Annotated in this window: 46 protein-coding genes; 22 read left to right on the top strand and 24 right to left on the bottom strand. The window is 69.4% G+C overall.

Annotated features, from left to right (window positions below; genetic code table 11):
- The 4 genes from AC07XP_RS23080 to AC07XP_RS23065 form a co-directional block, all read right to left on the bottom strand.
- Positions 1-805 (bottom strand): DMT family transporter (locus tag AC07XP_RS23080; RefSeq protein WP_495265972.1); only part of this gene is annotated, 805 nt, incomplete at its 3' end.
- Positions 806-888: 83 nt separating this feature from the next.
- Positions 889-1,689: a helix-turn-helix transcriptional regulator gene (locus tag AC07XP_RS23075; protein ID WP_495265971.1), complete on the bottom strand. Its 801-nt coding sequence runs from the start codon at positions 1,687-1,689 to the stop codon at positions 889-891.
- 11 nt (positions 1,690-1,700) lie between these two features.
- A complete protein-coding gene (locus AC07XP_RS23070; protein ID WP_495265970.1) occupies positions 1,701-2,894 on the bottom strand; it encodes a pyridoxal phosphate-dependent aminotransferase in 1,194 nt (397 codons plus the stop codon).
- Between the two features lie 5 nt (positions 2,895-2,899).
- Complete coding sequence (locus AC07XP_RS23065) at positions 2,900-4,183, bottom strand: branched-chain amino acid ABC transporter substrate-binding protein (RefSeq protein WP_062475434.1); 1,284 nt, start codon at positions 4,181-4,183, stop codon at positions 2,900-2,902.
- A gap of 127 nt (positions 4,184-4,310) precedes the next feature.
- Here AC07XP_RS23065 and AC07XP_RS23060 point away from each other — a divergent pair, with 127 nt between their 5' ends.
- Positions 4,311-4,679, top strand: a complete 369-nt coding sequence (locus tag AC07XP_RS23060; protein WP_159276089.1) for an Hsp20/alpha crystallin family protein — start codon at positions 4,311-4,313, stop codon at positions 4,677-4,679.
- A gap of 190 nt (positions 4,680-4,869) precedes the next feature.
- Complete coding sequence (locus tag AC07XP_RS23055; RefSeq protein WP_307588906.1) at positions 4,870-5,628, top strand: alpha/beta hydrolase; 759 nt, start codon at positions 4,870-4,872, stop codon at positions 5,626-5,628.
- On the opposite strand, the gene tsaD is transcribed toward AC07XP_RS23055, so the two are convergent.
- A complete protein-coding gene (tsaD, locus tag AC07XP_RS23050; protein ID WP_159271055.1) occupies positions 5,564-6,625 on the bottom strand; it encodes a tRNA (adenosine(37)-N6)-threonylcarbamoyltransferase complex transferase subunit TsaD in 1,062 nt (353 codons plus the stop codon). The genes AC07XP_RS23055 and tsaD overlap by 65 nt on opposite strands.
- Positions 6,626-6,725: 100 nt before the next feature.
- On the opposite strand from tsaD, the gene AC07XP_RS23045 reads away from it, so the two are divergent.
- The 4 genes from AC07XP_RS23045 to AC07XP_RS23030 all read left to right on the top strand — a co-directional run bounded on the left by AC07XP_RS23045 (position 6,726) and on the right by AC07XP_RS23030 (position 11,302).
- Entirely contained in the window at positions 6,726-7,991 is a 1,266-nt protein-coding gene (locus tag AC07XP_RS23045) for a nitrate- and nitrite sensing domain-containing protein (protein WP_495265969.1), read from the top strand.
- Between the two features lie 320 nt (positions 7,992-8,311).
- Entirely contained in the window at positions 8,312-9,559 is a 1,248-nt protein-coding gene (locus tag AC07XP_RS23040) for a CmpA/NrtA family ABC transporter substrate-binding protein (protein WP_062475451.1), read from the top strand.
- Between the two features lie 13 nt (positions 9,560-9,572).
- Complete coding sequence (ntrB, locus tag AC07XP_RS23035; RefSeq protein ID WP_495265968.1) at positions 9,573-10,496, top strand: nitrate ABC transporter permease; 924 nt, start codon at positions 9,573-9,575, stop codon at positions 10,494-10,496.
- Complete coding sequence (locus tag AC07XP_RS23030) at positions 10,493-11,302, top strand: ABC transporter ATP-binding protein (protein ID WP_070063125.1); 810 nt, start codon at positions 10,493-10,495, stop codon at positions 11,300-11,302. The genes ntrB and AC07XP_RS23030 overlap by 4 nt, the downstream gene beginning before the upstream one ends.
- Before the next feature lie 25 nt (positions 11,303-11,327).
- Here the strand turns inward: AC07XP_RS23030 and AC07XP_RS23025 are convergent, their stop codons facing one another.
- Positions 11,328-12,611, bottom strand: coding sequence for an ANTAR domain-containing protein (locus AC07XP_RS23025; RefSeq protein ID WP_495265967.1), 1,284 nt, complete (start codon positions 12,609-12,611; stop codon positions 11,328-11,330).
- A 260-nt stretch (positions 12,612-12,871) separates the two neighbouring features.
- Here AC07XP_RS23025 and AC07XP_RS23020 point away from each other — a divergent pair, with 260 nt between their 5' ends.
- Positions 12,872-14,137: an MFS transporter gene (locus AC07XP_RS23020; protein WP_139702821.1), complete on the top strand. Its 1,266-nt coding sequence runs from the start codon at positions 12,872-12,874 to the stop codon at positions 14,135-14,137.
- A 20-nt stretch (positions 14,138-14,157) separates the two neighbouring features.
- On the opposite strand, the gene AC07XP_RS23015 is transcribed toward AC07XP_RS23020, so the two are convergent.
- Positions 14,158-15,876: a bifunctional protein-serine/threonine kinase/phosphatase gene (locus AC07XP_RS23015; RefSeq protein ID WP_495265966.1), complete on the bottom strand. Its 1,719-nt coding sequence runs from the start codon at positions 15,874-15,876 to the stop codon at positions 14,158-14,160.
- Positions 15,877-15,940: 64 nt separating this feature from the next.
- Here AC07XP_RS23015 and nirB point away from each other — a divergent pair, with 64 nt between their 5' ends.
- The 6 genes from nirB to cobA are packed head-to-tail and all read left to right on the top strand — an operon-like array spanning position 15,941 to position 24,184.
- On the top strand, positions 15,941-18,373 hold the full coding sequence (gene nirB / locus AC07XP_RS23010) for a nitrite reductase large subunit NirB (RefSeq protein WP_495265965.1): 2,433 nt from the start codon (positions 15,941-15,943) through the stop codon (positions 18,371-18,373).
- 13 nt (positions 18,374-18,386) lie between these two features.
- A complete protein-coding gene (locus tag AC07XP_RS23005) occupies positions 18,387-19,175 on the top strand; it encodes a type IV pili methyl-accepting chemotaxis transducer N-terminal domain-containing protein (protein WP_070063129.1) in 789 nt (262 codons plus the stop codon).
- A 39-nt stretch (positions 19,176-19,214) separates the two neighbouring features.
- Positions 19,215-19,619, top strand: a complete 405-nt coding sequence (nirD, locus tag AC07XP_RS23000) for a nitrite reductase small subunit NirD (RefSeq protein WP_062475470.1) — start codon at positions 19,215-19,217, stop codon at positions 19,617-19,619.
- A 7-nt stretch (positions 19,620-19,626) separates the two neighbouring features.
- Positions 19,627-22,428 (top strand): nitrate reductase, encoded by a 2,802-nt coding sequence (locus AC07XP_RS22995; RefSeq protein ID WP_495265964.1) that lies wholly within the window; start codon positions 19,627-19,629, stop codon positions 22,426-22,428.
- Between the two features lie 47 nt (positions 22,429-22,475).
- On the top strand, positions 22,476-23,381 hold the full coding sequence (gene ybiB / locus AC07XP_RS22990) for a DNA-binding protein YbiB (RefSeq protein ID WP_495265963.1): 906 nt from the start codon (positions 22,476-22,478) through the stop codon (positions 23,379-23,381).
- Positions 23,378-24,184, top strand: a complete 807-nt coding sequence (cobA, locus tag AC07XP_RS22985; RefSeq protein ID WP_495265962.1) for a uroporphyrinogen-III C-methyltransferase — start codon at positions 23,378-23,380, stop codon at positions 24,182-24,184. Before ybiB ends, cobA begins: the two co-directional genes overlap by 4 nt.
- A gap of 11 nt (positions 24,185-24,195) precedes the next feature.
- Here cobA and AC07XP_RS22980 read toward each other — a convergent pair whose 3' ends face one another.
- The 5 genes from AC07XP_RS22980 to AC07XP_RS22960 all read right to left on the bottom strand — a co-directional run bounded on the left by AC07XP_RS22980 (position 24,196) and on the right by AC07XP_RS22960 (position 30,832).
- Positions 24,196-24,528, bottom strand: coding sequence for a copper-binding protein (locus AC07XP_RS22980; RefSeq protein WP_495265961.1), 333 nt, complete (start codon positions 24,526-24,528; stop codon positions 24,196-24,198).
- Positions 24,525-27,692: an efflux RND transporter permease subunit gene (locus AC07XP_RS22975; protein WP_495265960.1), complete on the bottom strand. Its 3,168-nt coding sequence runs from the start codon at positions 27,690-27,692 to the stop codon at positions 24,525-24,527. Before AC07XP_RS22975 ends, AC07XP_RS22980 begins: the two co-directional genes overlap by 4 nt.
- The gene (locus AC07XP_RS22970; RefSeq protein ID WP_495265959.1) at positions 27,689-29,182 is read right to left on the bottom strand and encodes an efflux RND transporter periplasmic adaptor subunit; all 1,494 of its coding nucleotides are present in this window, start codon (positions 29,180-29,182) and stop codon (positions 27,689-27,691) included. Before AC07XP_RS22970 ends, AC07XP_RS22975 begins: the two co-directional genes overlap by 4 nt.
- Positions 29,179-30,411, bottom strand: a complete 1,233-nt coding sequence (locus AC07XP_RS22965; RefSeq protein WP_495265958.1) for a TolC family protein — start codon at positions 30,409-30,411, stop codon at positions 29,179-29,181. The genes AC07XP_RS22970 and AC07XP_RS22965 overlap by 4 nt, the downstream gene beginning before the upstream one ends.
- A gap of 76 nt (positions 30,412-30,487) precedes the next feature.
- Complete coding sequence (locus AC07XP_RS22960; protein ID WP_495265957.1) at positions 30,488-30,832, bottom strand: hypothetical protein; 345 nt, start codon at positions 30,830-30,832, stop codon at positions 30,488-30,490.
- A 123-nt stretch (positions 30,833-30,955) separates the two neighbouring features.
- Between AC07XP_RS22960 and AC07XP_RS22955 the strand changes: the two genes are divergently transcribed.
- The 6 genes from AC07XP_RS22955 (at position 30,956) to AC07XP_RS22930 (ending at position 35,471) form a co-directional block, all read left to right on the top strand.
- Positions 30,956-32,080 (top strand): sterol desaturase family protein, encoded by a 1,125-nt coding sequence (locus tag AC07XP_RS22955; protein WP_070063138.1) that lies wholly within the window; start codon positions 30,956-30,958, stop codon positions 32,078-32,080.
- Positions 32,081-32,082: 2 nt separating this feature from the next.
- Positions 32,083-32,868, top strand: coding sequence for a YaeF family permuted papain-like enzyme (locus AC07XP_RS22950; protein WP_159276073.1), 786 nt, complete (start codon positions 32,083-32,085; stop codon positions 32,866-32,868).
- Positions 32,865-34,082: a BaiN/RdsA family NAD(P)/FAD-dependent oxidoreductase gene (locus AC07XP_RS22945; protein WP_495265956.1), complete on the top strand. Its 1,218-nt coding sequence runs from the start codon at positions 32,865-32,867 to the stop codon at positions 34,080-34,082. Before AC07XP_RS22950 ends, AC07XP_RS22945 begins: the two co-directional genes overlap by 4 nt.
- A 110-nt stretch (positions 34,083-34,192) precedes the next feature.
- The gene (gene rpsU, locus AC07XP_RS22940) at positions 34,193-34,405 is read left to right on the top strand and encodes a 30S ribosomal protein S21 (protein WP_007833691.1); all 213 of its coding nucleotides are present in this window, start codon (positions 34,193-34,195) and stop codon (positions 34,403-34,405) included.
- Positions 34,406-34,516: 111 nt separating this feature from the next.
- Positions 34,517-34,966: a GatB/YqeY domain-containing protein gene (locus tag AC07XP_RS22935; RefSeq protein ID WP_062476513.1), complete on the top strand. Its 450-nt coding sequence runs from the start codon at positions 34,517-34,519 to the stop codon at positions 34,964-34,966.
- A gap of 13 nt (positions 34,967-34,979) precedes the next feature.
- Positions 34,980-35,471 (top strand): NUDIX domain-containing protein, encoded by a 492-nt coding sequence (locus AC07XP_RS22930; protein WP_095949101.1) that lies wholly within the window; start codon positions 34,980-34,982, stop codon positions 35,469-35,471.
- Between the two features lie 12 nt (positions 35,472-35,483).
- Here the strand turns inward: AC07XP_RS22930 and AC07XP_RS22925 are convergent, their stop codons facing one another.
- Positions 35,484-36,245, bottom strand: a complete 762-nt coding sequence (locus AC07XP_RS22925) for a sulfite exporter TauE/SafE family protein (protein ID WP_495265955.1) — start codon at positions 36,243-36,245, stop codon at positions 35,484-35,486.
- Between the two features lie 101 nt (positions 36,246-36,346).
- On the opposite strand from AC07XP_RS22925, the gene AC07XP_RS22920 reads away from it, so the two are divergent.
- Positions 36,347-37,258, top strand: coding sequence for a LysR family transcriptional regulator (locus AC07XP_RS22920; RefSeq protein ID WP_159276069.1), 912 nt, complete (start codon positions 36,347-36,349; stop codon positions 37,256-37,258).
- On the opposite strand, the gene AC07XP_RS22915 is transcribed toward AC07XP_RS22920, so the two are convergent.
- The 11 genes from AC07XP_RS22915 to pmbA form a co-directional block, all read right to left on the bottom strand.
- The gene (locus AC07XP_RS22915) at positions 37,245-38,243 is read right to left on the bottom strand and encodes an SDR family oxidoreductase (RefSeq protein ID WP_495265954.1); all 999 of its coding nucleotides are present in this window, start codon (positions 38,241-38,243) and stop codon (positions 37,245-37,247) included. The genes AC07XP_RS22920 and AC07XP_RS22915 overlap by 14 nt on opposite strands.
- Positions 38,240-39,142, bottom strand: a complete 903-nt coding sequence (locus tag AC07XP_RS22910; RefSeq protein WP_095746086.1) for a bile acid:sodium symporter family protein — start codon at positions 39,140-39,142, stop codon at positions 38,240-38,242. The genes AC07XP_RS22915 and AC07XP_RS22910 overlap by 4 nt, the downstream gene beginning before the upstream one ends.
- Positions 39,143-39,168: 26 nt before the next feature.
- The gene (locus AC07XP_RS22905; protein WP_495265953.1) at positions 39,169-40,500 is read right to left on the bottom strand and encodes a flavin-containing monooxygenase; all 1,332 of its coding nucleotides are present in this window, start codon (positions 40,498-40,500) and stop codon (positions 39,169-39,171) included.
- Complete coding sequence (locus tag AC07XP_RS22900; RefSeq protein ID WP_495265952.1) at positions 40,497-41,324, bottom strand: SDR family oxidoreductase; 828 nt, start codon at positions 41,322-41,324, stop codon at positions 40,497-40,499. Before AC07XP_RS22900 ends, AC07XP_RS22905 begins: the two co-directional genes overlap by 4 nt.
- Before the next feature lie 108 nt (positions 41,325-41,432).
- On the bottom strand, positions 41,433-42,482 hold the full coding sequence (locus tag AC07XP_RS22895; RefSeq protein WP_495265951.1) for an NAD(P)-dependent alcohol dehydrogenase: 1,050 nt from the start codon (positions 42,480-42,482) through the stop codon (positions 41,433-41,435).
- Between the two features lie 37 nt (positions 42,483-42,519).
- A complete protein-coding gene (locus AC07XP_RS22890) occupies positions 42,520-43,626 on the bottom strand; it encodes an ABC transporter ATP-binding protein (protein ID WP_495265950.1) in 1,107 nt (368 codons plus the stop codon).
- 32 nt (positions 43,627-43,658) lie between these two features.
- Complete coding sequence (locus tag AC07XP_RS22885) at positions 43,659-44,471, bottom strand: carbohydrate ABC transporter permease (protein WP_495265973.1); 813 nt, start codon at positions 44,469-44,471, stop codon at positions 43,659-43,661.
- A gap of 11 nt (positions 44,472-44,482) precedes the next feature.
- Complete coding sequence (locus AC07XP_RS22880) at positions 44,483-45,352, bottom strand: carbohydrate ABC transporter permease (RefSeq protein ID WP_095949108.1); 870 nt, start codon at positions 45,350-45,352, stop codon at positions 44,483-44,485.
- A 2-nt stretch (positions 45,353-45,354) separates the two neighbouring features.
- Positions 45,355-46,626 (bottom strand): ABC transporter substrate-binding protein, encoded by a 1,272-nt coding sequence (locus AC07XP_RS22875; RefSeq protein ID WP_495265949.1) that lies wholly within the window; start codon positions 46,624-46,626, stop codon positions 45,355-45,357.
- A gap of 174 nt (positions 46,627-46,800) precedes the next feature.
- Positions 46,801-47,745 (bottom strand): helix-turn-helix domain-containing protein, encoded by a 945-nt coding sequence (locus AC07XP_RS22870; RefSeq protein ID WP_062476487.1) that lies wholly within the window; start codon positions 47,743-47,745, stop codon positions 46,801-46,803.
- Positions 47,746-47,811: 66 nt separating this feature from the next.
- Positions 47,812-49,182: a metalloprotease PmbA gene (gene pmbA / locus AC07XP_RS22865; protein WP_495265948.1), complete on the bottom strand. Its 1,371-nt coding sequence runs from the start codon at positions 49,180-49,182 to the stop codon at positions 47,812-47,814.
- A 98-nt stretch (positions 49,183-49,280) separates the two neighbouring features.
- Here pmbA and yjgA point away from each other — a divergent pair, with 98 nt between their 5' ends.
- Entirely contained in the window at positions 49,281-49,940 is a 660-nt protein-coding gene (yjgA, locus tag AC07XP_RS22860; protein ID WP_062476481.1) for a ribosome biogenesis factor YjgA, read from the top strand.
- Complete coding sequence (gene mog / locus AC07XP_RS22855; protein ID WP_495265947.1) at positions 49,937-50,530, top strand: molybdopterin adenylyltransferase; 594 nt, start codon at positions 49,937-49,939, stop codon at positions 50,528-50,530. Before yjgA ends, mog begins: the two co-directional genes overlap by 4 nt.
- Positions 50,531-50,603 lie beyond the last annotated feature (73 nt).

The following is a 50,603-nucleotide window of genomic DNA, read 5'->3' as shown; positions in this document are numbered from 1 at the left end:
CCCCCAGCCACCACGCCGCCAAGACCAGCGCCGACACCGGCATCAGCGCCGTGAACAGCGCCGCCTCGGCGCCCCGCAGCCGGGCGGCGCCCGCGTACCAGAGCAGGAAGCCCGCCACCGTCGGCACCAGCGCGTAGTAGGCCACCCCGGCCAGCGCCTCGGCCGGCACCGGCTGAAGCCAGGCGCGCTCCAGCAGCGCAGGAACCACGGACAGCAGCAGCCCCAGCGCGACCATCGCGGTCGATTGCACGAGCGGCGCCAGCGGCACGCGCAGCCGCTTGTTGAGCAGGATGAACAGCGACTCGAGCGCCACCGCCCCCAGCACCAGCAGGTTGCCGAGCAGCGCGGTCGACGTGCGCTCGCCACCTCCGTCGCCCGGACGCAGCGTGATCGCCAGCACGCCCAGGCTCGCGAGCACGATCCCGCCCACCAGGTAGCGCCCCGGCCGCTCGCGCAGCGCCAGCACGGCCACCAGCGCGGCCATGGCCGGCAGCGTGCCGGTCACCACGCCCGCATCGGCGGCCGGTGCCCAGCGCACGCCCAGGATCAGCAGCACCGTGTAGCCCACGCTGCCCGCCGCCGCCTGGCCCAGCAGTAGCAAGGCGTCGTGGCGGTCCGGGTGCGGCCAGCGCACGCGCAGGAACCCCATCAGCGCCACGAACACGGGCAGCGCCAGCGCAAAGCGCAGCGCGGTCGCCGTGAACGGCGGCAAGCCGCTGGCGATGAGCTTGCTCGCGACCACCGTGCTGCCGACCGTGACCATCGCGAGCGCGCACAGCCACATTCCCTTGCTTCGTTCCGACATGCTGATCGCCTTCCATTTTGCAGAAAGCGCGAGCGTCTCCCGCCACGGGCGCGGCGGTCTTGAACGAAATTGCAGGAATCGAGCTAGCGCGCCGCCGCGTACGCCCCGGGCGTGAACCCCAGGAAGCGCACGAAAGCCCGCGTCATGTGGCTCTGGTCAGAGAAGCCCGCGCCGGCCGCGGCATCGGCCAGCGCCCTGCCCTGCGCGATCAGCCGGCGGGCACGCGACAGCCGGCACTGCTGCAGCCAGGCATGCGGCGGCAGCCCGAAGGCGGCAGCAAAGCCGCGCAGCAGCTGGTAGCGGCTCAGACCGGCCTCGCGTGCAAGTTCGGCGAGCGTGGGCACGTGGAGGCAATCGTCGGCGATGCGTGCACGCGCACGCTCCATCGCTTCCGGTGCCACGCGTTTCGGCGATTCCGGGGCCCGCGCGCCAGGCGCATCGCGCAGCAGCTGCAGCACGCCCTGCTCCAGCGCCAGCGCGTCGTCGCCGTCAACGACGGCCGCGAACAGTCGGTCGAAGCCCAGCCGCAGCGCCGGATCGCTCAAGACCGGCCGCGTCAACTCGAACCCCGTCGGCACCCCGTCCGACAGCAGCGCGGGCGCCAGATGCAGCATGCGCCACGCCCGCGCTTCGCCGCGCATCGCGACACCGTCGTGCACCTCGCCCGGATTCACCGTGATGACATCGCCGCGCACCGCCTCGACCGCGCCACGCCCGCTGGCCGAGCGCTGTCCGCCGCGGTCCATCACGCCGATGCCGAACACGTCGTGCATGTGGCGCGGAAAGCTGCGCTTCGATTCGGCCGCGATCGCCTGCAGGCCCGGCAGCGCCGAGCCGCGGATGCGCACGGCATCGACAGGCGCGGAGCTCGACGGCGACGCCATGCCGGAAAACCTCAGCGCGCCTGCTTCGCCAGCCAGCCGCGCAGCCGCTCGACGCCCTGCACCAGCCGCTGCGGGTCTTTCGACGCGAAGCACCAGCGCAGCCAGCCCTGCGCCTCGGGCGCGAAGGCGTTGCCCGGCGCGAGCCCCAGGCCGGCTTCGGCGACCAGGCGCTTGGCGAGCTCGAGCGAATCGCCAAAGCCTTCGAGCCGGAAGAAGGCGTACATGCCGCCCTTGGCCGGCGCCACCTGCACGCCCGGCACGGCCGCCAGCAGTGGCACCAGCGTGTCGCGGCACTGCTTCAGGTGCGCGACCACGCGCGGCGTGATGTCGGCCGTGTGCTCCAGCGCCGCGATGGCGGCGCGCTGCGTGAACACGCTGGCGCACGAGGTGTTGAACTCGATCAGCTTGCCGATGCCGTCGACCATCGCCGGCGGCAGCACCAGCCAGCCGAGGCGCCAGCCGGTCATGAGGAAGCTCTTCGAGAAGCTGTGCGTCACGACCAGGCGGTCATCGGGCGTCGAGATGTCGAGGAAGCTCGGCGCACAGCCATTCGGCGTGGGCTCGAAGTACAGGCGCTCGTACACCTCGTCGGCCAGGATCCAGGTGCCGGTTTCGCGGCAATGGTCGAGCACGGCCTGCTGCTCGTCGCGCGTCATCGTCCAGCCCGTGGGGTTGTTCGGCGCGTTGACGATCAGCAGCTTCGTCTTCGGCGTGACCGCCGTGCGCAAGGCGGGCAGGTCGAGCGTCCACTGGCCGTTCACCGGCACCAGCGGCACGGTGCGCACCTGCGCGCCCATGATCGCCGGCTGCGCCGTGAGGTTGGGCCACACGGGCGTGACCGCGACCACGTCGTCGCCCGCGTCGACCAGCGCCTGCACCGCAAGCATCAGCGCGCTCACGCCGCCCGAGGTGACGGCGATGCGCGAGGCGTCGACCGTCGGGTGCAGGCGGCTGGTGTAGCGCGCGATGGCTTCGCGCAGTTCGGGCAAGCCGAGGTTGTGCGCGTAGAAGGTTTCGCCGCGCTGCAGCGATTCGATGGCCGCCTGGCGGATCACCTCGGGAGTGACCTCGTCGCTCTCGCCGAACCAGAAGGCGAGCACGTCGTCGCGGCCCATGCCGGCATTGGCGACTTCGCGGATCTTCGAGGCTTCGAGGTGGTGGATGGCTTCACGCATGTCGGGGGGTTCCTGTGCTGTCGGGGTCATGCACCTCAGGGGCGCTTCATCTTGCAAGAGGTGGGCTGCTCGGCGCGTTCGGGCGCGATCGTCTTGATCACGCGAAAGCCGTAGCCCGAGCCCTCGACGTCGAACTGCACGCCGGGCTTGCCCTGCTTGTCCATCACGCCCACTACAAGTTGCTGCTGGAACTGGTGGTCGGCCGCGCGCATGCGCCCGCGCTGGCCGTACAGGCTCACGTCGGCCTGCTCCAGTGCGCGCGCCAGCGGCACGGCCTCGGTGCTGCCCGCGCGTTCCAGCGCCTGCGCGAGCGACTCGACCAACAGCTGCATGCGCATGTGCACGTAGTCGTCGGCCGGGCGCGGAAAGCGCGTGCGGAAGGCGCGATAGAAGGCTTCGGACTGCGGCGTCTGCACGTTCGGCAGCCAGTCGGCCACGGCGACCACGCGGCCGATGCCCGCGTCGCCGATGGCGGCCGGCGCGCCCAGCGCATTGCCGTAGAAGGTGTAGAAGCTGCCGTTGAAGCCGGCTTCGCGCGCGGCCTTCACGAGCAGCGTGAGGTCGTTGCCCCAGTTGCCAGTGACCACCGCCTGCGCGCCGCTGGCGAGGATCTTGGTGGCGTAGGGCGCGAAGTCCTTCACCTTGCCCATGGGGTGCAGCTCGTCGCCGACGATTTCCACGTCGGGGCGCTGCACGCCCAGCTGGCGGCGCGACTCGCGCAGCACGGCCTGGCCGAAGCTGTAGTCCTGGCCGATCAGGTAGACGCGCTTGAGCGCCGCGTCGTCCTTGACCACGTCCATCAGCGCGGCCACGCGCATGTCGGCATGGGCGTCGAAGCGGAAGTGCCAGAAGCTGCAGCGCTCGTTGGTCAGCACCGGATCGACGGCCGAGTAGTTCAGGAAGATCGCGCGGCGCGACGGGTCGCGCTCGTTGTTCTTGTCGATGGCGTCGATCAGCGCCGCCGCCGTCACCGACGAGTTGCCCTGCAGCACGATGCGGGTGCCGTCGTCCATGGCCGCGCGCAGCGCCGACAGCGCCTCTTCGTTCTGGCCCTTGCTGTCGTAGCGGTCCAGTTGCAGCGGCCGCGCGCCGCCGGCCAGCTTCACGCCGCCGCGCGCGTTCACGCGCTCCACGGCCCACTGCAGGTTGCGGAACACGGCCTCGCCGGTGTTGGCAAACGGGCCGCTCATGCTCTCGATGAGCGCCAGCCGGATGGGGGCGGGTTGCGGGGCCTGGGCCAGGCCGGCGAACGGGGTCGCGCATAGCGCCGCCGCTGCGAATTTCAAGGCCTGGCGGCGCCAAATAAAGGGGGTTTTCATTGTCTTGAAACGCGTGCCGATGCGCCTAGATGAGGTGTCAAGCGGCACTCACGATGGAAAGGCCGCGCAGTGTAAGGGACACACATTCCATGTCCCCATTGTGTTCATTCACCCTGGAGTTTTCGCCATGTTCTTCACCCCCACCCACCGCGCGCATTTCGCTCCCCGTGCCCACGACCGCGCTTTCGAGCGCTTCGTGAACGAGGCTTTTGCCGGCGCCCGCCGCTCGCCTCTGGTCGAGCAGGACGACAAGAGCTGGACCCTGTCGCTGGACGTGCCCGGCCTGTCGCGTGAAGACCTGTCGGTGGCCATCGAAGGCGCCGTGGTCCGCATCGAAAGCAAGGCCGAAGCCAAGCGACAGATCAAGCTCGCCTACGAGCTGCCGCAAGCCATCGACCTGGCCACCAGCGAAGCCAAGCTGGAGAACGGCGTGCTGACCCTGAAGCTCGGCAAGCTGGTGCCGGCAAGCCAGGTTTCGAACTTGCAGATCAACTAGTCCCGGCGATGCCCCCACGAAGAAAATGTTAGTGACAGCTTGTTTTGACTTTAAACAAGCGCCGTATTCACAATAGTGCCGGATAACGTCACATGATGTGACGATTTATTAGTACTTTCTTCTTCGTGGGCATCTCGTAAACGCATCGAGTTCCCGGGCGGTGCGGACAGCGGGTGTGCCTCAAGGCACCATGAAAACGCACCTGCAGTCAGCCAATGACAACGAACGGTCCGACACGCTCCTGATCTTCCTGCCAGGGGCCTACCTCAAGCCCGAAGAGTTCGAGCGCGAGGGTTTCATCAGCGCCGTGCGCGAGCGGCACCTCGCAGCCGACGCACTGCTGGTCGATGCGGACGTCTCCTACTACTACGACCAGACCCTCAGCGAGCGGCTGCACGCCGACGTCATCGAGCCGCAGCGCGCCAAGGGCTACACCTCGATCTGGCTGGTCGGCATTTCCATCGGCGGATTCGGCGCGCTGATCCACGAACTGGCGCGGCCGGGCTCGGTGGACGGCATCGTGGCGCTGGCGCCCTACCTGGGGCGCCGCGTGCTCGGTGCGGAAATCAAGAAGGCCGGCGGCCTGCGCGCCTGGCAGGCGCCCACCGGGCCGCAGCCCGACGAGGAACCCGACCGCAAGCTCTGGCCCTTCTTCCAACAGTACCTGGCGCCGAAGCCTTCCCAGGACCTGCCGCCGCTGTACCTGGGTTTCGGCCTGGCCGACCGCTTTGCCAGCAACCACAAGCTGCTGGCCGACGCCCTGCCCCCGGGGCGTGTGTTCACGACCGAAGGCGGCCACGACTGGCCCGAGTGGCGCCAGCTGTGGCGCAACGTGCTCGACGTGCTGCCGCTGCCCTCGCTGGGGCGCGCACGGCCGCAGCCGGCTATGCGGTTTCCGGCAGCGGCGTCTCGGGCGTCATCAGCGATGCCATCGGCCATCGCGGCTTGACGTCGAAGGCATAGCGCTCCGAGGCCTGCGACAGGCCTGATTGCAGCCGCATCGCCGCCGCCATGGCGATCATGGCGCCGTTGTCGGTGCACAGGTGCAGCTCGGGGTAATGCACGCGCACCTTGCGCTTGGCGCAGGCCGCGTTCAGCTGCTCGCGCAGGTTCTTGTTGGCCCCCACGCCGCCGGCCACCACCAGCCGCTTCAGGCCGGTCTGGTCCAGCGCCGCGAGCGACTTCTTCAGCAGCACCTCGACGATCGCCGCCTGCGTGGAAGCGGCCAGGTCGGCCTTGCGCGCCTCGAGCTGGTCGCCGAGCTTCTTGGCCTGCGTGAGCACGGCCGTCTTCAGCCCTGCAAACGAAAAATCGAGGTCGCCGCTGTGCAGCAGCGGTCGCGGCAGCTTGAAGGCCGCGGCGTCGCCGCCTTCGGCCAGCTTCGCGAGCCAGGGGCCGCCGGGATACGGCAGGCCCATGAGCTTGGCGCTCTTGTCGAAGGCCTCGCCGGCCGCATCGTCGATGGTCTCGCCGAGCAGCTCGTAACGCCCCACGCCGTCGACCCGCATCAGCTGCGTGTGGCCGCCCGACACCAGCAGCGCGACGAACGGGAATTCAGGCGGATCGGCACTGAGGAACGGCGACAGCAGATGCCCTTCGAGGTGATGCACGCCCAGCACCGGCTTGCCCAGCGCCACGCCCAGTGCGCAGGCCACGCCCGCGCCCACGAGCAGCGCGCCGGCCAAGCCCGGGCCGCGCGTGTAGGCCACCACGTCGATCTCGGCCAGCGAGCGCCCGGCCTCGGCCATGACGGCTTCGGTGAGCGGCAGCACGCGGCGGATGTGGTCGCGGCTGGCCAGCTCGGGCACCACGCCGCCGTAGGCCTGGTGCATGGCGATCTGGCTGTGCAGCGCGTGCGAACGCAGCAGCGGCAGCGCGTCGCCGTGCGACTCGACCAGCGCCACGCCGGTCTCGTCGCAGGATGATTCGATTCCCAACAAGAGCATGGCGCCGAGTGTAGGGGCCGCCCGCCGGCGGCGCCCGCGAAGGGGCAAGCAAGGCACGGAAGTTGCACGAGCGGAAGGCGCCCCTTCCGCGCCCCCACGAATGACTTCCGGCCTGAGCTTCCTGATCGCCGCGCGCCGATGCGAGATCGACGCGCTGGACCAGCTCGCGCGCACCAGCGAGCTGGTCGGCGCCATCGGGCGGCTCGTGCATGCGCTGCAGCGCGAGCGCGGCATGTCGAACGTGTTCCTGGCCTCGCACGGCGGGCGCTTTGCCGACCAGCGCGGCCCGCAGATCGCCGAATGCCTGGCGCTCGAGCAGCAGGTGCGCGCCGGCTTCGACCGGCTCGAGGCCGAGCACCACCGCGCGGTGGGCGCCGGCCATGGCGCGCGCCTGTTCAGCCGCATCGCCTGGGTGCTGCCCGGCCTGGACGCCCTGCCCGCGCTGCGCCGGCGCATCGACGCGCTCGAACTCCAGCCGGCGCAGGCCGTGGCCGCCTTCGCCAAGCTGGTGGCCGGCCTGCTGGCGGTGGTGTTCGAGGCGGCCGACGGCGCCACCGACCCCGAGATCTCGCGCCTGCTGGTGGCGATGTTCAACTTCATGCAGGGCAAGGAGTTCGCCGGCCAGGAGCGGGCCTTCGGCGCCGCCGCGCTCGCGCTGGGCCGTGGCGACGAGGCGCAGCGCCAGCAATGGCGGCACCTCATCGAGTCGCAGGAGCGCTGCTTCCAGGTCTTCATCGATTTCTCGGGCGACGCGGTGCGCACGCTGTGGCACGACAGCCAGTCGGACGCCGTGCTGGCCGAACTCGAGCGCCTGCGCCGCAAGGGCGCCACCTCGGTGCCGGCCGACGCGCTGCTGAGCCAGGCCTGGTTCGACTGCTGCACGCGGCGCATCGATGCCATGCAGACGGTCGAGAACCGCCTCTCGGCCGACCTGCGCGCGCTGTGCGACCACAAGACCGCGCAGGCGCGCAGCGAGCTGGCGGCCTACCGGCAGCTGCTCGGCACGCTGGCCCCGCAGGCCGGCGGCGCGCTCTTCTTCGACGATGCCCAGCAGGCGCAGGATGCCACGCCCGCGCAGCTCGGGCGCCACCTCGAACGCTCGGTGCTCGACATGGTCCAGGAGCAGTCGCAGCGCCTGCAGGCCATGAGCGACGAACTCGACACCGTGCGGGCCTCGCTCAACGAACGCAAGATCGTCGAGCGCGCCAAGGGCCTCCTGATGGCGCACCGGCGCCTGAGCGAGGCCGAGGCGCACAAGATGCTGCGCCAGACCGCCATGAACCAGAAGCGCCGCCTCGTCGACGTGGCCGAGTCGATGCTGGCCATGGCCGACTACCTGCCGCTCGAGCCTGCACCGCGGCGCTGAGCCGGGCCGCTTGGATTGGTGCAGCGCACAACAACTGTGCGTCGCCCAGTTTCGCAGGCCGGCTGGAACTTTCCCCTGCACCGGCGCGCCCTGCCAGCTATCTTTTCCATAGCTTCCAACGGCAGGTTCGAGCTGGCACGTCGCTTGCGTAGTCCTTGGCACGGGACCGCAAGGTCTCAAAGGCAGGTTGCACCCAACGGCGGGTGCGGCCCACCGAACCGGACAAAGGCGTCCCCATCCCGCAAGGGCTCGTTCACGAGCAGCCCCTGCGCGGTGCGGACGCCTTTTCGTTTTTGTCTTTCACTTCTGGAGCCCCGCCCATGTCCGATCTGCTGCTGAAAACCAAACTGAGCCGGCGCCGCGTGCTGCAGGCCGCCGCCCTCGGCGCCGTGGGCATCGACCCCGCGCTGCGTGCCGCCGTCTGGGCCCAGGGCTCGGACAAGCCCGAGAAGGAAGAAGTGAAGATCGGCTTCATCCCGCTGACCGATTGCGCCAGCGTGGTGATGGCCTCGGTGCTGGGCATCGACAAGAAGTACGGCGTGAAGATCGTGCCGAGCAAGGAAGCCAGCTGGGCCGGCGTGCGCGACAAGCTCGTGAACGGCGACCTCGACATGGCGCACGTGCTCTACGGCCTGGTCTACGGCATGCACCTGGGCGTGAGCGGCCCGAAGAAGGACATGGCCGTGCTCATGACCCTGAACAACAACGGCCAGGCCATCACGCTGTCCAAGAAGCTGGCCGACAAGGGCGCGGTCGATGCCGCCTCGCTCGCCAAGCTCATCGCCAAGGAAAAGGGCGAGTACACCTTCGCCCACACCTTCCCCACCGGCACGCACGCCATGTGGCTCTACTACTGGCTCGCCTCGGCCGGCATCGACCCGTTCAAGGACGTGAAGAACATCACCGTGCCGCCCCCGCAGATGGTGGCCAACATGCGCGTGGGCAACATGGACGGCTACTGCGTGGGCGAGCCCTGGGGCCAGCGCGCGATCATGGACGGCATCGGCTTCACCGGCATCACGACGCAGGACATCTGGAAGGACCACCCCGAGAAGGTGCTGGGCTGCACCGCGGAGTTCACGAAGAAGTACCCGAACACCGCGCGCGCCGTCACGGCCGCGATCCTCGAGGCCGGCAAGTGGATCGACACCGGCCTGCAGAACAAGAACAAGATGGCCGAGACCATTGCTGACAAGAGCTACGTCAACACCAGCGTGGACGCGATCAACCAGCGCATCCTGGGCCGCTACACCAACGGCCTGGGCAAGAGCTGGGACGACCCCAACCACATGAAGTTCTACAACGGCGGCGCCGTGAACTTCCCGTACCTGTCGGACGGCATGTGGTTCCTCACGCAGCACAAGCGCTGGGGCCTGCTGAAGGAGCACCCCGACTACCTGAAGGTGGCCACCGAGATCAACCGCATCGACATCTACAAGCAGGCCGCCGCCGCCACGCAGACGCCCGTGCCCAAGGACGTGCTGCGCACCAGCAAGCTCTTCGACGGCACCGTCTGGGACGGCAAGGACCCGAAGAAGTACGCCGAGTCTTTCAAGCTCCATGTCTGAGGAGAAACGCACCATGGTCAGCGCTGTCTTCCATTCCCCGCTCGACGCCGTGGCCTCGCAGGTCACCGCGCCCGTGGTGTCCAGGCCCCTGGCACCCGCCCCCACCGTTGCAGTCGCTGCGGCGGCACCCGTGCCCCGCACCCGCACGCCCCTCGATCTGCGCGCCTTCTGGATGCGCGTGCTCCCGCCGTTCCTGGGCTTCGGCCTGCTGGTGCTGGTGTGGGAGATCGTCGCCATGAAGAGCACCACCGGCTTTCCTTCGCCGCTGGCCACCTGGCAGCAGGCGCTCACGGTGTTCAGCGATCCGTTCTACAGCAAGGGGCCGAACGACCAAGGCGTGGGCTGGAACGTGCTGTCGTCGCTGCAGCGCGTGGCGCTGGGCTTCGGCCTGGCGGCGGCGGTCGGCATTCCGGCCGGCTTCGCCATCGGGCGCTTCGAGTTCCTCTCGCGCATGTTCAACCCGCTGATCAGCCTGCTGCGCCCGGTGTCGCCGCTCGCGTGGCTGCCCATCGGCCTCTTGGTGTTCAAGGGCGCCAACCCGGCCGCGATCTGGACCATCTTCATCTGCTCGATCTGGCCGATGGTCATCAACACCGCCGTGGGCGTGCAGCGCGTGCCCAGCGACTACATGAACGTGGCCAAGGTGCTCAACCTCAGCGAATGGAAGATCCTCACCAAGATCCTCTTTCCCGCCGTGCTGCCCTACATGCTCACCGGCGTGCGCCTGGCCGTGGGCACCGCGTGGCTGGTGATCGTCGCGGCCGAGATGCTCACGGGCGGCGTCGGCATCGGCTTCTGGGTGTGGGACGAGTGGAACAACCTCAACGTCGCCAACATCATCATCGCGATCTTCGTGATCGGCATCGTCGGCCTGGTGCTGGAGTTCGCGCTCATCAAGCTCGCCACCGCATTCACGTTCGAAGAGGTGAAGTCATGAACGACGATTCGAAGTACATCGAGATCCACAACGTCGAGCAGGCGTTCAAGACCCCCAAGGGCCGCTTCGTCGCGCTGCGCGACGTGAACCTGAACGTGGCCAAGGGCGAGTTCGTCACGCTCATCGGACACTCGGGCTGCGGCAAGTCGACGCTGCTGAACCTCATCGCCGGCCTGACCACGCCCACGCAGGGCGTGCTGCTGTGCGCCAACAAGGAGATCAAGGGCCCGGGGCCCGAGCGCGCCGTGGTGTTCCAGAACCACTCGCTGCTGCCCTGGCTCACCTGCTTCGAGAACGTGTACCTCGCGGTCGAGCGCGTGTTCGCGGCCACCGAGAACAAGGCGCAGCTGCGCGAGCGCACCGACGCGGCGCTCGCGCTGGTGGGCCTCACGCCCGCGGCGCAAAAGCGCCCCGGCGAAATCTCGGGCGGCATGAAGCAGCGCGTGGGCATCGCGCGGGCGCTGTCGATGGAGCCCAAGGTGCTGCTGATGGACGAGCCCTTCGGCGCGCTCGACGCCCTCACCCGCGCCAAGCTGCAGGACGAGCTGCTGGCCATCGTGCAGAAGACGCGCAGCACGGTCGTCATGGTCACCCACGACGTCGACGAGGCCGTGCTGCTGAGCGACCGCATCGTGATGCTCACCAACGGCCCGGCCGCCACCATCGGCGACGTGCTGGCGGTGGACATCGCGCGGCCGCGCAACCGTGTCGCATTGGCCGAAGACCCGGCCTATGTGCATGCGCGCAAGGCGGTGATCGATTTTCTCTACACGCGCCAGGCGCATGTGGAGAAGGCCGCGGCCTGACCCCGCAGGCGCGGCACCACGGGCGTCAAGACATGATGACCTGCAGGCTGTGCTCGTACCAACCGGTCAGGCGCTCGAAGGTGTCCACGAGCGCCTCGCTGGAACGCACCAGCGTGGCGCGCCCCTCGGCGCTGTCGAGCGCCTGCACGCCACCGACGAGGCGCAGCCACTCGTCGCGCGCGCTCGCCAGCCCGGCGCGGATCTCGGGCGAGCTGAGCGGCGCACGCTCCAGCTCCAGCAGCGCGGCTTCGAATTCGTTCATGGTCGGCAGCAGCCGTTCGCGCGAGGCACCGGCCGCGAGCGTCGAGGCCAGCAAGGCGTCCTTGGCGAGCCGCTGTGCGCGCATGCGCTGCCGTCCGCAGATGTTGACGATGCGCAGCGCGCGCCGCGCACCCGACGCTTCCAGCGCGTCCGTCAGCGACTCGGCCGCCGACAGCAAGGCCTCGCCGCGCGCATCGATCGCAGCCAACCCCTGCGACGCGGGCTTGGCAACCAGCAGTGCGGCCAGCGCGAGCCACGCGGCCTGCACCTCGCCGAGCGCCTGCACGCCGGCCGGGCCCAGCTCGAGGGCCGTCAGATGATCCAGCGTCTGCTGCACGCGCTCGGTCGACTGCGTGCGCAGCACGCGCGCACGCTGCGCATCGATGCCGGCCGCGAGCTGCGCCGCCACGCGCACCAGCCGCTGCGAGAGCATGCGCAGCTGGCCCGCGCGGTTGATCGCCTCGGCCCACTGCGCGGCCTCGATGACCGAGCGCGACACCTCGCCCAGCCGCAGGTTGGCGTGCATCGCGGCGCCGCGCAGCAGGCCGAAGGCCTCGTCTTCGCCGATGCCGCGCGCGGACATCAGCAGGCCCTTGGCACGGTCGACCCACTTGCGCTCGTCCATGCGCGTGCGCAGGGCGTCGAGTTCGGTGCGCAGCGCGGCCTCGCGGGTCCAACGGGCCTGCGCCTGCGCGATCAATGCGGCGAGCGCATCGGCGCTCTCGATGGGTACCCACCCGTGCACGCCCGCGGCCACGAGCGCCGCATGCTGCGCGCCGTCCAGCGGCGCGCTCATCACGCCCAATGCACACGGCGGTGCGCCGCCCCAGGGGGCCAGCGCATCGAGCAGCGCGTCGAGCTGCGGCTCTGTTTCATCCAGATGCACCAGGACCATCGACGGTGCAAGCGCCTGCGTCCGCTGCACCAGCGTGTGGCAGCCCGCGCGCCCGAGCACCGCGACGCCCGCGGCATCGATCGACTGCTGCAGCGACGCCGGCAAGGGCTCGCCTTCAGCGGGTTCAGGGGAAAGGACGACGAGAAGGGACATGGCGGCAAGGTGTGGCAAGGCCCGGGAAGCATAGGCCACGCCAGCCTGCATTCGCAGGCACGCCTCTTGCATCGAAGGGGGCACGGTGTAACGAAGCACCGCTTTGGTGAGGCTGCAGGTTCCTGCATCCAACCCGGCCATCCCCAGGCCGGGCCCACCCCCATGCCGACGGCGTTCGCCGCCGGTACCCCGACTCCACCCCTGTCCGTCGACACGACCGCTGCCCGGTCGCGTCGCGGCTTTTTGCACCTTTGAACACCATGTCCGGTTTCAGGAATTTCTTGCAGTCAGGCCACAGTCCGACCCTGTTCGCGGCCTTCCTGTACTTCTCGTTCTCCTGCTGCATCTGGGTGCTCAACGGCGCCATGGCGCCCTTCATCGGCGAGACCTTCAACCTCTCGCCCGCGCAGAAGGGCCTGATGCTGTCGGTGCCGATCATCGCCGGCGCGCTCATGCGCTTTCCGCTGGGCCTGCTGTCGCAGTACATCGGCCGCAAGAAGGCCACGCTGGTCGAGATGGGCCTCATCGCCGTGGCGATGCTGTTCGGCTTCTTCTTCGTGAAGAGCTTCAACGACCTGCTCGCGATGGGCGTGCTGCTGGGCATCGCGGGCGCGAGCTTCGGCGTGGCGCTGTCGCTGGGCTCGGGCTGGTTCCCGCCGCAGCACAAGGGCCTGGCGATGGGCCTGGTGGGCGCGGGCAACGTGGGCACGGCCGTGTCGGTGCTGGTGGCGCCGCCGCTGGCCAACTGGCTGGGCTGGCAGGCGGTGTACGGCGTGGCCGCGGTCGCCATCCTCATCCCGATGGTCGTGATGGTGGTCTTCGCCAAGGAGCCGCCGGACGTGGACCCGCACGGCAGCTTCCGCGCCCACATCGCCTGCCTGTTCGAGAAAGACGGCTGGGTGTTCAGCCTGATCTACGGCGTGACCTTCGGCGGCTTCATCGGCCTCACGACCTTCCTGCCCTCGTACTACTACGACCAGTTCGGCGTGAGCAAGGTGCAGGCGGGCCAGCTGACGATGCTCGCGGCCTTCATGGGCGCGGCGGTGCGCATCGTGGGCGGCTGGCTGTCCGACCGCTGGGGCGGCGTGAACACGCTCACGGTGGTGCTGCTGGTGGTGGCCGTGGGCCTCGTGCTGGTGGGCTTCTCGTCGGGCTCGCTGGCGCTCACCACGCTGCTGCTGATCGTGTGCTTCGCCGCGCTGGGCGCGGGCAACGGCGCGCTGTTCCAGCTGGTGCCGCTGCGCTGGCCCACGAGCACGGCGGTGGCCGGCTCGATGATCGGCGAGATCGGCGCCCTCGGCGGCGGCCTGGTGCCCAACGCCATGGGCCTGTCGAAGCAGTACCTGGGCAGCTATGCCTGGGGCTTCGTGTTCTTCGGTGCGCTCTCGCTGGCGATGCTGGGCGTGATGCGCGTGATGCAGATCCGCTGGACGCGCACCTGGGCCGAAAAAGGCGGACGCGCGCGCGTCACGCCAGCCCCTGCGGTTGCCAAGCCCTCGCCCGTTCGCAAGGCCGCCCGTTCATGAGCCTCTTCGCCCGCCCCCGCTCAACGTGGCAAGAAAAGCAGCCACACGATGAGCAGCACGTTGAACAGCACCGACACGCCGAGCGCGAGCTGGTACAGCGCGAGCGGGTCGCGGCGGATCAGCGGCGTGCCGGCGGGCGCGTTCACGGGGCGCGAGGCGCCGCGCTCCAACGCGAGCAGCATCTCCTCGGCGGTCTCGAAGCGTTCGCGCGGATCGCGGGCCACGGCCTTGCGCACGAGGTGGTCGAGCCACACGGGCACGTCGGGCCGCAGGCGCGAGAGCGCGACCGGGTCGCGCCGGTAGCGCGCCACCTGGTAGGGCTCGATCTCGCCGTAGGGCAGGTGCCCGCCCAGCCATTGGTAGAGCGTGGCACCGAGCGCGAACAGGTCGCTGCCCGCGTCGGCCACGCCGCCTTCTTCCCATTGCTCGGGATTGATGTAGCTCGGCGTGCCCGCATGCAGCTCGCGCTGCGCCGCGCCCTCGCGGCCCGAGATCGCCACGCCCAGGTCGAGGATGCGCCAGCGCCCGTCGTCGCCCCGGTGCAGGTTGCCGGGCTTGATGTCGCGGTGGACCACGCCGTGGCGGTGCAGCCGGCCGAGCGCGCGGCTCACCTCGATGGCCGCGGCCACCACCTCGGCCACGGTGCCGCGCGTGCCGTCCTTGCGCATCTGCTCGAGCGTGCGCCCGCCGTGCCAGTCGAACACGATGTACAGCGCGCTGGCGTCGGGCGCACGCTCGTGCACGCGCACGAAGCCGCCGCCCTGCCCCACGCGCTGACCCAGCCAGGCCTCGTGCGCCAGCATCGCGCGCTCCTGCGGGTCACCGGCGCGCGAGGGGTGCAGGGTCTTGAGCGCGACCAGTTCGCGCGTGACCGGATGGCGCGCCTGGTACAGCAGGTGCACGCCGGTGTCGGCCACCAGGCCGGTGACGACGTAGCCGTCGAGCACGTCGCCCACCTTGAGCCACGGCGGCGGCGCCAGGCGGCGGCCGTCGCCGAGTTCGTCGTCGAGCTGGCGCGCGTCCAGCCCCACGACGCGGATCACCAGCGCGGTCGCGTTGTCGCGCGTGCCGGCGGCCAGCGCCGCCTGCACCAGCGCTTCGCTTGCTGCCTCGGCATCGCCCTGCAGTGCGAGCGCGGCCACCTGCTGCGGCTTGAGCACGCCGTGCACGCCGTCGGTGCTGAGCACGAAGCAGTCGCCCACGCGCACGTCGCCCTGCAGGTAGTCGACACGCACCTGGTCGTCCAGGCCGATGGCGCGCGTGAGCCGGCTGCGCATGTCGGGGTGGTCGAAGGCGTGGTCCTGCGTGAGCAGCTGCGCGGGTTCGCCGTCGGCGCGCACGCGCCAGGCGCGCGTGTCGCCCACGTGGGCCAGCGTGTAGCTCTGGCCGTGCAGCACCAGCGCGGTGAGCGTGGTGAGCGCCGTGCCGGCGCCCTCCTGCTTGCCCTGGCGCCGGCGGTTGTGGTCGGCCAGCCAGCCGTTCTGCGCGCCGATCAAACGGTCGAGTGCGGCGGTCGACTCCCAGGTCGCGGGCGTGGCGAAGTAGTCGGCCAGCAGGCCCATCACCGTGGTCTGCGCCGCTTCGCGGCCGCGTCCGCCGCTGGAGACGCCGTCGGCAATGGCCGCGATGAGCCCGCGTGCCTCGTCGCCGGCCGGCGCATGCACCGTGCCGGCGAAGTCCTCGTTCGCGTCGCGCGGCCCGCGCTGGCTGCTGTAGCCGATGTCCACTTCAAAGCTCATGGCGCGATTCTGACCGCGCGCCGCGGGCCGTCGTTCGGTTGATTTCCCTGAAAGGTCCCGCCCCATGAAGAAAATGAAACTCGTGATGGTCGGCAACGGCATGGCCGGCGTGCGCACGCTCGAAGAGCTGCTGAAGATCGCACCCGACCTGTACGACATCACCGTCTTCGGCGCCGAGCCGCACCCCAACTACAACCGCATCCTGCTGTCGCCGGTGCTCGCGGGCGAGCAGACGGTGGACGAGATCGTGCTCAACAGCTGGGAGTGGTACAGCGACAACCACATCACGCTGCACGCCGGCAAGAAGGTGGTCGAGGTCGACCGCGTGAACCGCATCGTGCGCGCGGAGGACGGCACCGAAGCGCCCTACGACCGCCTGCTGATGTGCACCGGCTCGAACCCCTTCATGCTGCCCGTGCCCGGCAAGGACCTGAAGGGCGTGATCGCCTACCGCGACATCGCCGACACCGACTACATGATCGAGACCGCGCGCACGCACAAGAACGCGGTGGTCATCGGCGGTGGCCTGCTCGGCCTCGAAGCGGCCAACGGCCTGATGCTGCGCGGCATGACCGTGACGGTGGTGCACGTGATGCCCTGGCTCATGGAGCGCCAGCTGGACGACGTGGCGGGCAAGCTGCTGCAGAAGTCGCTCGAAGACCGCGGCCTGAAGTTCCTCATGGGCGCGCAGACGCAGGACCTGGTCGGTGGCGACGATGGCCGCGTGAAGGCGATCCGCTTCAAGGACGGCACCGAGGTCGCGGCCGACCTCGTGGTGATGGCCGTGGGCATCCGCCCCAACGTCGAGCTGGCCGAGAAGATGCGCCTGCACTGCAACCGCGGCATCGTCGTGACCGACACGATGCAGACCGTGACCGACGCGCGCATCTACTCGGTGGGCGAATGCGCGGCGCACCGCGGCATCGCCTACGGCCTGGTCGCACCGCTGTTCGAGCAGGCCAAGGTGGCGGCCAACCACCTGGCGCTGTTTGGCATCGGCCGCTACCTCGGCTCGCTCACGTCCACCAAGCTCAAGGTCACGGGCATCGACCTGTTCAGCGCCGGCGATTTCATGGGCGGCGAAGGCACCGAGGAGATCGTGATGAGCGACCCCTTCGGCGGCGTCTACAAGAAGCTGGTGCTCAAGGACGACAAGCTGATCGGCGCCTGCCTGTACGGCGACACGGTGGACGGCAGCTGGTACTTCAAGCTGCTGCGCGACGGCCGCAGCGTGCACGACATCCGCGACAAGCTGATGTTCGGCGAATCGAACATCGGCGACACCGGCCACGAAGGCCACAGCAAGGCCGCGAGCATGCCCGACGATGCCGAGGTGTGCGGCTGCAACGGCGTGAACAAGGGCACCATCTGCAAGGCCATCAAGGAGAAGGGCCTGTTCACACTCGACGAGGTGAAGAAGCACACCAAGGCCAGCGCCAGCTGCGGCTCGTGCACCGGGCTGGTCGAGCAGATCCTGATGTTCACCGCGGGTGGCGACTACTCGGCCACGCCGAAGAAGAAGGCGATCTGCGGCTGCACCGACATGAGCCACCAGGACGTGCGCGACGCGATCCGCAAGGAGCACTGGCTCACGCACGACGCGGTCTACCGCGGCATGGGCTGGCGCACGCCCAACGGCTGCGCCACCTGCCGCCCGGCCGTCAACTACTACCTGATCAGCACCTGGCCGAAGGAGGCGAAGGACGATCCGCAGAGCCGCTTCATCAACGAGCGGAGCCACGCCAACATCCAGAAGGACGGCACCTACTCCGTCATTCCGCGCATGTGGGGCGGCCACACCACGCCCGACGAGCTGCGCCGCATTGCCGACGCGGCCGACAAGTACAAGATCCCGACCGTCAAGGTCACGGGCGGCCAGCGCATCGACCTCCTGGGCGTGAAGAAGGAAGACCTGGAAGGCGTGTGGAAGGACATCGGCATGCCCAGCGGCTTTGCGTACGCCAAGTCGCTGCGCACGGTGAAGACCTGCGTGGGCAGCGAGTGGTGCCGCTTCGGCACGCAGGACAGCACGCAGATGGGCAAGGACCTGGAGCGCGCGCTGTGGGCCATGTACTCGCCGCACAAGGTCAAGCTGGCCGTGTCGGGCTGCCCGCGCAACTGCGCCGAGGCCGGCATCAAGGACGTGGGCGTGATCGGCGTCGACTCGGGCTGGGAGCTGTACGTGGGCGGCAACGGCGGCATCAAGACCGAGGTGGCGCAGTTCCTCGTGAAGGTGAAGACCGCCGAGGAAGTGATGGAACATGCCGGCGCCTTCCTGCAGCTGTACCGCGAGGAAGGCTGGTACCTGGAGCGCACCGTGCACTACATCGGCCGCGTGGGCCTGGACTACGTGAAGAAGAAGATCCTCGAAGACGCCGAGGGCCGCAAGGCGCTGTGGGAGCGGCTGCAGTTCGCGCTCGACGGCGAACCCGATCCGTGGTTCGAGTCGGCGCAGGCCTCGGTGGACGTGCGGCAGTTTGCGCCGCTGAGCGTGTGATCGGAGCGACCGCTTGAAACGACGACTCTTCATTGCTTCTTCCGCCCTCGCCGCACTCGCCCCGGTGGGCGCCCGCGCGCAGGTGGCCGACCTCAACGACGCCATCAACAAGGCCGGCCGCCAGCGCATGCTGTCGCAGCGCGCGAGCAAGGCCTACCTGGCGCTGGTGCAGAAGGTGGAACCGCGCAGCGCGCAGCAGGTGCTCGACCGCTCGGTGGCGCTGTTCGAGCGCCAGCTCGGCGAGCTCAAGGCCTTTGCGCCCACGCCAACGCTGCGCGCCACCTACGACGGGCTGGACGGTGCCTGGCGCGCGTTCCGCACCGAGCTGGCCGACGCGGCGCCCGGCCGGGAGGCCGCCGCGCGGGTCGTGGCACTCGACGCCGCCGTGCTCGCGCTGGCCCACCAGGGCACGGCGCAGTACGAGGCCGCCTCGGGCAAGCCGGTCGGGCGGCTGGTCAACATCGCGGGGCGCCAGCGCATGCTGTCGCAGCGCATGGCCAAGTGCTACCTGGCCGCGGCGATGCAGATCGACCCGGCCGGCAGCACCGCCGAGATCGCCAAGGCGCGCACCGAATTCCTGGCCGCGCTCGAGCTGCTGCGCAACGCGCCCGAAGCCACCGCACAGATCCGCCAGGAGCTGGTGCTGGCCGACGCGCAATGGATGTTCTTCAACCGCGGCCTGCAGCGGCTGGACGGTGCGGGCGCCTCGCCCGCGCTGATGTCCGACGTGTTCGTGAGCAGCGAGAACCTGCTCGCGATCATGGACCGCGTGACCGGCCTGTACGCCGAGATCAAGACCTGACCCGCGCCCGACCCCAAGACAAGACAAGAGAGCCCCACCATGAGCGATTGGAAAGCCATCTGCCGCCTCGACGACATCCCCGTGCTCGGCGCCCGCCGCGTGATGCGGCCCGCCGGCCTGGACGTGGCCGTGTTCCGCAATGCCGAGGACCAGGTCTTTGCGCTGCTCGACCGCTGTCCGCACAAGGGCGGCCCGCTGAGCCAGGGCATCGTGTTCGGCACCAGCGTGGCCTGCCCGCTGCACAACTGGGCCATCGGCCTGGACGACGGCTGCGCCCGCTCGCCCGACGAAGGCTGCACGCCGAAGTTCGCGGTGAAGCTCGAAGACGGCGTGGTGCACCTGGACGCCGGCGAGCTGGCCACGCACGCGCTCGACCTGGAGCGCCCGGTCGCCGGACCGCAGCGCCTGGCCGCCGTGACGGTCCTGTCCCCGGAAGAAGGTTGAGGCCCGCATGACCCAGGAGACGCGCTCCACCTGCCCATACTGCGGCGTCGGCTGCGGCGTCATCATCGAATCGCAGGACGACCAGATCACCGGCGTGCGCGGCGACCCCGACCACCCCGCGAACTTCGGCCGCCTGTGCACCAAGGGCTCGACCTTGCACCTCACGGCCAGCGCGACCGTCACGCGCCAGACGCGGCTGCTGCAGCCCCTGCAGCGCCTCGTGCGCAAGGAGGCGCCCGCGCCCGTGACGTGGGACCACGCGCTCGACCTCGCCGCCGGCAAGTTCGCGCAGGTGGTGCGCGACCACGGCCCCGACGCGGTCGGCTTCTACGTGTCGGGCCAGTTGCTCACCGAGGACTACTACGTCTTCAACAAGCTGGCCAAGGGCCTGGTCGGCACCAACAACATCGACACCAACTCGCGCCTGTGCATGAGCAGCGCCGTGGCCGGCTACAAGCAGACGCTGGGCGCCGACGCGCCGCCGGCCTGCTACGACGACCTGAAGCACGCCGAGTGCCTGTTCATCGTGGGCAGCAACACGGCGTGGGCGCACCCCATCCTGTTTCGCCGCATCGAGGACGCAAAGGCCGCGAACCCGGCGCTGAAGATCGTCGTGGCCGACCCGCGCCGCACCGACACGGTCGAGATCGCCGACCTGTTCCTGCCGATCCAGCCCGGCACCGACGTCATGCTGTTCCACGGCATGCTGCACCTGATGCTGTGGGAAGGCTGGACCGACACCGCCTACATCGCGGCCCGCACGAACGGCTTCGACGCGCTCAAGGCCACGGTGCGCGACTGCACGCCCGACACCGTGGCGCAGGTGTGCGGCATTCCCAAGGACGACCTGCTCGCGGCGGCGCGGATGTTCGCCACCTCGCCCGCCACGCTGAGTCTGTATTGCCAGGGCCTGAACCAGTCGTCCAGCGGCACGGCGAAGAATGCCGCGCTCATCAACCTGCACCTGGCGACCGGCCAGATCGGCAAGCCCGGCGCGGGCCCGTTCTCGCTCACGGGCCAGCCCAATGCGATGGGCGGGCGCGAGGTGGGCGGCCTGGCCAACCTGCTGAGCGCGCACCGCGACCTGGCCAACCCCGAGCACCGCGCCGAAGTGGCCGCGCTGTGGGGCGTGCCCTCGGTGCCCGACAAGCCCGGCAAGACGGCCGTGGAGATGTTCCAGGCCGCGGCCGACGGCGAGATCCGCGCGCTGTGGATCGCCTGCACCAACCCCGCGCAATCGATGCCCGACCAGGCCACGGTGCGCCGCGCGCTCGAACGCGCCGAGTTCGTCGTGGTGCAGGAAGCCTTCGCCACCACCGCCACCTGCGCCTTCGCCGACCTGCTGCTGCCCGCCACCACCTGGGGCGAGAAGGAAGGCACCGTGACCAATAGCGAGCGCCGCATCTCGCGCGTGCGCCCGGCCGTGCCCGCACCGGGCCAAGCGCGCAACGACTGGTCGATAGCCGTGGCCTTCGCGCGCCGGCTCGAAGCGCAGCTGGGCCGCAGCTTCACGCTGTTCCCGTACGAGAGCGCCGAGTCGGTCTGGAACGAGCACCGCGAATCCACGCGCGGGCGCGACCTCGACATCACCGGCCTGAGCTACGCGATGCTCGAGAGCGCCGGCCCGCAGCAATGGCCGCTGAAGGAAGGCGAGCGCACCGGCCACGTGCGCCTGTACGAAGACGGCGTGTTCCCCACGCCCGACGGCCGCGCCCGCTTCGTCGACACGCCCTACAAGCCCGTGGCCGAGGCGCGCGAGGCGCGCTTTCCCTTCTCGCTGAACACCGGCCGGCTGCGCGACCAGTGGCACGGCATGAGCCGCACCGGCACGGTCGGCAAGCTGTTCGGCCACGTGTCCGAGCCCGTGGTGCAGATGAACGCGCAGGACATGGCACGCCGCCAGATCGCCGAGGGCGACCTGGTGCACCTCACATCGAAGCGCGGCTCGATCCTGCTGCCCGCGCGCGCCAGCGCCGAGATCGGCATGAGCCAGGCCTTCGTCGCCATGCACTGGGGCGAGGAATACCTGAGCGGCTGTTCGTCGACCGGCGTGCGGCTCGCGGGCATCAACGCGCTCACCACGCCAGCCTACTGCCCGACCTCGAAGCAGCCCGAGCTCAAGCACACGCCCGTGAAGATCCTCAAGGCCGAGCTGCCGTGGTCGCTGCTGGCCATGGCCTGGCTGCCCGCCGGCGACGCGCTCACGGCGCAGCGCGCGCTGCAGCCGCTGATGGCGCTGTTCCCCTTCGCCACCTGCGTGCCGTTCGCGGGCAACGCGCCCGGCGAAGAAGAACGCAGCGGCGTGCTGTTCCGCGCCGCCGCGCACGACGCGCCCGACGCCGCGCTGGTCGAGAAAATCGAAGCCCTGCTGGGCCTGCAGACCGCCGACACCCTGCGCTACGCCGACCACCGGCGCGGCCAGCGCCGCGCCGCGCGGCTGGTGCGCCGTGCCGACGGCAGCGCCGGGCTCGAGGCCTTTTTGCTGGGCGGCGACACCAGCGCCGAAGCCTGGATCGCCACCCTGCTGCGCGAGGAACTGCCGGCCCAGAGCTACGGCCGTCTGCTGCTGTCGCCGGGCGCCCGCGCGCCGGTGGCCGTGCAGTCGCGCGGCAAGCCGGTGTGCGCCTGCTTCAACGTGACCGACCGCGCCATCGAGGCCGAGCTGCTGCGCTGCACCGGCAGCGCCGACGAACGGCTGGCGGCGCTGCAAGGGGCGCTGAAATGCGGCACCAACTGCGGCTCGTGCGTGCCGGAGCTCAAGCGCATGGTGCGGGCCACCCCGGCCGAAGCACTGGCCGTGGGGGCATAAGCCGACTCACATTCCGGCATAAGCGTTGCGGGACAATCCGCCTACCCATGGGAATCAGCCACTACATCAAGGAAATCGGCCGCGGCGCGCGGGGCGCCCGTCCGCTCACGCGCGAGCAGGCCTGCGACCTGTTCGGCCAGGTGCTGGACGGCACGGTCACCGACCTGGAAATCGGCGGCTTCTGCCTCGCGATGCGCATCAAGGGCGAAACGCCCGAGGAGATGGCCGGCTTTCTCGACGCCACGCATGCGCGCCTGAACCCCGTGACGACCCGCGGCGGCCCGCTGGTCGTTCTGCCCAGCTACAACGGCGCGCGCAAGCTGCCGGTGCTCACGCCGCTCCTGGCGCTGCTGCTGGCCCGCGAAGGCCTGGCGGTGCTGGTGCACGGCAGCGCGAGCGAAACCTCGCGCGTACTGGCATCGAACGTGCTTTCGGCTTTGGACATGCCCCCGATGACCACGCTCACCCCGATCGCCGCCGGCCAGGTGGGCTTTGCCCCGACCGAGCTGCTGAACCCTGCGCTCAAGCGCCTGCTCGACGTGCGCCGCGTGGTGGGCCTGCGCAACCCCGGCCACAGCGTGGTCAAACTGATGCGTCCGACCACCGGCCCCTGCGTGGTGGTGGCCAGCTACACGCACCCCGAGTACGCCCGCACGATGGGCGAAACCTTCGAGCTCACGGGCATGACCGCCCTGCTCTCGCGCGGCCTCGAAGGCGAGGTGGTCTCCGACCCGCGCCGCACCGCGCAGATCGACGGCTTCGTGCGCGGCGTGCGCAGCGAACTCCAGGCCCAGGCCGCCGGCACCGCCGCCGACGTGCCTGGGTTGCCGAAAGAAATCGACGTCGCCACCACGGCCGAGTACACGCGGCGCGTGCTGGCCGGCGAGCTTCCCGTGCCCGAAGCCATCGCGACGCAAGTCAGGCACATCACCGAACTGGCCTCCCACGCATGAACACCCCCTCCACCCTCATCACCGGCCGCTGCACGCTGGTGGGCGCCGGCCCCGGCGACCCCGAGCTGCTGACCGTCAAGGCCGTCAAGGCGATCCAGGCCGCCACGGTGCTGCTGGTCGACGACCTCGTGAACGACGCCGTGCTCCAGGCCTATGCCCGGCCCGGCGCGCGCATCGTGCACGTGGGCAAGCGCGGCGGCTGCAAGAGCACGCCGCAGGCGTTCATCGAGCGGCTCATGATCACGGCCGTGCGCGAAGGCGAGACCGTGGTGCGCCTCAAGGGCGGCGACCCGTTCATCTTCGGGCGCGGCGGCGAAGAGGTGGAGCACCTGCGCGAGGCCGGCATCGAATGCGCGGTGGTCAACGGCATCACCGCCGGCCTGGCCGCCGTGACCTCGCTGGGCGTGCCGCTCACCCACCGCGACCATGCGCAGGGCGTGGTCTTCGTCACCGGCCACGCCAAGACCGGCGCCGGCGCGGCCGAAGACCCGACCGACTGGCGCGCTCTGGCCGCCACGGCGCACAACGCCCGCCTCACGCTGGTGATCTACATGGGCGTCTCGGGCGCCGGCCACATCGAGCGCGAACTGCTGCACGGCCTCCCGGGCGACACGCCCGTGGCCGTGGTGCAGCACGCGAGCCTGCCGCACCAGCGCCACCTCGTGACCACGCTGCAGGGCCTGCAGACGCGGATCGCCGAAGCCGGGCTGGCCAGCCCGGCGGTGATCGTGGTGGGCGACGTGCTGCAGGGGCTGGCCGCGGCGGCGCTGCAGCCGGGCGACGCCGGCCGGTTCGGCACCTAGCCAGGCGCCTCTTAACGCGCAGCCTCGAGGTGCGTGACGGTCGGCTTGCCCTTCACCACCTCGACATGAAACCGGACCTTGTCGCCGGGCTTGACCTGTTCAAGCATCTGCTTCTCGGCCACATCGAAACCCATCGTCATCGGCGGCATCGCCAGGTTGGGGATGTCGCCGTGCTTCAACACGATCAGGCCGCGGGCCGGGTCGATCTTCTGGACCACCGCATCGGTCAACATGCTCGGCGCGGACGCCTTCGCGGGCGGTGGCTCGCTCTTCGGCGCCTGGGCCTGGACGGCACCGGCCAGGCCGGCGATCAGTGCGAAGGCAAGGGGATGGAGGAAGTTCATGGGGTGGCTCCTTGGTGGGATGAGGGGTTGGAAACAGCAGACGACAAAGGGGCGCGGCGGCGCAGCAGATACCAGGCCGCGGGCACGACCAGCATGCTCAGCAGCGGCGCGGTGACCATGCCGCCCACCATGGGCGCGGCAATGCGGGTCATGACCTCCGAGCCGGTGCCGCTGCCCCACAGGATGGGCAGCAGGCCGGCCATCACGACGGCCACGGTCATGGCCTTGGGCCGCACGCGCAGCACGGCGCCTTCGCGGATCGCGGCCAGGAGCGTCTCGTCGTTCATCGGCTCGCCGGCATCGAGGCGCCGTGCCAGCGCGTTCTTCAGATAGACCAGCATCACCACGCCGAACTCGGCCGCCACGCCGGCCAGCGCGATGAAGCCGACCGCCGTCGCCACCGAGATCGAATGGCCCAGCGCCCAGATGAGCCAGAAGCCGCCGACGAGCGAGAACGGCACGGCCGCCATCACCAGGGCCGCATCGGCGAACGAGCGGAACAGCAGGTACAGCAGCACGAAGATCACCGCCAGCGTGGCCGGCACGACCAGCTTCAGCCGCTCGGTCGCGCGCGCCAGGTACTCGAACTGGCCGGACCATGACACCGCATAGCCCGCGGGCATCTTCACGGCCTGGTCGACCGCCGCCTGCATGTCGTGGACGGCGGAGCGCAGGTCGCGCCCGCGCACGTCGACGTAGACCCAGCCCGACAGCCGCGCGTTCTCGCTGCGCAGCATCGGCGGGCCGTCCTCGATGGTGATGCGCGCGACGTCGCCGAGCAGCAGCTGTGCGCCCTTCTCCGTCACGAAGGGCAGCTGCCGCAGCCGTTCCAGCGAATCGCGGATCTCGCGCGGGTAGCGCACGTTGATGGGGTAGCGCTCGCGGCCCTGGATCACTTCGCCCACGTTCTCGCCGCCGATGGCCGTGGACACCACGGCCTGCACATCGGCCACCGAGAGGCCGTAGCGCGCGGCCGCCAGCCGGTCAACATCGACGTCGATGTAGCGCCCGCCGGTGAGCCGCTCCGCCAGCGCCGACGACACGCCGGGCACGCCCTTCACCGCCGCCTCGATCTGCGTGGTGAGCGCATCGATGGTGGCCAGGTCCGCCCCCGCCACCTTGATGCCGACCGGGCTCTTGATGCCCGTGGCCAGCATGTCGATGCGGTTGCGGATGGGCGGCACCCACACGTTGATCAGGCCCGGCACCCTGACGGCGCGGTCCAGTTCCTCGACCAGCCGGTCGGGCGTCATGCCGGCGCGCCACTCGCGCTTCGGCTTGAACTGGATGGTGGTCTCGAACATCTCGAGCGGCGCCGGGTCGGTCGCGGTGTCGGCACGGCCGGCCTTGCCGAACACGCGCGCGACCTCGGGCACGGTCTTGATGAGGCGGTCGGTCTGCTGCAGCAGCTCGGCGGCCTTCGACACCGACAGCCCCGGCAGCGCCGAAGGCATGTAGAGCAGGTCGCCCTCGTCCAGCGGCGGCATGAACTCGCCGCCCAGGCGCATCAGCGGCACCACGGTCAGCGCCAGCAGCACCGCGGCAACCGCCAGCGTTCCCTTGGGAAAGCGCAGCACCAGCTCCAGTGCGGGCCGGTACACGGCCATCAGGCAGCGGTTCACGGGATTGGCGCCTTCGTGCGGAATGCGCCCGCGCACCAGGTAGCCCATGAGCACCGGGATCAGCGTCACCGACAGGCCCGCCGCAGCGGCCATCGCATAGGTCTTGGTGAAGGCCAGCGGCGAGAACAGCCGCCCCTCCTGCGCCTCGAGCGAGAACACGGGCACGAAGGACAGCGTGATCACCAGCAGCGAGAAGAACAGCGCCGGCCCGACCTCCACCGACGCGTCGGCCACCAGTCGCCACCGTTCCACCACCGTCGGCTGCCGGCCCTGCGCCGTCTCGAAGGCCTCGATGTGCTTGTGCACGTTCTCGACCATCACGATGGCGCCGTCCACCATCGCGCCGATGGCGATCGCGATGCCGCCCAGCGACATGATGTTGGCGTTGACGCCCTGCCAGTGCATCACGATGAAGGCCGCGAGCACGCCGATCGGCAAGGCCACCACCGCCACGAGCGCCGAGCGCAGGTGGAACAGGAAGACCGCGCAGACCAGCGCCACCACGAGGAACTCTTCAATCAGCTTGCCGCGCAGGTTGTCGACAGCGCGGTCGATGAGCAACGAGCGGTCGTAGGTCGGCACGATCTCGACGCCCGGCGGGAGGCCGGGCTTGAGCGCATCGAGCTTCGTCTTGACGGCCTCGATGGTGGAGCGCGCGTTCTTGCCCGAGCGCATGACGATCACGCCGCCGGCCACCTCACCTTCGCCGTCGAGCTCGGCGATGCCGCGGCGCATCTCGGGGCCGACCTGCACCGTGGCCACGTCGCGCAGCAGCACCGGCGTGGCGCCCGTCACCGCCAGCGGGATGGTGCGGAAGTCGTCCAGCGAACGCAGGTAGCCGCGCGAACGCACCATGTACTCGGCCTCGGCGAGTTCGACGACCGAGCCGCCCGAGGCCTGGTTGGCCTTCTGCAGCGCCGCCACGACCGCCTGCTGCGTGATGCCCAGCGCGCGCATGCGGTCGGGGTCGAGCACCACCTGGTACTGGCGCACCATGCCGCCGATGCTCGCGACCTCGGCCACGTCGGGCACGGTCTTCAGCTCGAACTTGAGGAACCAGTCGTTCAGTGCGCGCAGCTGCCCGATGTCGCGCGTGCCGGTGCGGTCGACCAGCGCGTACTCGTAGACCCAGCCCACGCCCGTGGCATCGGGGCCCAGCGAGGCGTTGGCGCCGGCGGGCAGCCTGCCCTGCACCTGGTTCAGGTACTCGACGACGCGCGAGCGCGCCCAGTACGGGTCGGTCTTGTCGTCGAACAGCACGTAGACGAACGAATCGCCGAAGAACGAGTAGCCGCGCACGGTCTTGGCACCGGGCACGCTGAGCATGGTGGTGGTCAGCGGGTAGGTGACGAGGTCTTCGACCACCTGGGGCGCCTTGCCGGGGAAAGGCGTGCGGATGATGACCTGCGTGTCCGACAGGTCGGGCAGCGCATCGAGCGGCGTGCGCACCACCGACCACCACCCGGCGGCCACCAGGAACAAGGTCGCGATCAGCACCAGGAAGCGGTTGCCGATCGACCAGCGGATGACGGCGGCGATCATCGCTTGGCGCCCTGTGGCATGCGCTGGACGGAGACCAGCTCGTAGCCGGTGGGGCCGCCTTCCTTGAACTCGAAGCGGACCAGGTCGCCGGGCTGGATGTCCGGGAACGCCTCGGGCGATGCCTTCGCAAAGCCCATCGTCATCGGCGGCCACTTGAGCGTGGCGACAGGGCCGTGCGAGATCGTGAGGCCGTCGGGCGCCACGCTTTCGACCTTGCCTTCGGCCTGGTGCAGCACGGCGGCCGGCGCTGCGGCCGTGACCGCAGGCGATGCCATGTTGCCCAGCACCGAACGCAGCCGGGCCTCCGAGTCGATGAGGAACTGGCCGCTGGCCACCACCTGCTCGCCTTCATTCAGGCCCGAGACGATCTCGGTGTCGTCGCCCAGGTCCGCGCCCGGCGACACGTCGCGCGGCTCGAACGCGCCATCGGCCTTGCGCACGATGACGACCGCGCGCTTGCCCGTGCGGATGACGGCTTCGGACGGCACGACGAGCCGGGTGCTGGTGGGCCCCTTCACCTGTAGGCGCAGCAGCATCCCGGGCGTGAGCGTGCCGCGCCGGTTGTCGACCTCGAAGCGGGCCTTCAGGGTGCGGGTGGCTGCGTTGACCTCGGGCAGGATCTCGTCGAGCGTGCCGTCGAACGACTGGGCGGCATCGGCCTGGAGGACCGCCCTGACCTTCTGGCCGCGTGCGAGCCGCACGGCCTGCGCTTCCGGAATCTCGGCCACGGCCCAGACCTTCTCCAGGCCCGCGATGCGGAACAGCGTCGTGCCGGGCGTGACCGCGACGCCTTCGCGCACGCCCAGCTCGGCCACCACGCCGTCGGAGGGTGCAGTGATCACGTAGCGCGCCTGCGCCGTGCCGGTCTCCTCGCTGCGGCGGATGAGCTCGGCGGGGATGGACAGGGCCCGCATGCGATCACGCGCCGCGGCGACGAGGTCGGCGGAAACACCCGATCGTTTGAGGGCCAGCCATTCGTTCTGCGGCCCGAGCCATTCAGGCGCGAAGACCGTCGCCAACGCCTGCCCCTTGCGCACGCGCTCCATCGGCGCGCGGACCGACAGGCGCTCGACGTAGCCCGCCACGCGCGTCTGCACGACGACGTTGAGCCGCTCGTCGAACTGCACGGCGCCGACCGCGTCGAAGGACGCGGAGGTTTGCGCCCGCCGCACGCCGGCATACCGGATGCCGAGGTTCTGCTGGACCGTGGGGCTCACCTGCACGCCGCCTTCGCGGCCCGTGCCGGTGGCGCTGTCGGCGTACATGGGCACCAGCTGCATGTCCATGAAAGGCGACTTGCCGGGCTTGTCGAAGCGCGGGCCCGGCACCATGGGGTCGTGCCAGTAGAGGACCTTGCGGCCGTCCGAGGTGGACGGCGCGGTCGCCGACGCCTCCGTGGACGGGGCGGTCGTGCGCCCGAGGTAGAAGGCGCCTGCTGCGAGCAACAGGGCGGCCAGCAGCGAAGCACCGATCGTGCGTGTGCGGTTCATGGGGCCCCCTCGGTGGTGAGCGGCCGGAAGGCCAGTTGGACGTGGGTTCTGACCAGGTCGCGCTGCAGCGTCAGCAGCTTGCGCTGCGCTTCCACTTCGGCATGGCGCGCCTCGAACAACGTAACGAGGCTGCCCTGGTTGGAGCGGTAGGCCGCGGTCGCGGCCGCCGTTCTCTGGCCGGCCGGAACGACCACGCCCGTGCGGTAGCGGTCGATGCGTTGCTGCAGGCGTTGCGCATCGCTGCGCAGCGCCTGGTACTCGGCGGTCGCGGCCCGGGCGGCTTCGGCCAGATCGGCCTCAGCCTTCTCGACCAACGCCAGCTTGGCGGCAGTGTCCCGGTCCTGCCGCTCACCGGGGGCGACGGGCAGCGGAATGCTCAGGCCCACCGACACCATGTCGGCGTAGCCGGTGCGCTGGCCGTAGGCGAGCTCCCAGGTCCAGTTCGGCTTGCGATTGGACGCAGTGACGGCCGCCGTCTGCCTGGCCACGTCGACATCGCGCTGCAGGGCCGCGACCGTGGGGTGCGCGGCCACGTAGGCGGCTTCGGAGGGCACGGCGATGGCGCCCGGAGACCGCAGTTCGTCGGGCGGCACGCCGACCCAGCGCTGGAAAACGACGCTGGCGGCTTCCTGCTGCTGCAGGAGGTCGGCCGTCTCGTCTTCCGCGATGCCCCTGGCGCCGGCCAGCGCCAGCACATCCTGGCTGCTTCCCCCGGCCGATGACAGGCGTGCGCGCGAGGCCTCCAGTTCTTCGTGCGCGTGGTGCTCCATGCGCCGTGCGAGCTTGACGCTCTCGCCGACGTAGAAGGCGTCGACGTAGGCGAGCGCGGCCTGCCTGCGGGTGTCGGCCACGGCAGCCTGCACCCGCACCGCCTCCAGCCCGACCGACGCCTCGGCGGCGGCCTGCCGTGCGGCGCGCTTGTCGGCGGACAGCCATTCCTGGCTGATGCCGATGCGCTTCATCGTCATCGCATCGCGCGTGGTGTGGAAACGATCCGCGCCGGTCGCGGGCAGGTTGTCGACGCCGATGCGCAGCGTGGGGTCGGGAAGCTGCGGGGCCGCGGAGGCCGCCGCCGTGGCGCTGGCGACGCCGGCACGGGCGGCGCGGGTGGCTTCGGAGCGCTGCGTCGCCCGCTGAAGCGCGTCCTCCAGGGACAGGGGGGCCGCCGTCGCCAGGTACGGCAGCAGCGCGGCAGCCCAGGCGGCCGCGCGCGAAAAGGAAATGAACATGAAAACTCCGCAAACGAACGAGCGAATCGCTGGCAGGCGGACGCGCCGCACCAGCACCGGTCAATCGACGGAGATGTCAGACGCGCAGTCGGCGCGTGGCGAGAAAAACGGGATCGGGCGGTGGATGCTGCCGCTCCGGCACGGCCTGCGGCGGAAGGACATGGCCTTCCGACACCAGCACCAGGGGCATCACCACGAGCTGCACGATGGCCGGCAGCGAAGGCGTGGTCAGCTTCACCGGTTCGAAGGACAGCGACAGGTCGGCGGCGTGCTGGAAGCACAGCACCGGCTGGGCCATGTCCATGCCTTCGCAGGGCTCGCCCGACGCCATCATGTCGGCCATCGAACCCGGGTTGTCCGACGCGCCCGGGCAGACATAGCCTGCCAGCGCCAGCTGCGAGAACAGCAGCGACAGGACCACGAAAATCGCGGTCGTGCAGCGACGGAGAGAGCGGCGGGCCATGAGGAGGCGCAGTGTAGCGCCGCCGTCCGGGCGCCGCCTAAAATCCCGCCCGGCCCAACGAACAAGAAGGAAGAGGCAGGGATGCTCGACAAACTCAACGAATTCACCGAAAGCCACGGCGAGCTGCGCCGCGGGCGCGGGCTGGTCACGGGCACCATTGCCTTCAGCCTCGCCGCCCTGTGCTTTCTGGGCGTGCTGGCCTTCCACTTCCCGCAGTACCTGACGACGCCCGAGCTGCGCAAGAGCTACAACGTCGACGTGATGCGCGTCATCCTGCTGACGGCGCTGGTCATTGCCGGCGGGCTCTCGCTGGTCAACATCATCTTCAACCGCTCGCGCTGGCTGTCGTCGGCCGCGTTCCTGCTGGTGGCGGTGTCGGCGCTGCTGGGCGGGCACAAGGTGCCGGTGCACGACTTCGCGGACCACACGCCGTACATCGGGCTCGACTGGTTCATCCTCGACCTCCTGGGTTCGTCGCTGATCTTCATCTTCATCGAGAAGCTCTTTGCGCTGCGCAAAGATCAACCCGTGTTCCGCGAAGAGTGGCAGACCGACTTCCACCACTTCGTGGTGAACCACATGATCGTGGGCTTCGTGCTGCTGGCCACCAACCTCATGGTGCACAAGCTCTTCGGCTGGGCCGCCAACGACGGCATCCGCGGCTGGGTAAGCAACCTGCCGTTCTGGGCCGGCATCCTGCTGATCATCCTGGTGGCCGATCTCGTGCAGTACTGGACGCACCGCGCGTACCACGAGGTGCCGGTGCTGTGGCGCCTGCACGCCGTGCACCACAGCGTGAAGAGCATGGACTGGATGGCGGGCTCGCGCCAGCACATCCTGGAGCTGCTGATCACGCGCACGCTGGTGCTCGCACCCATCTACGTGCTGGGCTTCAGCAAGGACGTGATCGACGCCTACATCGTGGTGGTCGGCTTCCAGGCGGTGTTCAACCACTGCAACGTGAGCGTGCGGCTGGGCCCGCTGCGCTACCTGATCGTGACGCCCAACTTCCACCACTGGCACCACAGCCAGGACATCGAGGCGCTCGACAAGAACTACGCGGCGCACTACGCCTTCCTCGACTACCTCTTCGGCACCGCGGTGAAGAGCACCAAGCTCTGGCCCGAGAAGTACGGCGTGCTGGGCGACTACGTGCCCAACGGCTTCTTCAAGCAGCTGAAGTTCCCGTTCGTCTGGAAGGGATGAGCATGGCTTCCCTTCTTCGCGCTGTGGCGCTCGCCGCGGCGCTGCCGCTCTTGCTCTCGGCCTGCGCCACGCGCATCGAGATGCCCTCCGAAACCTCCGGCCTGCGCCTGCGCGTGCAGAGCTCGGTGATCGCCCCCGGCAACGGAGGCGAGCTGATCGGCGCCGAGGTGCTGGCGCCCGGCGACATCCTGCTGACCTCGATCGCCACGGTGAATTCGTTCGGCATCCGCCTGGGCACTTTCTCGCCCGTGAGCCATGCCGTGCTGTACCTGGGCGACGGCCAGATCGCCGAGGCCGTGGGCACCGGCGTGCGCGCGCGGCCGCTGGCCGAGGTGGTCGACGAAGAACAGATGGTCGTCGCCTTCCGCGTGCCGGGCCTCGTCGAGGCCGACGTCGAGAAGATGCGCGAATGGGCGCATTCGCAGGTCGGCACCCGCTACAACACCGCCGGCGTGCTGCTGAATGCGCCCTTCGTGCTGAACCGCCGGCTGTGCGAACTGCCGCTGATTCCCTCGGCCGTCAGCGCGTACTGCATCAGCGGCCTGGCCACGGTGCAGCTGGGTGCCAGCCGCAACGACCAGTTCTTCTGCTCCCAGTTCGTGCTGGAGGCCTACCGCCAGGCCGGCGTGCCGATCACCGACGCCGACCCGCGCTGGGTGAGCCCGGCCGACCTGCTCCACATGCGCGAGGGCGACGTGCCCTCGATCGCCGCCACGCAGCCGCTGCGCTACGTGGGCCACCTCAAATACAACCCGCCGCCGGTGCTGGCGGCGGACGGACCCGCTTGAGCTCTTCTCCTCCCTCTTCTTCCTTTGACGTCGTTGTCGTCGGTGCCGGCGCCGCCGGTCTTTTTTGCGCCGCACTGGCGGGCCAGCGCGGCCTGCGCGTGCTGCTGGTCGACCACAGCGAGAAGGTCGGCGAAAAGATCCGCATCTCGGGCGGCGGCCGCGCCAACTTCACCAACCGCGACCTCGACGTGCGCGCGCCGCAGCGCCATTTCGTCGGCGACAACCCGAATTTCTGCCGCTCGGCGCTCTCGCGCTACGCGCCGCAGCAGTTCATCGACATGGTGCAGCGCCACGGCATCGCGTACCACGAGAAGCACAAGGGCCAGCTGTTCTGCGACGGCTCCTCGCAGCAGATCGTCGACATGCTGCTGGCCGAGTGCGCCGCCGGCAACGTCGAACGCTGGCAGCCGTGCAAGCTCGGCGACATTTCCTTTGTCGACGGGCGCTACCAAATCAGTAGCACGCGCGGACCGATCGACGCGCCCAAGCTCGTGGTGGCCACCGGCGGCCTGTCGATTCCCCAGATTGGTGCGAGCGACTTCGGCTACCGGCTCGCCGAGCAGTTCGGCCTGCGGCTGGTCACGCCCCGCCCGGCGCTGGTGCCGCTGACCTTCGGCGGCGACGCCTGGGCACCCTACGCCGGCCTGGCCGGGCTGGCGCTGCCGGTGCGCATCGAGACCGGCGGCAAGAAAGACAAGATGGCCTTCCTGGAAGACCTGCTGTTCACCCATCGCGGCCTGTCGGGCCCGGCGGTGCTGCAGATTTCGAGCTACTGGAAGCCCGGCGCCCCGTTGACGCTCGACTTCGCGCCCGGCATGGACGTGGCCGAGTCGCTGACCGACGCCAAACGGCGCTCCAAGAAACGCATCGCCAACGAACTGGCCGCGCTGGTGCCCTCGCGCCTGGCCGACGCCTGGGTCGGCGAAGACCCGGCCCTGCAGCGCCCGGTCAACGAGGCCACCGACAAGGCGCTGGCGGCGCTGTCCGAGCGCATCGCCCGCTGGCAGATCACCCCCAGCGGCACCGAGGGCTACAAGAAGGCCGAGGTGACGGCGGGCGGCGTCGACACGCGCGATCTGTCGTCCCAGACCATGGAATCGAAGCAGCCGGGCCTGTATTTCATCGGCGAAGTGGTCGATGTAACGGGTTGGTTGGGCGGATACAACTTCCAGTGGGCCTGGGCCAGTGCCCATGCGTGCGCAACCGCGCTATAATCTCGGGCTAACTTCCGGCCTTCCCTCAACGGCCACCAAAGATTTCAGTTGAGGAACCCCGGCTTTGGGCCTCGATCTCCCCGAGCCAACTTCAGTTCAACGATTCATCAATGACCACCATCCGCGTTAAAGAAAACGAGCCCTTCGACGTCGCCCTGCGTCGCTTCAAGCGCACCATCGAAAAGCTCGGCCTGCTGACCGACCTGCGCGCCCGCGAGTTCTACGAGAAGCCGACGGCTGAGCGCAAGCGCAAGAAGGCAGCTGCGGTCAAGCGCCACTACAAGCGCGTGCGCAGCATGCAGCTCCCCAAGAAGCTGTACTAAGCAACGCCCAGGGTGGCTGGCCCCGACGAAAGTCCCCGCCAGCGCCCCGTTGCACCAGCCGCGCCAGGGAAACCTGCCGCGGCTTTTGTTTTTTCCGAAAGGTTGCGAAGAATGACTCTCAAAGAACAAATCACCGAAGACATGAAGACGGCGATGCGCGCCAAGGACTCGGAGCGCCTGGCCACCATCCGCCTGCTGCTCGCCGCCATGAAGCAAAAGGAAGTCGACGAGCGCGTGGAGCTCGACGACGCCATGGTCGTGGCCATCGTCGACAAGATGGTCAAGCAGCGCAAGGACTCGATCGCCGCGTTCACCACGGGTGGCCGCGCCGACCTGGCCGACAAGGAAGCCGCCGAGATCAAGGTGCTCGAGGTCTACCTGCCCCAGCGCATGAGCGCCGATGAAACGGCCGCCGCGGTGAAGGCCATCGTGGCCGAACTGGGCGCCTCGGGCCCCGGCGACATGGGCAAGGTGATGGGCGTGGTCAAGACCCGCCTGGCCGGCAAGGCCGACATGGGCCAGGTCAGCGCCGCGGTCAAGGCCGCCCTCACGGGCGCCTGAGGCGGCCACCGCCATGAAGAACGGCAGCAGCAGCCCGCTCGGCGCCGCCCCCGTCGCGACGATCCCGAAGGCCTGCGCCTGCCTGGTCGATGCGCAGGGCCGGCTGCTGGTGTTCCGTCATCCCGAGGACGGCAACATGCAGCTGCCCAAGGGCACCATCGAGCCCGGCGAGTCGCCCGAGGCGGCCGTGCGGCGCGAGCTGCTCGAAGAGTCGGGCCTGGTGTTCGCCGGCCGGCTCGAATCGCTGGGCACGCTGGAGCGCGAATGCGAAGCCGGCGTCGAAGGCAACACGCACCGCCATCCGCAGCGCTGGCACATCTTCCTGATGCGCGACCACCGCGCCTTGCCCGAGACCTTCGAGCACATGGCCACGGGCAGCCCCGAAGAAGAAGGCCTGGTGTTCTCGTTCTACTGGCTTGAGGCCGACGCCCCCATCGAGGACTTCGCCCTGCCCTACCGCCAGACCATCGAGCGCGTGCGCGCGGCCCTGCTGGCCGCCAGCTGACCGGTCACGGGATCAGGCGGACATGACGGCGCGCAGCGCCATGTACGCCCCCAGCAGCGCCAGCCCCACCAGAAAGCAGCGCCGGAACACGGCCACCGGCAACCGCTGCCGCAGCCAGGTGCCCAGCACCATGCCGCCGACCGCCGGCACCAGCATTGCCAACGACCCGCCCAGCACCGCTGCCGGGTAGCTCCCGTTGGCCGCCAGCCCCAGGGCCAGCACCACGGTCGAGGTGGTGAACGAGATGCCCATGGCCTGGATCAGCGCATCGCGCTGGAAACCCAGCGCCTGCAGGTACGGCACGGCCGGCACCGCGAACACGCCGGTCACGGACGTCACCAGCCCCGTCGCGGCGCCCACCACGGGCCCCAACCAGCGCGCCTGCGCGTCGCTCACGTGCAGCTGCCGCCCCGTCAGCCCCCACAGCGCATAGATCACCAGCGCCACGCCCAGCGCCAGCGAGGCCCAGGCCCCGGCCGGTACGCCCAGCCACCACGCCCCGGCGAGAGTACCCACCACGACGCCGGCCTGCATGCGACCGATGCGGCGGAACACGGCGCCGAAGCTGGCGCGCGGCCCGGTCTGCCAGAGGTTGGTGACCAGCGACGGCACGATCAGCAACGCCGCCGCCTGTGCGGGCGACATCCACAGCGCGAGCAGCGCCATCGCCACGGTCGGCAGCCCGAGGCCGATCACGCCCTTGATCAGGCCGGCCAGCAGGAACACCGCGGCCGCCGCCGCCCACAGGCCCATTGCATCGTTGGAAATCGTCATCGCCGCGGAGTCTGCCGACCGACTCACCGGCTGGAAATGCGGCTTTCGCGCAGCCAGCCTCAGGCACAGGCTGAGGCTGGCGTGCTACCTTGCGGCCCATCATGCGATTCGATCTGACCGACCTGCGGCTCTTTCTCCACGTCGTCGAAGCCGGCAGCCTCACGGCCGGCGCCGGCCGCTCGCACATGACGCTGGCCTCGGCCAGCCAGCGCGTGCGCGGCATGGAAGACGCGCTCGGTACCCCGCTGCTCACCCGCCACGCACAGGGCGTGCGCCCCACCGAGGCCGGCCGCACGCTGCTGCACCATGCGCGCGTCGTGCTGCAGCAGATGGAGCGGCTGCGCGGCGAACTCGGCGAGTACGGCCAGGGCCTGAAGGGCCACGTGCGCTTCATGTGCGGCACCTCGGCGCTCACCGAGCACCTGCCCGAGGTGCTGAGCCGCTTCCTGGCCGAGCATCCGCGCATCTCGGTCGACCTCGAGGAGCGCGCCAGCCCCGACACCGTGGAGGCCCTGCGCAGCGGCCTGTGCGACATCGGCATCGTCTCCGACGCCATCGAGAGCGACGGCCTCGAATGCCACCCCTTCCGCCGCGACGACCTCGTGCTGGTGATGCCGCGCGGCCACGCGCTGGCCAGCCGGCGCCGCTTGCACCTGGCCGAGGTGGTCGACAGCGAGTTCGTCGGCCTGCCCGCCGACAGCGCGCTGCAGCAGCTGATCACCGGGCACGTGCGCGCGCTCGCCAGGCACCTGGCCTACCGCGTGCGCGTGCGCAACTTCGAGGCCGTGTGCCGCATGGTCGAGTACGGCATCGGCGTGGGCATCGTGCCGCAGACCGCGGCCGAGCGCTGCGCCCGCTCGATGAAGATCGCGCGCGCCTCGCTCGCCGACCCGTGGGCCGAACGCACGCTCATGGCCTGCGTGCGCTCGTCGCAGGACCTGCCGCTCAATGCGCGGCGCATGCTCGACTACCTGATCGCGCCACCGCCAGCGGCGGACGCTACGCGGAAGTGACCGGCCTTCCCTGCTGCGCACGCGCCGCAACGAAAGCCTCGAAGGCTTCGCGACTGGTCTTGCGCGGCACGTAGCCGAACTGGGTCTTCAGCGCGGTGTTCAGCAGCACCGGCCGGTAGCGCAGGAAGTCGAGCTGCTCGGGCCCATAGCGGCTCACGCCCAATGCCGAGCCCGCGGCCAGCGCCGCCTGCAGCACGCCGGCCGGCCAGGCGATGGCGCGCTTGCCGAGCCGCGCAGCAATCTCGTGGATCGTGAGCGCGCCGTCGCCCGCGAGGTTGTAGCAGCCGGGCGGCGCGCCGCCGAGCGCGTGGGCGATGGCGCCGGTCACGTCCTCGTCCCACACGAACACGAAGGGGCTGTCGCTGCCGCGGATGGCGATCAGCCGCTTCTTCTCGAACAGCGCCGTGATCTGGTTGTCGACGCGCTCGCCGAGGATGGTGCCGATGCGCAGCACCGTCTGCGCCAGCGCGGGATGTTGCACGCGGCAGCCGGCCAGCATCTCTTCCACCTGCCGCTTGTGGTCGGCATAGGCGAACACCGGGTTGCCGCGCAGCGGCTGCGACTCGGTGATCCAGGCCGGGTTGTCCGCGTGGTAGCCGTAGGCCGCGCCGCTGGACGACACCACGATGTGCCCCACGCCGCGCGCCACGCAGGCGTCAAGCACGTTGCGCGTGCCGCCCACGTCGACCGAATGCTCGAAGGCGCGGTTCGAGTCCTTGCCGGGCGTGACGATCGAAGCCAGGTGCACCACCGTGTCAATCGCGTGTTCGGCGAGCACGTCGGCGATGCCGTCGTCGCGCACGTCCCGCTGCAGGTAGACCACGCCGGGCAGCCGACGCTCGGCGGACACCTCGCGTACGTCGAGTGCCACCAGGGTTTCGAACGTGCCTTGCGCGGCCAATGTCGCGAGCACGCTGCGCCCGAGAAAACCGTCGCCGCCGGTGATCAACACGCGCCGCGCGGACGCCTTCCAGGTTTCGCTCATGGCGTCGCAGGCTTGCGCCCCCACCAGCTCGCCAGCGCCAGGCCCGCGATGATGTCCCAGAAGCCCCACACGCCGGCCACCACGGCCATGCCGCCGAGCCCGCCGAAGAAGCTGAAGATCAGCACCAGCCCGAGCCCCGCGTTGCGGATGCCCACTTCGATGGCCACCGCGCGCCGGTCGTAGTCGCCCAGCCCCGAGAGCCGCGCGCACAGGTAGCCGGTGCCGAAGGCCAGCGCGTCGTGGATCACCACGGCCATCAGCACCAGCCCCACGTAGTCGAGGAAGTAGCGCCAGTTGCCCGCGATGGCGCCGACGATGAAGGCGATCAGCGCCAGGAAGCTCAGGATGCGCGCCGGCTTCTTGATGCGCGCCGTGAGCCCCGGCAGCTTGTGTGCGCAGGCCACGCCCAGCACGAAGGGAATGCCGATGATCATCACGATGTGGCCCAGCATGTCGAAAGGGTCGAGCGCGATGGTCTTGAGCAGCACCGAGGCCGTGGGATGCAGGCCGCCCCAGAACGCGAAGTTCAGCGGCATCACCACGATCGACAGCGCGTTCGAGATCGCCGTCATCGACACCGACAGCGCCACGTTGCCGCCCGCGCGGTGCGTGAGGATCTGCGAGATGTTGCCCGGCGGGCAGCAGGCCACGAGGATCATGCCCAGCGCGATGCTCGGGCCCGGCTGCAGGATCAGCGTGAGCACGAAGGTCACGGCCGGCAGCACCACGAACTGCGCACCGATGCCCACCGCCATCGCACCGGGCATGCGCGCCACGCGCTTGAAGTCGTCGATGCGCGTGTCCAGCGCAATGCCGAACATCAGGAAGCCCAGCACCACGTTGAGCAGCACCAGCGAGGCCGGGTTGAAGTGCAGGCGGATCTCGTCGACAGGCAGCATGCGCGGAACCCCTTGTAGAAAGACGATCAGTCAGCCAGTGCGGCAGCGGCCTGGCGCACGGCCGCGCGGTAGGTGTCCTTGTGGACGTAGTACGCCATGCGCTCCAGCTGCAGGTACTTGAAGCCGCCCGACAGATCGGGCGGCGGCCCCTGCACCGCTGTACGCAGCGCCGCCGCCTTGGGCGAACCCGACGTCTGCGCGCGGAAGTAGCGCGCCAGCAGCTCGGCCTGCTCGTAGCGCCCCTGCCAGCCGATGCCGCTGGCTTCGATCATGCCGAGCACGCCCAGCGTCTCGAAGCGCGGCGAAAAGATGTTGAGGTACAGGCGCGGCGCCATGCCTTGCCAGTTGAGCAGCTCGCGGTCGATGAACGGATAGTGCAGCGCATAGCCCGTGGCCGTGAGGATCAGGTCGTAGTCGCGCGCGCTGCCGTCCTTGAAATGCACGGTGCGCCCCGCAAGCCGCGCGATGTCGGCGCGCACGCCGATGTCGCCGTGGCCCACGTGGTGCAGCACCAGCGAGTTCACCACCGGGTGCGACTCGTACATCTTGTAGTCGGGCTTGGGAAAACCGAAGCGCACCGGGTCGCCGGTGAACCACTGCAGCACGGTGGCGTCGACCTTCTGCTTGAGCCACGGCGGCAGCGGGCGCTTGCCGCCCAGCGTGTCGGCCGGCTTGCCGAACACGTACTTGGGCACGAAGTAGTAGCCGCGCCGCACCGAGATGTCGACGCTGCGCGCGTAGTGCACCGCATCGACCGCGATGTCGCAACCCGAGTTGCCCGCGCCGACGATCAGCACGCGCTTGTCCTTGAACAGTTCCGCGTGCTTGTAGCGGCTGGTGTGCAACAGCTCGCCGTCGAAGTGGCCTTCGAACTGCGGATGCTTGGGCTCCGAGAGCGTGCCGTTGGCGATCACCACGCCCTTGTACTCGTCGGTTTCCACCGTGCCGTCGGGCGCCTCGACGCTCACGCGCCAGCGCGTGTCGGGTGCGTCGCTCACCGGCTCCACGCGCAGCACGCGCGTGCCGAAGCGGAAGTGCGCGCGCAGGCCGAAGCGGTCGGCAAAGTCACTGAAGTAGCGGCGCAGCTCGCGGTGGCTCGGGTAGTCGGCCACGGTGTCGGCCATCGGGAACTCGGCGAACTCCGTCGTGCGCTTGCTCGAGATCAGGTGCGCCGAGTGGTAGACCGTGGAGCGCGGGTTGTCGATGTCCCAGAGGCCGCCCACGTCGCTGTGCGCCTCGAAGCCCTGGAACGGAACGCCGAGCTTCTGCAGATTGCGGGCGCCCGCCAGGCCCGAGGGCCCGGCGCCGATGAGGGCGATCTGTTCGTGTGTCGGAACGGCGGTGGCAGAAGGCGTCATCGGCGGGGAGGTTCTTTCTGGGAATTCAGACCGGGAATGGCGGTGGCGCCCGCCTCGCCCACGCGCGGCTTGCGCGGCTGGCCGCGCAGCAGGCGGTCGTGCAGCGGCGCGGGCAACAGGCCGAGTGCTTTCGACAGCCAGCCGATACGCCGCGGCAGCACGATCTTTTCGCGCCGGGCCGCCAGGCCTGCCAGCAGCTGGCGCGCCGCCGCATCTGCTTCGAGCAGCCCCGGCATCGCGAAGCGGTTGCCGGCCGTGAGCGCGGTGCGGATGTAGCCCGGGCTCACCGTGTGCACCGTGAGCCCCGTGCCGCGCAGTTCGGCGCGCAGGCTTTCGAGATAACGGATCAGCCCGCCCTTGCTCGCGCAGTAGGCGCCGTTGCCCGGCATGCCGTGCCAGCCCGCGATGCTGGCCACGCCGACGAGCGCGCCGCGTCCCGCTGCGCGCATCGGCTGCACGAAGGGCTGGAAGGTGGTGGCCGCGCCGAGCAGGTTGATCTCGAGCATGCGGCGGAACACGGCGAGGTCGTCGGCCTCGGCGGTGTCGTAACCGCCGGCCACGCCCGCGTTGGCGATCACGAGGTCGGGCGGGCCGAAGCGCTGCATCCAGTCGGCTGCCATCGCCTGCATGGCGGGGCCGTCGGACACGTCCGGCGTGTAGGCCTTGCAGCGCCCTTCACCTTGGGCAGCGAGCGCCGTGAGGCGTTCGGTGTCGAGCCCCACCAGCGCCACACGCGCACCGCTGTCGATCAGCGCCCGCGCCAGCGCCTGCCCGAGGCCGCCGCAGGCACCGGTGAGAACGACATTGCGAAACGGCAAGAGCATGGGCGAGGAAGCGCGCAGGGCGGCGAGTGGCAAAGCGCAGCCACTGTAGCCGCGCCCTGCCACTGCATTCCCCAGCGTTTCCCCTTGTCCCGCGCCCTTGCGGGGCGTTCAGGCGGCTTCGGCGGCGGGAAATTCGATCTGGATCTTCACATCCGTGACGCGCCCGGCCGCGGCCTCCTCGAAAGCGGCGATGCCGTCCTCGAACGCGAAGGTGCGCGAGATGAAGGGCTTCACGTCGACCTGCCCCGCTGCGATGAGTGCCAGCGCGCGCGGAAAGATGTTGGCGTAGCGGAACACCGACTCGATGCGCGCCTCTTTCGCCTGGATCGCGACGATGTCGAAAGCCACCTTCGCAGCGGGTATGCCCACCAGCACGAGGCAGCCGCCGGGGCACAGCAGGTCGAACACGTTGTCGAAGGCACGTGTGCTGCCGCTGGCTTCGAAGACCACGTTCGCGCCCCAGCCGTCGGTGAGGGCCTGCACGGTGTCGGCGAGGCTCGTGCTGCGCACGTCGATCGTCGTCACCGCCGGGTTGTCGGCGAACAGCGCCAGCTTCTCGGGCACGAGGTCGGCCAAGATCACGCGCGCCGCGCCGCCCGCGAGCGCGGCCAGCGCCGTCATCGCGCCGATGGTGCCGGCACCGATGACCACCGCCACGTCGCCCGGCTTCAGCGCCGCCTTCTTCGCGGCCTGCAGGCCGATGGCCAGCGGCTCGACGATGGCGCCTTCGCCGAAGCTCACGTTGTCGGGCAGGCGGAAGGTGAAGGCCGCCGGGTGCACCACGTAGGGCGTGAGGCAGCCGTGGATCGGCGGCGTGGCCCAGAAGCGCACGGCAGGGTCGAGGTTGTAGAAGCCTTCGCGCACGGCGCGCGAGTCCATGTCGGGAATGCCGGGCTCCATGCAGACGCGGTCGCCGGGCTTCAGGTGGGTGACTTCGGCGCCCACCTCGGCCACCACGCCCGAGGCCTCGTGGCCGAGGATCATAGGCGCGTCGACGACGTACGGGCCGATGCCGCCGTGCTGGTAGTAATGAACATCGCTGCCGCACACGCCCACGGTGTGCATGCGGATCTTCACGTCGCGCGGGCCGACGTGCAGCGGCAGTTCGACATCGCGCAGCGTGATCTCGTGCGCCTTTTCCAGAACCAGTGCTTTCATTGCATCTTTCTCAGAGGGTTGAAACGGGAGCCGCCATTCAGTGCAGCACGGCGTCCGGACGCAGCAGCGAAGCGCCCGTCGCGACATCGAACAGGTGCACCTGCTGCGCATCGGCCACGAAGCGCAGCGGCTCGCCGAGCCGGGGGCCCGCCGCGGACGGCAGGAGCACGGCAATCTCTTCGCCGCCCTGCCCCACGCTCACCAGCACTTCGTTGCCGAGGTATTCGATGAGCTGGACCTCGCCGGCAAAGCCTTCGCCGTTCGACTTGGCGGTGTCGAGGTGCAGGTGCGCCGGGCGCACGCCCAGCGTCACGCGCTCGCGGCCTTCGAGTGCGAAGCGGCGCGCATCCACGCGCACCGAACCGCCGCCGCCGCGCAGCTCGCACTGCCCGCCGTCCAGGCCGTGCACAACCATCTCCATCAGGTTCATCGGCGGCGTGCCGATGAAGCCAGCCACGAAGGCCGAGCGCGGGCGCTCGAAGATTTCCTGCGGCGTGCCGACCTGCTCGATGCGCCCGTCGCGCAGCAGCACGATGCGGTCGGCCAGCGTCATGGCCTCGTGCTGATCGTGCGTGACGTACACGGTGGTGGTCTTCAGCGTCTGGTGCAGCTTCGCGATCTCGATGCGCATGTGGTTGCGCAGCTTGGCGTCGAGGTTCGACAGCGGTTCGTCGAACAGGAACACCTTCGGCGTCTTGATCATGGCCCGCGCAATCGCCACACGCTGCTGCTGGCCGCCCGACAGCTCGGTGGGCTTGCGCTGCAGGTAGCGCTCCAGGCCCAGCGTGTCCGACACCTCCTTGATGCGGCTGTCGATCTCGGCCTTGGGCACCTTCAGGCGCTTGAGCCCGAACGCGATGTTGTCGCGCACCGTCATGTGCGGGTACAGCGCGTAGTTCTGGAACACCATCGCGATGCCACGCTCCTGCGGTGGCAGGTCGTTCACGCGTTGGCCGCCAATGTGCAGGTCGCCGCCGCTGATGTCTTCCAGCCCCGCGAGCATGCGCAGGATGGTCGACTTGCCGCAGCCCGAGGGGCCGAGGAACACGACGAACTCGTTGTCGGCCACGTCGAGATCGAAAGCATGGACGACCTGCGTTTCCCCGTAGCGCTTGATGAGGTGGTGACAGCGGATGGCAGACATTTTGGGTTCTGGAGAAAGGGAAGCGACGGGGTTCATGCAGCCTCCCGCTTGCGCTTGAACGCGGCATTGAGAAAACCGCTGAGCACGCCCACCATGAGCAGCGGCGGCAGCGACAGCAAAATGACCGAGGCATTCAAAATGCCCCACGGCACGTCGCGCCCGAGCTGGCTGAGCTCCGACGCCACGATGGGCAGCGTCTTGGCCTCGGAGGTGGTGAGCATCAGCGCGATGAGGAACTCGTTCCACACCAGCACGAAGCCGAAGGCGATGGCGCCCACCAGCGAGCGCGCGGCAATCGGCAGCGCGATGCGAAAGAAGATCGCGTAAGGCCCGTAGCCGTCGACGCGGCCCGCCTCTTCCACTTCCTTCGGCACCGCCTTGAAGGCCGGAATGGCGAGCCAGATCACGGTCGAGAGCGTGAGCAGCGTGTAGGTGGCGATGAGCGCCACGCGCGAGTCGTACAGCTCCAGCTGCAGCCAGATCACCATGAGCGGAATGGCCACCGCCACCGGCGGCAGGAAGCGCATCGACAGCACGAAGAACTGGATGTCGTTGTCCCAGCGCAGCGGGTAGCGCGCCAGCGCATAGGCGGCCGGCAGGCCCAGCACCGCGCCGATGACCACCGCCGCGCCCGCCACCACGATCGAGTTGACCAGCCCCGCGGCCACGGCCTCACGGTTCAGCACGTACAGGTAGTTGTCCAGCGTGGGCGTGAAGAAGAACTTCGGCACGGCCGAGACGATGTCGACCCGGTTCTTGAACGAGTTGAGAAAGGTCCACAGCACGGGCACGAGCGCCGAGAGCCCGGCCGCGATGAGCGCCAGCCGCGCCAGCAGCGTTCCGATGGCAATCTTCTTCATGACGGTTTGGTCCATTTCCAGATGTAGGTGAACGCGACCGTCGAGGCGACCATCATCAGCACCGCCATGCTCGACGCGTACGAGATGCGGCCCGATTCGATGAAGCCCTGCGAGAAGGCATACATGTCGAGCGTCTCGGTCGAGATGCCGGGGCCGCCGCGCGTCATCACGTAGATGAGGTCGAAGGCGCGCAGCGACTCCACCATCTTCACGAAGGCCAGGCTGATGAGCGGCGCCTTCAGCATCGGCAGTGCCACGTAGGCATACACCTCCCAGGTCTTCGCGTGGTCCAGCCGCGCGGCCTCGAAGGGCTGCGGCGGCAGGGTCTCGAGCAGCTTCAGCACGATGACCCCGAAGAACAGCCCCCACTGCCACACGTCGACAAAGGCCACCGTGAGCAGCGCCAGCACCGGGTCGGCGAACAGATCCAGCGGCTCGCCGGTGATCGCCTTGTACGGCCACGTGATGAGGCCGAACAGCGGATGGAAGGCGAACTTCCAGACGAAGGCGGCCGACACGCGCGGCAGCAGCACCGGCACGATGAACAGCATCGACAGCACCTGGCGCCAGCGCGGCGTGGCGCAGCGGTGCATCAGCGTGCCCATGAGCACGGCCAGGGCCATGGTGGCGCTGACGGTCAGCACCTCCCACACCAGCGACACGCGCACCGAGTTCAGGAAGCGCCGGTCGGAGAACAGCTGCACGTAGTTGCTGAACCAGACCCAGCCGGTGTCGGCCTGGCCCAGCTCGCGGTCCTGCAGCGAGATGGCGATGGCGAACACCGTCGGCACCAGCGCCAGGACCGCCAGCACGAGCAGCCCCGGCCCGATGAACACGGCCGGCAGCCGTGGGGTGTGGGAACGCATGCTCACTTCTTGCGACGCGCGATCAGTTGCTTGGCGTAGGCGTCGAGTTCGTCGAGCCCGCTCTGGATGTCGGTGCGCGAGCCGGTGATCAGCTCTTCGAGAATGATCCCCCAGCGGTCGCCCAGGTCAGGCCAGGCCGGGTCTTGCCAGAAGTTCACGGCCGTGACCTTGCCGGTGTCGGCCAGCGCCTTGCCCAGGTCGGCGCCATAGCGCTTGGCGAACTCGGGGCTGCCGAGCACGCTGGTGCGGTTGAGCTCGCCGAACTGCCCTTGCGCGAGGCGGCGCTGCTCGTTCTCCTTGGACGTAGCCCACGCGATGAAGAGGCCCGCGCACTTCTTCGCCTCTTCGGTCTTGTTGGCGCGCGCGCCGATGGCCAGGCCGTGGCCGTAGCCGCCGCCGGTGAGCGGCGCGGGCGGCACGGCGTAGGCGATCTTGCCGACCACGGTCGACATCTTCGGGTCGAGCGCGTTGCCCGCCAGCGGCGTCGATTCGACCAGGATCGCGACCTTGCCGGCCAGGAAGGCGCCGGTGGATTCGTCCCATCCGCCCGTCTTGGTGCCGGGCGCGGAGTACTTGAAGAGATCCAGGTAGGTCTGGGTCGCCTTCACGGCGGCGGGCGAGTTGAAGACCGGCTTGTCCCCGTCGAACCAACGTCCGCCGTAGCCGCGGAAGAACGGCATCCAGCGCCACACGTTGGCGCCCGAGCCGCGCTGGCCGCGCAGCGCCACGCCGTAGACGCCGTTGGCCGGGTCGTTGAGCTTCTTCACGGCCGCCACGAACTCGTCGAGCGTGGCTGGCGGCTTGATGCCCGCCTTCTCGAGCAGGTCCTTGCGGTAGACCATGAGGTCGCCGCCGCCGGTGAGGGGTGCAAACCAGGCCTGGCCGGCGAAGGTCGCGACCTTCTGGCGGCCGGCGTCGAAGTCGGCGTAGTCGTAGCTGGCCGGGTAGTACGGCGTGAGCGGCACGATCCACTTCGACTGGACGAACTGCGCGACGTTGGCCTCGTCGACGTAGTACACGTGGTACTTGCCGACCGTGGACGCATCGGCGCGCGACTTGGCGCGGCGGTCGTTCTCGTTGAGGTTGTCGATGCTGAACGAGGCACCGCTCAGGCGCTTGAACTCGTCCTTGGATTTCTCGAGCAGCGTCAGGCCTTCGCGCGGCTGCGACAGGACGCGCACGTCCTCCTTGCAGACCTGCGCCAGCGCGGCGGGCGCCAGCGTGGCCAGCGCGAGCGCGAGGCCGGCCAGACGGTGGGAATGCGGAATCGGCATGCTTGTCTCCTTCGTTGTTCGTGCAAATTGCCGGCGAAATGCCGGCAAATGCAACGAGACGAAGGTTAGGAGGCCGATCCGAAGGGCCTCCTACATGCCCACCGGGCACCTGATACTTTGCTGCCAAGCCGTCTCGGGGTTTAGCCCAAGAGGCAAGTGCGTATCAGTCGGCCATCAGGCAGCGAGTGGCGTGTGCTGCGCGCTGCGCAGGCCGAAACGCTCCTGCGCCTGCTGCCGGTAGGCCGAGGGCGTCATGCCCTTGAGCTGCAGGAAGCGACGGTTGAAGTTCGCGAGGTTCGAGAAACCGACCTCGTAGCAGATGTCGCTCACCAGCCGGTCGGACACCTGCAGCATCTCGCAGGCCTTGGTGATGCGCAGCCGCGTGACGAAGTCGGTGAAGGTGCTGCCCATGTGCTTGTGGAAGTAGCGCGAGAAGCTGCTCTCGGCCATGTTGGCGACGCCGCACACGGTGGGCAGCGAGAGCTCTTCGGCCAGGTGGGCGTGCAGGTAGTCGAGCACGCGGCGCATGCGGGTGTTGGCCGTGGGGTCCTCGTCGCTCGGGTCGGCGTTGCTCGAGATCTGGCGCCAGTCGCTCCAGCTGGCGAGTTCATGCAGCAGGCCGATGAACTCCGACAGCCGGGCCATGCCCTTTTGCTTCTGCACGCGCACGAAGCGCTCGCGCACGAGGTCGCCGATACCGAAGAACTCGATGCCCAGCTTGGCGCGGTCGAGCATCGGCAGCACGGTTTCCAGCTCGGGGAACAGGTCGACGCCCTGGCGCAGGGGCGCGTCGCGGAAGTGGATCACCATGCTGCGGTCGGCCACGCCCTCGGGCGGCACGTCGTGCGAGATCCAGGTGTGGGGCAGTCGCGCGCCCACCAGGGCGACATAGCCGGGCTCGAAGCGGCCGATGTGGTTGCCGACGAAGGCGTCGCCGCTGGTGCGGTTGATGCACTGCAGCTCGTACTCGTCGTGGTAGTGCCAGCAGTCGAAGGGCCAGGGCACGCCGTGCTGCAGGCAGCGCACCGAACTGCTGCCCGCCGGCTCGAAGCCCAGGCGCGGGTCACGCAAGAGTTCGTGTTCGAGGGCCGGCTTGCGTACGGCGCTGTGTTTGCTCATGTCCTGTCCCCCTGTCCTTGAATGGAGGGGTCGTCGAGCCAGCGCCGTTGCGAGCGGCAGCGCCTGTCAGGCGCCCGCCACCTTCATGCGGTTGACCAGGATCGACCCCGTGGTTTTTGCGCCGAAAGTGTAAGCATCTGCGCCAATTGCCTCAATTCCCATGAGCATGTCGCGCAAATTGCCGGCAATCGTGATCTCCTGCACGGGGAAGGCGATGCGGCCTTTTTCCACCCAGAAACCGCTGGCGCCGCGCGAATAGTCGCCGGTCACGTAGTTCACGCCCTGCCCCATCAGCTCGATGACGAACAGGCCCGTGCCGAGCTTGGCCAGCATGGCGTCAAGGTCGTCGCCGTGCTTCGTGAGGCGCGAGCTCAGCGTCAGGTTGTGCGAGCCGCCGGCATTGCCGGTGGTCTTCATGCCCAGCTTGCGCGCCGAGTAGGTCGAGAGAAAGTAGCCTTCGAGGCGACCGGCATCGACCACCTTGCGTGCGCGGGTGATCACGCCTTCGTCGTCGAAGGGCGAGCTGCCCTTGCCGCGCAGCACGTGCGGGTCTTCGGCCACGTCGACGTGCTTGGGCAGCACGGGCTTGCCCAGCGAGTCGAGCAGGAAGGTGCTCTTGCGGTACAGCGCCCCGCCGCTCACGGCCTGCACCAGCCCGCCCAGCAGGCCCACGGCCAGCGGCGACTCGAACAGCACCGGGCATTCGGTGGTCTTGATCTTGCGCGACTTCAGGCGGCTCAGCGCGCGCTCGGCGGCGTAGCGGCCCACGGCCTGCGGGCTGGCGAGTTCGTCGGCCGAGCGCATCGAGCTGTACCAGGCGTCGCGCTGCATGCCGTCGCCCTTGCCGGCGATGGGCGCCACCGAAATCGAGTGCCGCGAGCTGGCGTAACCGCCGCGAAAGCCGTGCGTGTGGGCGCTGAAGAAGTGGCTCTGCTGCGCCGAGACGCCGGCGCCTTCGCTGTTGGTGATGCGCTTGTCGGTCGACAGCGCCGCCGCCTCGCATTCGAGGGCCAGCTTGGCGGCCTGCTCGCTCGTCACGTCCCAGGGGTGGAACAGGTCGAGCTCGGGGTGGTCCTTGGAAATGTCTGCCTCGTCGGGCAGGCCGCTCACCGGGTCTTCGGCCGTGAAGCGGGCGATGTCGTAGGCGGCCGCGGCGGTCTGCTGGATGGCCGCCTCGGAAAAGTCGGAGGTGCTGGCGTTGCCGCGGCGGTGGCCCACGTAGACCGTGATGCCCAGCGACTTGTCGCGGTTGCGCTCGACGTTCTCGAGTTCGCCCTTGCGCACCGAGACGCTCAGGCCGCAGCCCTCGGAGGCCTCGGCGCCGGCGTCGGTGGCCCCGAGCTTTTTGGCGTGGGCCAGGGCCGAATCGACCAGGTTTTCGAAGAAGGAGCGGCTGTAGGCGAAGCCGGAATCGGCGCGCGAGGAGGATGTCGTCATGTGGTGGCTATGATACTTGCGCCCCCTGTTTCACGTTTTCCCTTCCGCGCCCCCTGTGCGCGTTGCAGCGCCGCACGGCGCGGCCCAGAATCCACCCCATGTCCCGCAAACCCAAAAAAGGCTATTTCGTCCGTGGCCACTTCGTTGCCGAAGGCAGCGAACTCGACCTGGAGCTCAAGCGCGAGCTCAAGGGCGGCACCGACGAAGCCAGCCGCACCGAACTCAAGCGCGAGAGCGCCGAACTGCAGAAACTGGGCGAAGAACTGCTCACCCTGCGTGCCGGCCTGTTCGACGCCCTCCCGCTGAGCGAGAAACTGGTCGATGCCATCGCCGAGGCGAAACGCATCACCAATTTCGAGGGCAAGCGCCGCCAGATGCAGTTCATCGGCAAGCTCATGCGCGCCCTCGACCCCGAGGTGCTCGAGGCCGTGAAGCAGGCGCTGACCGAGCAGAACACCGTGCCGGCCGCCGAAGCCGCCGCGCTGCACGAGGCCGAACGCTGGCGCGAACGCCTCATCGCCGACGACGACGCCCTCGGCGGCTGGATCGAGACCCACCCCGCCACCGACTCCCAGCAGCTGCGCGCCCTCGTGCGCCAGGCCCGCAAGGACCTGAAGTCCGGCCCCGCCGGCGAAGCACCGCGCCAGGGCAAGGCCTACCGCGAGATCTTCCAGCTCGTGCGCGCGCAACTCGCGGTGCATGGCGGCGACGACCACGCCGAAGCGGCTGCGGCGCAAGACCGGGAAGAAGACGCATGAGCGAAGGCTTCGATTCGGTGCGCATCGGCATCGTCTCCATCAGCGACCGCGCTTCCAGCGGCACCTACGAAGACAAGGGCCTGCCCGCGCTCAAGGACTGGCTGGGCCGCGCGCTGAAAAACCCCCTCGAATTCGAAGCCCGCCTGATCCCCGACGAGGCCGACCGCATCAGCGCCTCGCTCATCGAGCTGGTCGACGCCGGCTGCTCGCTGGTGCTCACCACCGGCGGCACCGGCCCCGCGCTGCGCGACGTGACGCCCGAGGCCACGCTGGCCGTGGCCCACAAGGAAATGCCCGGCTTCGGCGAACAGATGCGCCAGATCAGCCTGCGCTTCGTGCCGACCGCCATCCTCTCGCGCCAGGTGGCCGTCATCCGCGACCAGAGCCTCATCATCAACCTGCCGGGCCAGCCCAAGTCGATCGCCGAGACGCTCGAAGGGCTGAAGGACGCCGACGGCACACAGCTCGTGCCCGGCATCTTCGCCGCCGTGCCCTACTGCATCGACCTGATCGGCGGGCCGTACCTCGAGACCGACGACACGGTCTGCAAGGCCTTCCGGCCCAAGTCGGCGATCCGCGCCGCGCGCTAGGGCCTGTTCACCCTATTTCTGGCGTCGCGAAGGTCTGCCACGGCGGGCCAATCAAGGCGCGTGACGCCGCGTG

It is taken from the genome of Variovorax sp. GW531-E2 (assembly GCF_059423125.1).
Note: the sequence above shows the minus strand (reverse complement) of the source record. Positions and strands in the feature narration are given on the sequence as shown.

Coding starts and splice junctions, on each gene's coding strand:
- AC07XP_RS22995 (WP_495265964.1), top strand. CDS start 19,627: ATGACCCAGGAGACGCGCTCCACCTGCCCATACTGCGGCGTCGGCTGC.
- AC07XP_RS22970 (WP_495265959.1), bottom strand. CDS start 29,182: ATGAACCGCACACGCACGATCGGTGCTTCGCTGCTGGCCGCCCTGTTG.
- AC07XP_RS23045 (WP_495265969.1), top strand. CDS start 6,726: ATGACTTCCGGCCTGAGCTTCCTGATCGCCGCGCGCCGATGCGAGATC.
- AC07XP_RS22950 (WP_159276073.1), top strand. CDS start 32,083: ATGGCTTCCCTTCTTCGCGCTGTGGCGCTCGCCGCGGCGCTGCCGCTC.
- cobA (WP_495265962.1), top strand. CDS start 23,378: ATGAACACCCCCTCCACCCTCATCACCGGCCGCTGCACGCTGGTGGGC.
- AC07XP_RS22895 (WP_495265951.1), bottom strand. CDS start 42,482: ATGAAAGCACTGGTTCTGGAAAAGGCGCACGAGATCACGCTGCGCGAT.
- AC07XP_RS22870 (WP_062476487.1), bottom strand. CDS start 47,745: ATGAGCAAACACAGCGCCGTACGCAAGCCGGCCCTCGAACACGAACTC.
- tsaD (WP_159271055.1), bottom strand. CDS start 6,625: ATGCTCTTGTTGGGAATCGAATCATCCTGCGACGAGACCGGCGTGGCG.
- nirB (WP_495265965.1), top strand. CDS start 15,941: ATGAAGAAAATGAAACTCGTGATGGTCGGCAACGGCATGGCCGGCGTG.
- AC07XP_RS22955 (WP_070063138.1), top strand. CDS start 30,956: ATGCTCGACAAACTCAACGAATTCACCGAAAGCCACGGCGAGCTGCGC.
- AC07XP_RS22900 (WP_495265952.1), bottom strand. CDS start 41,324: ATGCTCTTGCCGTTTCGCAATGTCGTTCTCACCGGTGCCTGCGGCGGC.
- mog (WP_495265947.1), top strand. CDS start 49,937: ATGAGCGAAGGCTTCGATTCGGTGCGCATCGGCATCGTCTCCATCAGC.
- AC07XP_RS22880 (WP_095949108.1), bottom strand. CDS start 45,352: ATGCGTTCCCACACCCCACGGCTGCCGGCCGTGTTCATCGGGCCGGGG.
- pmbA (WP_495265948.1), bottom strand. CDS start 49,182: ATGACGACATCCTCCTCGCGCGCCGATTCCGGCTTCGCCTACAGCCGC.
- AC07XP_RS22980 (WP_495265961.1), bottom strand. CDS start 24,528: ATGAACTTCCTCCATCCCCTTGCCTTCGCACTGATCGCCGGCCTGGCC.
- AC07XP_RS22925 (WP_495265955.1), bottom strand. CDS start 36,245: ATGACGATTTCCAACGATGCAATGGGCCTGTGGGCGGCGGCGGCCGCG.
- ntrB (WP_495265968.1), top strand. CDS start 9,573: ATGGTCAGCGCTGTCTTCCATTCCCCGCTCGACGCCGTGGCCTCGCAG.
- AC07XP_RS23015 (WP_495265966.1), bottom strand. CDS start 15,876: ATGAGCTTTGAAGTGGACATCGGCTACAGCAGCCAGCGCGGGCCGCGC.
- AC07XP_RS22905 (WP_495265953.1), bottom strand. CDS start 40,500: ATGACGCCTTCTGCCACCGCCGTTCCGACACACGAACAGATCGCCCTC.
- AC07XP_RS22915 (WP_495265954.1), bottom strand. CDS start 38,243: ATGAGCGAAACCTGGAAGGCGTCCGCGCGGCGCGTGTTGATCACCGGC.
- AC07XP_RS23060 (WP_159276089.1), top strand. CDS start 4,311: ATGTTCTTCACCCCCACCCACCGCGCGCATTTCGCTCCCCGTGCCCAC.
- AC07XP_RS22935 (WP_062476513.1), top strand. CDS start 34,517: ATGACTCTCAAAGAACAAATCACCGAAGACATGAAGACGGCGATGCGC.
- AC07XP_RS22875 (WP_495265949.1), bottom strand. CDS start 46,626: ATGCCGATTCCGCATTCCCACCGTCTGGCCGGCCTCGCGCTCGCGCTG.
- AC07XP_RS23020 (WP_139702821.1), top strand. CDS start 12,872: ATGTCCGGTTTCAGGAATTTCTTGCAGTCAGGCCACAGTCCGACCCTG.
- nirD (WP_062475470.1), top strand. CDS start 19,215: ATGAGCGATTGGAAAGCCATCTGCCGCCTCGACGACATCCCCGTGCTC.
- AC07XP_RS22965 (WP_495265958.1), bottom strand. CDS start 30,411: ATGTTCATTTCCTTTTCGCGCGCGGCCGCCTGGGCTGCCGCGCTGCTG.
- AC07XP_RS22910 (WP_095746086.1), bottom strand. CDS start 39,142: ATGCTGCCTGTCGACGAGATCCGCCTGCACTTCAACCCGGCCTCGCTG.
- AC07XP_RS22920 (WP_159276069.1), top strand. CDS start 36,347: ATGCGATTCGATCTGACCGACCTGCGGCTCTTTCTCCACGTCGTCGAA.
- AC07XP_RS23040 (WP_062475451.1), top strand. CDS start 8,312: ATGTCCGATCTGCTGCTGAAAACCAAACTGAGCCGGCGCCGCGTGCTG.
- AC07XP_RS23070 (WP_495265970.1), bottom strand. CDS start 2,894: ATGACCCCGACAGCACAGGAACCCCCCGACATGCGTGAAGCCATCCAC.
- AC07XP_RS22890 (WP_495265950.1), bottom strand. CDS start 43,626: ATGTCTGCCATCCGCTGTCACCACCTCATCAAGCGCTACGGGGAAACG.
- AC07XP_RS23075 (WP_495265971.1), bottom strand. CDS start 1,689: ATGGCGTCGCCGTCGAGCTCCGCGCCTGTCGATGCCGTGCGCATCCGC.
- ybiB (WP_495265963.1), top strand. CDS start 22,476: ATGGGAATCAGCCACTACATCAAGGAAATCGGCCGCGGCGCGCGGGGC.
- rpsU (WP_007833691.1), top strand. CDS start 34,193: ATGACCACCATCCGCGTTAAAGAAAACGAGCCCTTCGACGTCGCCCTG.
- AC07XP_RS23025 (WP_495265967.1), bottom strand. CDS start 12,611: ATGTCCCTTCTCGTCGTCCTTTCCCCTGAACCCGCTGAAGGCGAGCCC.
- AC07XP_RS22930 (WP_095949101.1), top strand. CDS start 34,980: ATGAAGAACGGCAGCAGCAGCCCGCTCGGCGCCGCCCCCGTCGCGACG.
- AC07XP_RS22975 (WP_495265960.1), bottom strand. CDS start 27,692: ATGATCGCCGCCGTCATCCGCTGGTCGATCGGCAACCGCTTCCTGGTG.
- AC07XP_RS23055 (WP_307588906.1), top strand. CDS start 4,870: ATGAAAACGCACCTGCAGTCAGCCAATGACAACGAACGGTCCGACACG.
- AC07XP_RS23030 (WP_070063125.1), top strand. CDS start 10,493: ATGAACGACGATTCGAAGTACATCGAGATCCACAACGTCGAGCAGGCG.
- yjgA (WP_062476481.1), top strand. CDS start 49,281: ATGTCCCGCAAACCCAAAAAAGGCTATTTCGTCCGTGGCCACTTCGTT.
- AC07XP_RS23065 (WP_062475434.1), bottom strand. CDS start 4,183: ATGAAAACCCCCTTTATTTGGCGCCGCCAGGCCTTGAAATTCGCAGCG.